The sequence below is a fragment of the Pseudomonas sp. NPDC087614 genome (assembly GCF_044743485.1).
Classification (GTDB): Bacteria; Pseudomonadota; Gammaproteobacteria; order Pseudomonadales; family Pseudomonadaceae; genus Aquipseudomonas; species Aquipseudomonas baetica_A.
On sequence record NZ_JBIUWN010000012.1, the window covers coordinates 57672 to 106283 of the forward strand.

The following is a 48612-nucleotide window of genomic DNA, read 5'->3' on the forward strand; positions in this document are numbered from 1 at the left end:
CAGGCGATCCGAGCCGTCAGCGGCGACGGTGTTGCCTTGCAGGCGATCCGAGCCATCGGCGGCGACGGTGTTCTGGTACAGACGATCCGAACCATCAGCGGCGATCATCGTGTGCGCTGGAGTTGCGGCAAAAGCGTTAATTGCGAAAACCGAGAAAGCGATGCTGAGAAGCGTTTGGCGTTTCATGATGGTGTGCTCCGGGGTGTTATTGGTTGGTATGGAGCAGATGTTACGCCGGAGATTTTTTATGAGAACTTCATTGCCGTGATTGTGAACATCGATGCCGATGATGATTGCCAGAACTCGCAGCTTAGCGCTTCACAACACCTTCACTGCGCGCCCGATCGCCTGAATCGGCCCGGTCGGTTTGCCAATCGGCGAACCGTTGGCGCCTTCCAGCGTCAGCTCGAACAGCTGATTGGGTTGCAGCGGGGGCAGCTTGTCCAGCGGCACTTTCAATGCCTGTCCCGGTTTGACCAGGCCCAGTGACACCGGTCCTTGCCAGCCGTCAGCCTTGGTCCAGAATTCCAGGGCCTTGTCCGCCGGCACCTCCACCACGCCCAGCGGAATCAACTGAATCTCCCGCGAATTACTGGCCTGAATCACCCAGCCCGGGGCCTTGTCCTGCGGTGCGACCAGTACCACCAGATAACTCGGCTTCGGCGTGGTCTGGGTCAGCAGGATCGAGCCGAGCAGCAATGTCGCGGCCAATCCGGCAGCCGTCAGTCCACGCCACAGCGGCAGCAGATTCCACCATGAGGTTTTCACCGAGGCATGTATTTTGGGTGTGAGCCGTTCAACACTGCGCTCAATCCGTGGCCAGAGTTGTGGTGACGGCTGTTGCGGCGCGGCGAGCTCGGTCAGGTCCAGCAGGCGTCGTTCCCAGGCCTCCACCGCGGCACGCAGTTCGGGGTCGGTCGGCAGGCGTCGTTGAACCTTGGCGCGATCTTCCGCCGGGAGCGTGCCCAGCACATATTCACTGGCCAGTTCATCGCGTTCCTGTGCCGATTCAGTGGTCATCCCATGCACTCCCGCAAAGCGTTGAGGCTGCGTTTGATCCATGCTTTGACGGTGCCCAGCGGCGTATCGAGACGCGTGGAAATCTGCGCATGGCTGTAGCCGTCGACATAGGCGTGAAGGATGCAGCTTCGGCGTTGTGGATCGAGCTGTTCCAGGCAGCGGTGAATGCGCGCCGAATGCGCCTGGGCATCGAAGCCGTCATCGTCGTGCGTGGCCATTTCATGATCTTCACTGAACGGCGTTTCCCGGGCCTGATTGCGCAATAGATTCAGCGCCAGGTGCCGGGTCACGGTGAACATCCAGCCACGCGCCGAACCGCGCGCCGGATCGAATCCCGCCGCACCGTTCCAGATTTTGATGAACGCCTCATGGACAATGTCCTCCGCCAGCGCCGTATCGCGCACCAGCCGCTTGGCCACACCCAGCAGGCGCGGGCCCTCCTGCACATACAAATCGCGCAGGGCCGCTCGCTCGCCGCGGGCACAGGCAGCGAGACGGGCTTGGTAATCGAATTCGGATTCGGGTAAGGACATGCAATGCAATCTAGCTCACATTTAACTTCAGCACACAGAGCCCTTTGGCAGCGGCCTTGCCCGCGATGGCGTTGTGTCAGTCGGCATCACTGTCACGGTTACACCGCTTTAGCGAGCAAGCCCGCTCCCACAGGTTTTGCGCTGAGCCTGTGACTTCAGTTCGCCGCCCAGAAAATGTAATCGGCCTGATACTTCACCACTTCCTGCTGGCCCTTGTTGGCTGCCGTGCACTCGCTGCTCGGTGCCACGCCACCCTTGAGCGCAACGCGCTGGATGTAACTCACGCCGCTCATGGCGCCTTTGCCTTCGGCCGGGTTGGCCTTGACCAGTTGATAGGGCAGATTGCCCGCGCCCGATGGCGCCACCGCCAGTTGCGTGCCGGTGATTTTCGAACCGTCTTTAGCCTGCCAGGTAGCCGGTGGGCCATAGTAGGTGCCCACCTGCTTGCCGCTGCGATCATTGAGCACCGCTTTCGGCCCGACGAAGGTCCACTCGGTCTGCCCGGCCATATTGGGTTTGTCGCGGCACTCGTAGGTGACCTCGCCGACACCGGTGGTTTCCATCGCGATCTTGTGGCCGGCCGGCACTTTGATGGTGTCGGGGTAACTGCTTTGGGCGAAGGCCGTCGAGGTGGCTGCAAGCAAACCGGTGAAGCAAATCAGCTGTGTGGTGTTCATCAGTGTTTTCTCCGAAAGGGGTAGATCGCTGGCAGCCAACAGTGGCTGTTACAGGGACTACCCGTGGCGGAGCCGATTGGATGCAGTGCCTGGAAAATATTCTTAAGGCATCGCAATTTCCCTTGTGGGAGCGGGCTTGCTCGCGAAGGCGATGGGTCAATCACAGCTCATGAAACAGGCACACCGCTTTCGCGAGCAAGCCCGCTCCCACAGGGTTCTTCTTCAGGCTTGAGGCCGGAGGCTTTCAGCAGTTCCTGGGTATAGGGATGCTGCGGCGCCGCAAAGATCTTTCGCGAAGCACCTTGTTCAACGACTTTGCCATCCTTGATCACTATCAAGTCATGGGCCAGGGCATGCACCACCGCCAGATCATGGCTGATGAACAAATACGTCAGCCCGTGCTTGATCTGCAATTGCCGCAGTAACTCCACCACCTGCTTCTGCACCGTGCGATCGAGCGCCGAGGTCGGTTCATCGAGCAGAATCAGCGCCGGTTCCAGCACCAATGCCCGGGCGATGGAAATGCGTTGGCGCTGGCCGCCGGAAAATTCATGGGGATAGCGATGACGACTTTGCGGATCAAGCCCGACTTCCTCCAGTACGCGAATCACCGCTGTCTCTCGCTCAGCCTCGGTGCCGATGCCATGGGTCAGCAAGCCCTCGGCAATGATCTGCTGCACCGACATGCGCGGGCTTAGGCTGCCGAACGGGTCTTGGAACACCACCTGAATCTGCCGGCGCAACGGGCGCATCAAACGCTGATTGAGCAGGCTCAGTTGCTTGTTGCCGAAACGGATATTGCCCTGCGATTCCACTAACCGCAGGATCGCCTGACCCAGCGTCGATTTGCCCGAGCCGGACTCGCCGACAATCCCCAGGGTCTTGCCCCGTTGCAGGCTGAAACTGACGCCATCGACCGCTTTGATGTAGTCCTGCTGACGGCTGAACAGCGCTTTGGGCAGTGGGAACCAGACTTTCAGGTCATCCACCTCCAGCAAGTTGTGATCGTATTGACTCGGCACGGGTGCGCCGCTCGGTTCCGCCTCGATCAACAAGCGGCTGTAAGGATGCTGTGGGGCGCGAAACAGGGTTTCGCAATCGGCCTGTTCGACGATCTCGCCGTGACGCATCACGCACACCCGCTGAGCGATGCGCCGGACCAGATTGAGGTCGTGACTGATCACCAGCAGCGACATCCCGAGTCGCTGTTGCAACTCGATCAGCAGCTCAAGAATCTTCTGCTGCACGGTGACGTCGAGCGCGGTGGTCGGTTCGTCGGCGATTAACAGTTCTGGCTCGTTGGCCAGCGCCATGGCGATCATCACCCGCTGCCGCTGGCCGCCGGAGAGTTGGTGCGGATAGGCTTTCAAACGCTGCAAAGGTTGGCGAATGCCGACCAGTTCCAGTAACTCCAAGGTGCGAGCGCGGGCGGCGCGGCCCTTCAGCCCCTTGTGGATTTCCAGCACTTCGCTGACCTGTTTTTCCACGGTGTGCAACGGGTTCAGCGAAGTCATCGGCTCCTGGAAAATCATCGCTATCCGGTTGCCGCGCAAGCCGCGCATCTGTTGCTCGCTGGCGTGCAGCAAGTCCACGCCGTTGTAGCGGATGCTGCCCGTGCTGCTGACGGTTTTACCCGGCAGCAAGCGCAGGATCGAATGCGCCGTCACCGACTTGCCCGAGCCGGATTCGCCGACCAGCGCCAAACACTCGCCACGGCGAATGTCCAGGTTCAAACCGTGCACCACTGCCTGCCCGGCGAAGGCGACGCGCAGGTCGCGGATCTCGATCAAATGGTTGTTCATGTCAGCTCCGCTGATCAGGATTGTGGGTCGAATGCATCACGGCAAGCCTCACCAATAAACACCAGCAACGACAGAATCAGCGCCAACGCGAAAAACGCCGTCAGCCCCAGCCATGGCGCTTGCAGATTGCGCTTGGCCTGGCCGATCAACTCGCCCAGCGACGCCGTGCCCGCCGGCATGCCGAAACCGAGAAAATCCAGCGCAGTGAGGGTGGCGATAGCGCCGGTCAGAATGAACGGCAGGTAGGTGAGGGTGGATGTCATCGCATTGGGCAGGATGTGCCGGCGCATCAGTTCGCTGTCGGTCAGGCCCAAGGCTCGCGCTGCTTTGACGTATTCCAGATTGCGCCCACGGAGAAACTCGGCGCGCACCACGTCGACCAGCGCCAGCCACGAGAACAGCGCCATGATCCCCAGCAGCCACCAGAAGCTTGGCGAAACGAAGCCAGACAAAATGATCAGCAGGTACAGCACCGGCAACCCTGACCAGATTTCCAGAATCCGTTGCCCAAGCAAGTCGACCCAGCCGCCGTAGTAACCCTGCAACGCCCCGGCCACGATGCCGATCAATGCGCTGATGCCGGTGAGGATCAACGCAAACAGGATCGAGATCCGCGTGCCGAAAATCACTCGCGCCAACACGTCCCGCGCCTGATCGTCGGTGCCCAGCCAATTGCTCGTCGAAGGCGGGCTCGGTGCCGGTTCGGTGAGGTCGTAATTGACCGTGTCGTCACTGAACGGGATCGGCGGGAACAGCATCCAGCCGCCCTGATCCTCGATCAGTTTGTGTACGTAGGCGCTGGCATAGTCCGGCTGGAACGGCAGCTCGCCGCCGAAATCGGTTTCCAGGTAATCACTGAGGATGGGGAAGTAATAGGCGTCGTGGTAGCGGATCACCAACGGTTTGTCGTTGGCGATCAATTCGCCACCCAGGCAGATCAGGCACAGACCGATGAACAGCCACAGTGACCAGCACCCGCGCCGGTTGGCCTTGAATTGAGCGACACGGCGCTGGCCCAGAGGAGAGAGAGTGAACATCAGGCAGTCCTCGCCGAGAAGTCGATGCGCGGGTCGAGCAGGGTGTAGCAGAGGTCGCCGATCAACTTGATCAGCAGGCCGAACAGGGTGAACAGAAACAGCGCGCCGAACACCACCGGATAGTCCCGCGACACCGCCGCCTCGTAACTCATGCGCCCGAGGCCGTCGAGGTTGAAGAGGGTTTCGATCAGCAAGGAACCGGCGAAGAACACCTCGATCAGTGCCGACGGCACCCCGGCGACCACCAGCAGCATGGCGTTGCGAAACACATGGCCGTAAAGCACGCGCCGTTCGGTCAAACCCTTGGCCCGCGCCGTGATGACGTACTGGCGGCTGATCTCGTTGAGGAAGCTGTTCTTGGTCAGGATCGTCAGTGTGGCGAAGCCGCCGATCACCAATGCGGTCACCGGCAACACCAGGTGCCAGAGGTAGTCGCCGACCTTGCCCAGCGTGCTGAGGCTGTCGAAGTCATCCGAGAACAGCCCTTGCACCGGGAACCAGTTGACGTAGCTGCCGCCGGCAAACACCACGATCAGCAGAATCGCGAACAGAAACGCCGGCATCGCATAGCCGATGATGATCGCCGTGCTGCTCCAGACATCGAAGGCGCTGCCGTTCTTGACCGCTTTGCCGATACCCAGCGGGATCGAGATCAGATAGGTGATCAGCGTCGCCCACAAGCCGAGGGACAGCGACACCGGCAGTTTCTGAATGATCAGGTCGGTAACCTTGGCGCCACGAAAAAAACTGCTGCCCAGATCCAGTTGCGCGTAGTTTTTCAGCATCAGCCACAGGCGTTCATGCAGCGGTTTGTCGAATCCGTAGTGGTGTTTGATTTCTTCGATCAGCGCCGGGTCCAGACCGCGACTGCTGCGCCCGGCGCCGCCAATTGCCGCGACCTCGCCACCACCGCCCATGCTGTGCCCGCCAAAGCCTTGCAGGCGGGCGATGGCTTGCTCCACCGGGCCACCCGGCGCGGCCTGCACGATGAGGAAGTTGACCACCAGAATGCACAGCAACGTCGGGATGATCAGCAGCAGGCGTCGACTCAGATAGCGCAGCATGTCACTGGCCCCCCGCACGTTGTGCGTGCATCTGTTGCGTGGTCAACGGCTTGGCCGAGACTTCCCACCAGGTGTTGAGGCCTTCGTCGTACGCCGGTTGCACCGGCGGCATGCCGAAACGGTTCTGGTACACCGTCGGCGTGCCCTTGGAGTAGTAGTTGGGAATCATGTAGTAACCCCATTGCAGCACCCGGTCGAGGGCGCGGGCGTAATGCACCATGGCGTCGCGGGTGTTGGCCTGGACCAGGCCGTCGATCAACTGATCAACCGCCGGGTTGGCCAACACCATCGAGTTGGAACTGCCGACTTGCGTGGCACTTTGCGAGGCGTAGAGGCTGTACAACTCGCGGCCGGGAGAGACGATCGGATCGCCGCTGCGCGGGAAACTGGTGACGATCATGTCGTAGTCCCGGGCATTAAGCCGATTGACGTACTGCGCCGAATCGATCCGGCGCAGATTGAGGGTGATGCCGATCTGCGCGAGGGTGCGTTTGAACGGCAGCAACATGCGGTCGAAGCCGCCCTGACCGTCGAGAAAGGTGAACGCCAGCGGCTCACCGTTGGCGTTGACCAACCGATTGTTTTTCGCCGTCCAGCCGGCCTCGGCCAGCAGCTTCAGCGCCTGCAATTGCTTGTCACGGATATAGCCGCTGCCATCGGTTTCCGGCGCCTTGTAGACCTCGGTAAATACTTCGTCGGGGATCTGCCCGCGCAGCGGTTCGAGGATTTTCAGTTCCTCGGCGTCAGGCAGCGCGGTGGCGGCCATTTCGCTTTTGGGCCAGTAGCTGTTCTGACGCACGTAGAAGCCGCGCATCATCTGCTTGTTGGTCCACTCGAAATCCCACAACAGGCTGATCGCCTGACGCACGCGGCGATCCTGGAAAATCGGGTTTTGCAGGTTGAACACGAAGCCCTGCGCCGCCGTCGGTTTTTCCGGGGCGAGGATTGACTGTTGCAGGCGCCCATCGCGCAGCGCCGGGCTGTCGTAGCCGACCACATAACCGGAGGATGAAAACTCGCGGTTGTAGTCGAATGCGCCGGCCTGCAGCAATTGTCGGGCGACGTCGGTGTCGCCGTAGAAATTCACCGTAAGGGTGTCGAAGTTGTACATCCCGCGACTGACCGGCAGGTCTTTGCCCCACCAGTGCGGGTCGCGCTCGAAACTGATGCTGCGCCCGGCGTCGACCTTGCTGACCCGGTACGGGCCGCTGCCCAGCGGGGGCTCGAAACCGCCGCCATTGGCGAAGTCGCGGGTTTTCCACCAGTGTTCGGGCACCACGCGCATCGTCGCCAGATCCAGCGCCAGCGTGCGATTCAGATTGTTCTTGAAGGTGAAACGCACCTGCTTTGGGCCTTCGATCAACACGTCCTGCACGTCGGCGTATTGCTGGCGATAACTCAGGCTGCCCTTGGTCATCAGCAGGTTGAAGGTGTAGCGCACGTCTTCGGCGGTGATCGGCGTGCCGTCGGCGAAGCGTGCCTTGGGGTTCAGGGTGAAACGCACCCAGAGTCCTGCGCGATCGCGCTCCATCTGCTGCGCGACCAGGCCGTAGACGGTGTAGGGCTCGTCCAGCGAACGGAACGCCAGCGGCGAATACACCCAATCGTTGACCTGCACCACGGAAATGCCCTGATCGGCATACGGGGTGATGTAGTTGTATTGGCCAATCTCCATCGACGCGCGGCTGAGTGAGCCACCCTTGGGCGCGTGGGGATCGACGAAATCGAAATGCTGAAAACCCGCCGGGTATTTCGGCGCTTCGCCGTACACCGTCATCGCATAGCTGCCGACGGCCAGCGCAGGTGCCGCGTTGCACAGCAGCGTGCTGCCGAGCAGCAGAGCGGCCATGTTGCGCATGAAAGTCATGAAGTCACTCCTTAATTCCTGAATGCACACAGATCAATCTGTGGGAAGGGGCTGCTCCCGAAGGCGATGGATCAGTGAAGGGGGTGTTGACTGACACATCGCCTTCGGGAGCAAGCCCCCTCCCACAGGGGAGACATCTGGTGTTTGCGGTTAGAAGTGGTAAGTCATGCGCGCGAACAGCGTGCGGCCCAGCGGGTCGGTGTAGCGCGGGTCATAGCCGCTCTGGAAGTTGTAAGCCTGGTTGGAGAACGGTGGGTTGCGGTCGAACATGTTTTTCATCCCCGCGTCCACGTCCAGCACCTTGTCGAAGGTGTAGCCGGCCGACAGATCCCACACCGAATACGACGCGACCCGCGCGTGGGTATCGCGGTCGTAGTCGTTGTAGCCGGTGGTGAAGCGGTTGGTCAGCGACGCCCGTGCCGCGCCGAAGGTCCAGCTGCCGGTCAGGTTGTGCTTCCAGCGCGCAACCACGCCGTCACCCTGGAAGTCGCCGACCTTGTCGGTGAACGGACCTTTGATGGTGCTCTGGAAGTCGTATTCGTCGACGTAGGTGCCCTGCAGCCCGAGACCGAACTGGCCGTACGGGGTATTCGGGAAACGATAATCGAGCGACACATCGATGCCGTTGGTTTCGACGATGCCCAGGTTGGCGTTGCCGGTGACGATGTAGTTGAGCGTGCCGTCGGCGTTGCGCACGAAGCGGTCGGAGTAGCTGCCGGCCTGATCAAACACGGTGGACTCCGGGAATGGCTGGATCTGATTGGAGATGTGAATCCACCAGAAATCCAGGCCCACGGAAAGGTTGCTCATTGGCTGATAAACGAAGCCCAGTGTCACGTTGCGTGCCTTCTCCGGGGCCAGATCCTCGTTGCCGCCGATCTGGTTGAGGAACTGCTGACCGCAATCGCGCCCGCCGTTGCCGCCCGGTTGCACCACGCCGCCGGTACACAGCACCGGATCGTTGTAGTAGCCCTGGGTGTACGTGATGCTGCGCGGTGAATACAGCTCGTAAAGCGACGGCGCACGGAAGCCTTCGCTGTACGCGCCACGCACCACCAGTTCTTTGAGCGGCTGGTAGCGGAACGAGTATTTCGGGTTGGTGGTGCTGCCGAAGTCGCTGTATTTGTCGTGGCGTACGGCGGCGGACAGTTCGAGGCTGTCGAGCACCGGTACGTTGATTTCCGCGTAGGCGGCTTTCACGCTGCGGTCGCCTTCGACGCTGCCGGCCGGGTCGATACCCAGGCTCTGAATGTCGCCGGCAAACTGCTCGAAGTCCTGATGGAATTTCTCTTTGCGGTACTCGCCGCCCAACGCCAGACCGGATGGACCGGCACCGAACCAGTCACCGATTTCGCGGCTGATCCGACCGTCGAAACCGGCGACCCGGCCAACAGCGGTGGAGTAGGCACCGTGGTAGGCAGCGTTGTCGATGTACTGCTGACCGGCAGCCGATTGCGGGCCGAACGGATTGAGCAGGCCGCTGGCCAGACCATCGATCATGGCTTGATCGCTGACATAACCGCTGGTGACGCTGGAAACGATTTTGTTCTGGTTGTACGAGGCGCCGACGTTGTAATCCCAGCCGCCGACCAGACCGTCGAAGCTCAGCAAGAAGCGCTGGCTGGTGTTCTGGTCTTTCGACTCACGCGGGCCGGCGGCGGTTTCGCGCCAGTTCACATCCACGGGTTGGGTGGGGTCGAGGGCGAACCCGGTGGGGCCTGGCGTGATGCCGTTGCCGGGGTAGTAGGGCGATGAGGCATCCAGGCTCAGGCCGGTCAGTGGCGCGGGACCGACCGCCGTGGCGTTGTTGTTGCGCGACCAGAAGTACTCGAGGTTGACGTTGTGGTCGTCCGCCAGTTTGCCGGTGGTCTTGCCGAAGAAAGATGTCTTCTCGGTTTGTGGCACCAGGTCGATGTATTCACGGGTGCTGAAGCGGCACACGCCATCGCGCGCCACCAGGTTAGGCCCGTTGCAATTGCTGCTGGCCAACGGGTTGGTTGCGTTGCCGTTCTGGCTGTAGTTGCCGGGGAACGCGGTGCCGGAGGTCTGATCCAGGCCGCGCCCGGGCACGTAGTCGCGGGCGAAGGAGCGGTCATTGGCGTCGAGGTTCTGCTGCTTGTTGTAATTGAACACACCGAGCACGTTGAAGCGGTCTTCTTCCAGGTCACCGAAGCCCCAACTGGCGCTCATGTCCTTGGTCGCACCGCCGCCACTGTGGGTCGGGGTTTCGCCGCCGAGGGTGAGTTGGCCGTCAGTCAGGGATTTTTTGGTGATGAAGTTGATCACGCCGCCGATGGCGTCGGTGCCGTAGAGCGCCGAGGCGCCGTCGCGCAGCACTTCCACGCGCTCGATCGCGGCAAACGGGATCATGTTCAGGTCCACCGCGCCGCCGGCGGAGTTGGTGCCTGACAACGCGTTGTTGGCCAGGCGTCGACCGTTGAGCAGCACCAGGGTTTTGTTGGCGCCGATGCCACGCATGTCGGCGAACGAAGCGCCACCGGTGGCGGCGCCAACCGAGCCGGCACTGTTGTTGATCGACTGGCTGCCGGTGATGCGCTGCACCAGTTCGGCGGTGGTGGTCACGCCCTGTTTGCGCAGCTCATCGGCCTTGAGAATAGTGATCGGTACCGCCGTTTCGGCATCGACCCGGCGAATCGCCGAACCGGTCACTTCGACCCGTTGCAGTTGCGTGGTCGGCGCAACGACCGCGGCGGCTGCCGGAACAGCCGCATTCTCGTCCTCGGCCGCTTGCACGGTCCCGGCGCCCATCCCCATGGCCACCAGATACAGCGGAACAAAACGGTGGCGAGAAATCGTGGCCACCAATGGTTTGAGCGTGAAGCGTGGAGTGTTCATCAGCATGGTTGTTTCCGACTTTATCAGACGTTATCGAATTGGCCTTGTGAGCCCCTCATTGCTCCGCTTTCGGTGATACCTCGTGCGGAAAACCACTTTCTTCAAGCAAGCCGATCCCCTCCGAAAGGCGCGTTGCGTTTTTCGGTCGGCGGGTTGCGACGGGATTCGATCAGCGGTATCGGGCGCGTTTCTCAAGGCGCGCCCGGCACCGCACTCAGTGGGTGGTCATCACCGATATTTTGCTGATGCCCGAGCGTTCGATGGACGCCATGGCCTTGGCCACCTGCCCATAGTTGACCGCGGAGTCGGCCTGAAGCTGAACGCGCACATCGGCATCCTTGGCCTTGACCTCCTTGAGGCTGGCCTCCAGGGATTCCGGGGCCAGTTCGGTCTTGGCCAGATAAAACTTGCCGTCCTGATCGACGCTGACCACCACTGGGTCTTTTTTCTCAGCGGGGGCGACGGCGTCGGTTTTTGGCAGGTTGACCTTGATCGCGTTGGTCATCAGCGGCGCGGTGACGATGAACACCACCAGCAACACGAGCATCACGTCCACCAGCGGCGTGACGTTCATTTCGCTGAGCACTTCATCGCTGTCTTGAGTGGAGAAGGACATCAGCTGGCCTCCCGCACGGCGGCTGTGGTTTTGCTGGCAATGGCCTGACGGTTGACGGAAAACGCACTGCGCGAGGCGAGGGCGTCGAAGTCATGGGCGAAGTCGTCCATGTCGGCCGAGGCGAGTTTGAGTCGACGCAGGAAGAAGTTGTAAATCAGCACTGCCGGCACGGCGACGGCGATCCCCACGCCCGTGGCGATCAATGCATGGCCGATAGGGCCGGCGACGGCTTCAAGGCTGGCCGAACCGGTCTCGCCGATGCTTTTCAGCGCTTCCATGATTCCCCATACGGTGCCGAACAGGCCAATGAAGGGCGCCGTGCTACCGATACTGGCGAGGATCGCCTGACCGTTTTCCAGCGAGCGGCGTTCTTTCTGGATCTGCTGGCGCAGGTTGCGTTCCAGGCGATCCGACCGGTTGATGGTGTGCGCCAGTTGCTGAGTGGTACGCGGCGATTCTTCGACCAACAACGCTTCGAACCCGCTGCTGGCGATGCGCGCCAGGGCGCCGGGGTATTGGCTGGCATGTTCTGCGGCGGTGAGCAGGTCCGGCGCGCCCCAGAAGGCTTTGCTGAACTGTTTGTTCTGCGTTTTCTGGCGCAGGTATTGCGCCGACTTGACCAGCAGGATCGCCCAACTGACCACGGAAAACAGCACCAGGCCCCAGAGCACACCGGGGACAATCATCGAAGACAAATCGTTCATGGTTACACCTCGCTTGCGTTATTCGGTTGTGCGTTGATTGAGCGTTCTGTTATTGCGGCAATTTGAAATCGATGGTCTGTGTGGCGAAGCCGTCTATCGGCGTGTCACCGCGCTTGGCTGGAATGAATTTCCAGTTCTTCACCGCGGCGACGGCGGCGTCATCCAATTGCGGCTTGCCACTGGACTTGGTCACCGTCACCGAGCCGGCGCGACCGCTGGCCAGCACCTGAATGCGCAGCACCACGCGGCCCTCCCAGTTACGCCGCAGCGCCAGGGACGGGTATTGCGGCGGTGGGTTGCCGAGGCTGGCAAGGCCGGAAATGGCGGCCGATTCCTTGACCGGGCCCGGCGCGGCGGCCGGAGCCGGTGGCGCACTCGGGGTGGCAGGGGCGGCCGGGGCGGCTGGTTGCGCCGGGGCGGGCGGAGCTTTTGGCGGCTCGACTTTCTTCACCGGTTTGGGTTTTTGCACCGGTTTCGGTTTTTCGATGGGCTTGGGCTTCTCCACCGGTTTGGGGGGCGGCTTGACCGCGTCTTCGTCTTCCACCGGTTGCTCGGGTTCGGGTGGCGGTGGTGGCGGCGGCTCGGGCGTAGGCGGTGCCGGTGGCGTCGGGCTGGTCAGCTCGACGGTCATTTCCGGGATCTGCGGTGGCGTCGGCAGTGGCTCGGGTCGGCTCTGTTGAAGAAACCACCAGGCGCCGCCGTGTATCAATGCCGACACGGCAACCAGCAACACCATCTGCTGTTTGTTCAAACCGCCGGGTTGCGACGTGTTGGCTTTGAAGGCCGGCCTGCCCGAAGCCGGCGGGATCGGCGTTTCCCGTAACGGTCCCGGCAGGGTTCTGTGCTTTACCGCATCGTTCATTAAAGCTCCCTCGGGTGGATGAAGGGCAATAAGTTGCCGTCCGAACATTGGCGTCATGTTCGAGTGGGTGGGTGCAACTTTCTTTTGGGTGTGCGTAAGCCGATAGTTGAACTATCTATTAAACAAAGCTTGCGTACAGTTACCGGCGTGGCGCTATCGAGTTCGCATGTTCATCATCCATTCCCTGGTGTTCTTCTTTGTCGGTTTTGGCTGTTGTGCATCTTCGTGTTTGCAACCGTTGTGCCAGATGTTGCTGAAATGTAGCGCGAGTATTTCATCGCTGTTACCCATGTCGCATTTATATAAGTTTTATGGGCGGCCGGGGTTTTCTCCGGCGCATGAATCTCCACAACTCCGTATTCCGGGGCTTTTTTGCAGGCGAGTCAGACCGTGCGCTGTATCGTGCCGGTTGGCGAGATAGAGCGGTCGCGTTCTGGTCAGTCGGGGCACTTGATGGTGCGAGGCGGACTGATTTGGTGCGGGTCAATGTTTTAGCGGGTCACAGGCCATGTTCCTTGTTTTTGTTTAAATGAAGTCGATGTTTAAAGTGTTGCTTAGTTAAGGTTGGAAGAGCGCTTTTGGTGCATTTGAAGTGTTGGAAGTTATTGTTCGACAATCGGCTGCTGCAGCATTTAAGCATCGCAGGTACAGTCACTTAATGTGTTGTATTTAAAAAATAAATAACACGCCGCCGTCGGCGCGTAACTCCGCGCCGAACACAATGCGTGGTCGCTTGGGTCAGGTAATAAAGTAAATGTTGTGCCCGTCTGGACTGTTCAGGTGAACACGTCTTTGGGCCGATCGCGGTAAACGGGCAGTGACGCGGCAGAGCGATTGAAGACTCACGCGGTGAACTCCTTGTTGCCAGCTCGGATACGCGAACTTTTGGTTCGGTATCGCACCTTACAAGAACGCGGATAGCGTTCGATGATTGCTCTTGGTGCGGGATGGGCACCGTCAGCGCTGTTTTGCGAGGCTTGAATTCGCAAGTGGCGAGTGCATGGGAAAAGCGTGCCAATCAGGACACAAAGGCAAGAATATTTCTACATCAGGGCCGTGGGCATCTACCCTTGAGTCTGATGTGTTGGGTTGGCCTTGAGCAGGAGAGTGTATGTATCAACTCTACGGACACCGCAACTCAGGCGCAGCCGCCATCGAAGCGGCGCTGGAACTGTGCCAGATTGCTTATCGCTTCATTGATATCGAAGCCAGCGCCGAAGCCGCCGAGGCGTTGGCGCAACTCAATCCACTGAAACAGATCCCGACCCTGCAACTGCCCGATGGCCGTGCGATCACCGAGAGCGCGGCGATTCTGATTCATCTGGGCCTGACCTTTCCCAAGTCTGGATTGCTGCCCGCCAAGGCTGACGCTCGCGATCAGGCCATTCGCGGCCTGGTGTATATCGTCAGCAATTGCTACGCGGCGGTCGGAGTCGTTGACTACCCCGAGCGCTGGCTGGTGATGCCTGACGAAGCGGCGCGGCAGAATCTGATGGCTGGCGCCCGCGAGCGCTTGCACTGGAGTTGGGAAGTGTTCGCCGACCAGTTCTCCGCCGAGTTGTACCTGGACGACGAAATACCGGGAGCGCTGGATGTGTTGGCGGCAGTGGTGACGCGCTGGGCGGGCAGCCGCGAGCATTTGCGCCAGACGCGCCCGGGGTTTTATGCCTGGCTACAGCGCATTGATCGGCATCCGGTGCTGGCACCGGTGTTTGCCCGGCATTGGCCTTCCTGAACAGCGAGGGTCCAAAGTGGGAGCGGGCATTGTGTTGCATTGGAGATCACTCCCCGCGAATGTACTGCTCCAGCTGTTTGATCAGCTCGGCCTGTTCGGCAATCGCCTCTTTCACCAGGTCACCAATCGACAGCAGCCCGATCAGTTTGCCGTCTTGCACTACCGGCAAGTGACGCAGGCGTTTGTCGGACATGATGCTCAGGCACGTGTCGACAGTCTGGTGAGTGTCCACCGTGATCACTGGCGAGACCATGATGTCGCGCACGGGCGTGCCCACCGATGAGCGGCCATGCAGCACCAGTTTGCGTGCGTAATCGCGTTCACTGATGATGCCCAGCACCTCATCGTTCTCCACCACCAGCAAGGCGCCGACGTTTTTCTCGGCCATCTTCATCAGCGCTTCGAGCACCATGTGATCAGGTTTGATCTGGTGCACTTCCTGATTTTTCTGATCTTTGAGCTTGAGCAGTTGGGCGACGGTCTTCATGGCAGTTACTCAGGTGTTGTCGTTGTTATCCAAGCATCGTAGACACTGGCGCTCAGGGCAAGGTGGCAAAGCGGCAGATAGCACGCAAAAAACGTCATTTGACGGTTTTTTCAGCGTTTGTCGGACATTTATCACAAGGGCCATGCCGTGCAATGCCGCGTAGAATGCCCCAGTGTTTCAATTTCTGAGGTTGCAGTGGTGGATTTACAGCAGGGCTTCGTCCTGACCCGGCATTGGCGCGATACCCCGGCCGGCACCGAAGTCGAGTTCTGGCTGGCGACCGATGCCGGGCCGCGCCGTGTGCGCCTTCCTCATCAGCCGTCAGTCGCGTTTATCCCCGCCGAGCAGCGCGAAGCCGCCGAACGTTTGCTGCATGACGAAAAGAATGTGGAACTGCGCCCGCTGGCCCTGCAGGATTTCGAACATCGTCCGGTACTGGGTCTGTATTGCCAGCAGCACGGCCAGTTGATGCGCCTGGAAACGGCGCTCAACCGCGCCGGCGTCGATGTCTTCGAGGCCGATGTGCGCCCACCGGAACGCTTTCTGATGGAACGCTTCATCACCGCCCCGGTGTGGTTCAACGGCACGCCCGATGCTGACGGCACGCTGCTCAACGCCCACCTCAAACCCGCCCCCGAATACCGGCCGAAACTGCGCCTGGTCTCGCTGGACATCGAAACCACCGAAACCGGCGAGCTGTATTCCATCGCCCTGGAAGGCTGCGGCGAGCGTCAGGTGTACATGCTCGGCACGGCGAACGGTGACGCCAGCATCGTCGACTTCGACCTCCAGTACTGCGACTCGCGCACGGTCATCTTGAAAGAACTCAATGACTGGTTCGCCCGCCATGACCCCGACGCAATCATCGGCTGGAACGTGGTGCAGTTCGACCTGCGCATCCTTCACGAACACGCACGACGCCTCGGCGTACCGCTGAAGCTCGGCCGGGGCGGCGAGGAAATGCAGTGGCGCGAGCACGGCAGCCGCCATCATTATTTCGCCTCGGCAGCGGGGCGGCTGATCATTGATGGCATCGAATCCCTGCGCTCGGCGACCTGGAGTTTTCCTTCGTTCAGCCTGGAAAACGTCGCTCAGACATTGCTCGGCGAAGGCAAGTCCATCGACAACCCGTACCAACGCATGGACGAAATCAACCGCATGTTCGCCGAGGACAAACCGGCGCTGGCCAAATACAACCTTAAAGACTGCGAACTGGTCACGCGGATTTTCGCCAAGACCCAACTGCTGACCTTCTTGCTGGAGCGCGCCAGTGTGACCGGCCTGCCGGCGGATCGCAGCGGCGGCTCGGTGGCGGCGTTCACGCATTTGTACATGCCGTTGATGCACCGCCAAGGGTTTGTGGCGCCGAACCTGGGCACCAATGCGCCGCAAGCCAGCCCTGGCGGTTTTGTCATGGAGTCGCAGCCAGGGCTGTATGAGTCGGTGCTGGTGCTCGACTACAAAAGCCTTTATCCCTCGATCATCCGCACGTTTCTGATTGACCCGGTGGGGCTGATCGAAGGCTTGCAACATCCTGACGACGCCGACTCGGTGCCGGGTTTTCGTGGCGCCCGTTTCTCGCGCACCCGGCATTGCCTGCCGTCCATCGTCTCGCGTGTGGCTGAGGGGCGTGAGACTGCCAAACGCGAGCACAACGCGCCGTTGTCGCAGGCACTGAAGATCATCATGAACGCCTTCTACGGCGTGCTCGGCTCCAGCGGTTGCCGGTTCTTCGATACGCGGCTGGCGTCGTCGATCACCCTGCGCGGCCACGAAATCATGCTGCGTACGCGAACGCTGATCGAAGAACAGGGCCACGCGGTGATCTATGGCGACACCGACTCCACGTTTGTCTGGCTGCGTCGCCCCCACGGGCAGGAAGAGGCGGCAAGCATCGGGCAAGCGCTGGTCAAGCATGTCAACGACTGGTGGCGCGAGCACGTGCGTGACGAATACGGGCTGCAAAGCGCCCTCGAATTGCAGTTCGAGGTTCACTACAAACGCTTCCTGATGCCGACCATTCGTGGCGCGGAGGAGGGCAGCAAGAAGCGCTACGCCGGCCTGGTGAGCCGTGCCGACGGCAGCGAAGAAATGGTCTACAAAGGCCTTGAAACCGTACGCACCGACTGGTCGCCGCTGGCCCGGCAATTCCAGCAGGAACTCTACGAGCGCATCTTCCAGCGCAAGCCGTATCAGGATTATGTGCGCGACTACGTGCGTAAAACCCTGGCCGGCGAATTCGATGATCGACTGGTCTACCGCAAGCGCCTGCGCCGCACCCTCGACGATTACGAGCGCAACGTACCGCCCCATGTGCGCGCCGCGCGGCTGGCCGATGATTACAACGCCCGGCACGGTCGGCCACGGCAATACCAGAACGGTGGCTGGATCAGTTACGTGATCACCCTGGCCGGGCCCGAACCGCTGGAAGTGCGCCGCGCCGCCATCGACTACGACCACTACATCAGCCGGCAACTGCAACCGGTGGCGGATGCGATTCTGCCGTTTGTCGACGACGATTTTTCAACCCTGATCGGGGGGCAACTGGGCCTGTTTTGAGTCCAGCAGTTGCAGCGTCCAGTCATCGAGGATGCCGTGGAAGTAGCGTTCCAGCGCCTGGTTGAACAGGCTGTCTTCAGCGGCGAACTGGGCAAACAGCGTCATCGAGGAGTGAAATTTCAAGTCATCGGGATGGCCGAAAATCTCCGCAATCGAACGCTGGCGCACATTCAGCACGAGCTGCGTACAAGTACGCAGCCGCGCGCCGAGCATCGGGTGCTCGAGATAAGCTCGCGCTTCTTCGGCGGTATCGATGGCGAAGCGCCGGGACATCTCACTGCCGCCCAAGCCTGCGAACTGCGGGAAGACAAACCACATCCAGTGGCTGCGCTTGCGGCCCTCAACGAGTTCGCGCTGGACCCGATCAAACACCGGGTCCTGGGCCTGGACGAAACGTTGCAGGTTGAACGGGTCGTTCTGATCTGTGCTTCTCATCGCAAAGCTCTCGCCGGTCGGCGGTGGCTCAGACCATGGCCAGCCGCTGCTTGCGCTTAGGCGCGTGAAACGCCTGGTCCAGCGCTGCCAGATCCCCGGCATCGAGTTGCAGTTGCGCCGCTTGTGCATTGAGTTGCACATGTTCCGGCCGCACCGCTTTAGGGATCGCTACCACGCCATCCTGACGCACAATCCACGCCAGCGAAACCTGCGCCGGGGTCACGTTGTGACGAGCGGCAATCTGCTTCAGTACCGGTTCTGCCAGCATCGCGCCGCCCTGACCGATCGGACAGTAGGCCATCAGCGGCATGTGTTGCTGTTGGCACCGGGGCAACAGGTCGAATTCGACGCCACGCGCTTGCAGGTTGTAGAGCACCTGATTGGTGGCGCACGCCGGATTGGCTAACTCTTGGAGGTCATCGACGTCAAAATTCGACACGCCCCAACGGCCGATCTTGCCGTCTTCGCGCAGGCGCTCGAAGGCTTCGACGGTTTCTTCCAGTGGATACTGGCCGCGCCAATGCAACAGATAGAGGTCGATGTAATCAGTGTCGAGCCGGCGCAGACTGCGCTCGCAGGCTTGCGGAATGCCTTGGCGGCTGGCGTTGTGCGGGTAGACCTTGCTCACCAGAAACACCTGGTCGCGAATACCGGCAATGGCTTCACCTACAACACTTTCGGCACCGCCCTCGGCATACATTTCGGCAGTGTCGATCAAGGTCATGCCCAGTTCAACGCCACTGCGCAGAGCCGCCACTTCATGCTTGTGTGCCGAGCGGTCTTCGCCCATGCGCCAGGTGCCCTGGCCAATCACCGGAACCTGCACGCCAGCCAATTCGAGGGTACGCATTCAAATCTCCTTTCTGAAAGGGTCGATACCTGTAGTGGGCAGCAGAATAGCCCAGCGGTTGCGTCCGGTTCCAGAAAGGAGAAGGGGGGATTACTTCGCGGAAAACTTCAATACCACGCTCTGCGTGTAGGCCTGCCCGGGATCCAGTCGCGTACTCGGGAAGTTCGGTTGGTTCGGCGAATCCGGGTAGTGCTGCGTCTCCAGGGTAAACGCGCCCCAATGCGGATAGACCTTGCCACCTTTGCCTTTGACCGTGCCGTCGAGGAAGTTGCTGGTGTAGAACTGCACGCCCGGTTCGCTGGTGAACAACTGCAAGTGCCGACCGGACTGCGCATCACTGACCTCAGCAGCGACTTTGCTCACGTCGCCCTGGGTATCCAGCGCCCAGTTGAAATCGAAGCCGCCCTGTTTGGGTTCCGCGAATTTGAGTTGCGGGTGATCAGCCTTGATGTGCGCTCCGATTGCCGTGGGCTGGGTGAAGTCCATCGGCGTGCCGGCCACTGGCGCCAGTTCGCCGGTCGGGATCAGCTTGGCGGTGACCGGGGTGTAATGGCTGGCATGCAGCGTCGCGACCTGCTTGAGGATGTCGCCATTGCCGGCGCCCGCGAGATTGAAGTAGCTGTGGTTGGTCAGGTTGAGCACGGTCGGTTTGTCGGTGCTGGCCTTGTAGTCGATGCGCAGTTCGTTGCTGTCGGTCAGGCGATAGGTCACTTCGGTGGTGAGGTTGCCGGGGAAGCCCATTTCACCGTCCGCCGACAGATAGGTGAGGGTCACGCCTACCGAATCCTTGTCTTTGGTTTCCTGCGCTTTCCAGACCTTCTTGTCGAAACCCTGAGGGCCGCCATGCAAGGCATTGGACTTGTCGTTTTGCGGCACTTGAAAGCGCTTGCCGTCGAGTTCAAACGCGCCGTCGGCCAGGCGATTGCCGAAGCGGCCGATGGTCGCGCCGAAGTAGGCGGTGCCTTTTTGGTAGCCCTGCACATCGTCGAAGCCCAGCACGACATCGTCGAATTTGCCGTGTTTGTCGGCCACCAACAGCGATTGCAGGGTCGCGCCGTAAGTGATGACGGTGGCTTGCATGCCATGGCTGTTGCGCAGGATGTATTGCTCGACGGGTGTACCGTCGTTGGTTTTGCCGAAGGCTTTATGTTCGGCGCTGAGGCCCGCCGCGTTGGCTGAGAGGGTGGCGATCATCAGGGACAGTCCGAGGCCGGAGAGCAGGTGACGGGATTGAAGCATGGTTGACCTTCCTTTTGTTGTTGTTTTCAGAATGCGGTAATAGTCATGCTATTTATGCTGAGAATGGGAATTTATAGCGGATTAAACGGTTATTGCAAAAATAAAGTCGGACTAAATTGTTATCCATGTCGCGCCGAAGGTCAGGAAACGCTGCCGGTATTGCACTTTTTCGCAATCAGCGGCTCTATCCATGGCCAGGATGCGGTGACTCCCGCCGCACAGGAATGTGCCTGTTCGAGAACTCATGCCGAGAGCTTTTCACCCCATCGTCCATTTTTTTCGTCGCCCGTGCCTGTTGCTGGCCTGTCTGTCGTCGCTGTTAGTCAGCGGTTGCACGCATCAGGACGGCAATGGCTTCATCGCTCAGATTCGCAACGGTCAACCGCAGGAGTTTCTGCAGACCAGCGTCGACCGCATGGCCACTTTGGCGATGCGCGACAACCTCAACAGCCTTTATCGCCTGATGGGCAAGCTGTACCTGCGCAACCCGGACGAGCTGCGCAAATCCGGTTTCCTCAACATCAACATCGCCGTGAAACAGGTACGCCTGGCCATTGAGCAGCAACAACCGTTGCCGGTGCTGGGTGGCCGAAAAGATCTGGCAGCGCTCAGTTATGCGATGAGCCCTGAGTTTCTCGGCGACCGCGTCGGCGCGTTCATCTATGCCATTGGCAGCATGCTGGTCACCGCGCACAACAATCGGGTCGAGTTCTACATGACCGATGCGATCAACCCGACCTTCGTCCACAACGCGGCGCGCAACATCGAAAAGGCCACGTGGATTCTGTCCCAGCGCCAGAACAAGGAAGGCCAGCCACTGCTGTTCTCCAACGAAATTTCGGAGGAGGGCAGCAACCTGAGCTTTGCCACCGAGTTCGGCAAAATCGTGGCGCGCCTCGATTTGCTCACACAGATGCTCGACGAGCGCTATCGGCGTATCGGCCTGAATTACGCCCAGAGTCTGCTGTTCCTGAATTTTTTGCCGGTGCAATAAGTCGTGTCGGGTCGCGTGAAGGTCGGGCTATTTGTATACAATCCTTCGCCATGTTTGCCTCAAAAGGAGCTGCACCTGTCATGACCGACCCCGCAAGCGCCGACTTCACCTGCGTCGACCGCACCGCCCGTGCCGACAAATTGCCTTATGCCGCGTTGCTGGCATTCGCCATGACCGGCTTCATTGCCATCCTCACCGAAACCCTGCCGGCTGGGTTATTGCCGCAAATCGGCGCCGGGCTGAACGTCAGTGAAGTGCTCGCCGGGCAACTGGTGACGCTGTATGCGCTGGGCTCGATAACAGGGGCGGGCGTTGGCGATTGCCATGCTCGGCACGCCGGTGGCCTTGTCGCTGGGCACGCCGGCGGGCACCTGGCTGGGAAATCTGATTGGCTGGCGCGCCTCGTTCGGGATCATGTCGGCGCTGGCACTGGTGCTGGCGGCGTGGATCGTCATCGCCGTGCCGGACCGTCCGGGGCAGGTCAGTGCCGAACGCCTGCCTTTGCTCCAATCCCTGCGCCTGCCGGGGGTGCGGTCGGTGCTGTTCGTGGTGCTGACATGGATGCTGGGGCACAACATTCTCTACACCTACATCTCGCCGTTTCTGATGCAGGCCGGCCTGGCCGAGCGGGTTGATCTGGTGCTGCTGGTGTTGGGCCTGTGTTCGCTGGGGGGGATCTGGATCATCGGCCTGCTGGTGGATCGCTGGCTGCGCTGGCTGACGCTGATCAGCCTGGCGGTGTTTGCCGTGACGGCGCTGGTGTTGGCCATCGCATCCCCGTCGCAGTGGCTGATTTACGCCTGCATGGCCGTGTGGGGCCTGTCGTTTGGTGGCTCGGCGACGTTGTTGCTGACGGCAGCGGCGGATTCGGCCGGCGATCATGTTGACGTGGTGCAAGCGATGCTCACCACCTCATGGAACATAGCGATAGCCGGTGGCGGATTGTTTGGCGGATTGCTGCTGGATCGGGCAGGGGCGATGTCGTTCCCGTGGGCATTGCTGATCCTTTCGCTGATCGCATTGGCCACGGTGTGGATCAACAGCCATCACAGTTTCCAACCGGGGCGGCGGGTGCATTGATCTTTTAATCACCCCATCACCCTGTGGAAGCGGTGTAGCTGAAAGGCATAACGATAGACCGCATCGATATAGGTGGTTATAAGAAAAATCGCTATGCTGCGGCCATATTTTCCTGTCGTTTTTCTGGACGTCTTCATGGAATTGGCAAGTTTCGGCCTGGTGATCGCCGGGTTGGTGGTGGGTTTTATCGTCGGCATGACCGGTGTCGGCGGCGGTTCCTTGATGACCCCGATTCTGCTGTGGTTCGGCATCAACCCGGCGACGGCGGTGGGCACGGACCTGCTGTACGCGGCCATCACCAAATCCAGCGGCGTCCTCGTTCACAAAAAGAACAAGAACATCGACTGGGCCATCACCGGTTGGCTGACCCTGGGCAGCGTGCCGGCGGTGGTGTTGACCTTGTGGTTCCTCAGCACCTTGCACACCGCGCCGGATGCGATGAACGCCATCATCAAACAAGCCTTGGGTTTTGTGTTGTTCGCCACGGCACTGGCGATTTTCTTCAAGAAGCGCTTGCTGGATTTCGCCCATAAACGTGCCGGCGGCAACTACAACCCGAGCGGCTCGCGGCTGAATGTGATGACCGTGATCACCGGTTTGATCCTCGGCACCATGGTCGCCCTGACCTCGATCGGCGCCGGCGCCCTGGGCACTGTCGCGCTGTTTATCCTCTACCCACTGCTGCCGACCCGCCGTCTGGTCGGCACCGAAATCGCCCACGCCGTGCCGCTGACCCTCGTCGCAGGCCTAGGCCACGCGAGCATGGGCAACATGGATTGGGGCGTGCTGGGCTTTTTGCTGGTGGGTTCGCTGCCGGGCATCTGGCTTGGCAGCCACCTGACCGGACGCATCTCCGATGAAGTCTTGCGCCCGTGCCTGGCGACGATGCTGTTGCTGATCGGTTACAAACTGGCTTTTTGATCCTTGATATGAGCGAAACCAGCCTGCATTGCGATGGCCGCATCGCCATTACTGTCGAACCCCGCGAAATGCGCATGAGTCATTGGCTGTATGCGCCGCTTGTGGTTGATCAGCAGCGTCAGCAGGTGTTGCTGGATCTGAGCGACAGCTTATGGGATCTGATCGGCACGGCGGACGAGACAGCCAGTGGCATCGACTTGCTCCTGCGCAAATATCCCGGTGATCAGCCCTCCGTGACGTTGAGTATTGATATCGACCGTGGCGTGCTCAAACTTGCCGATTGCCCGGTCGATGCGACGCAACTGCTGGCCGCTCTCGACACAGCGCTCTGCTGAACGGAGTTCAAGGCCCCGCCTGGAGACGGTTTGCATGCGGTTGACCTCCATTTCGTGGGCAGTACCGCCACCCTGACGCGCGCCTGAACGGTAATCAAATCGTCGTCACGATTGCGCCCGTGCGGTTGCGCAATGCCGGTCCTGACCTAAGCTTCTGACAAGGCGAAACATATTTGCCAGACACACCCGGAACAATCGCCACGATGCGCAATCAGTAGAGCGTGGATATCAAAAGGAGATGCGCATGCTCATCAGGTCACTGACCCTGACACTCTTGCTGGCGATTGCCGGCCCCTTGTTCGCCGCTGACAACGATTCGCCGATTGCCGCAGACATGGGGCGCGCCCGGCCGCTGATCGTGATCGCCAAAAGCACCGTCGACCCGGTATGGGTGAGCCTGAAAAAGTCGCTTGAGGACCCTGCCAACAAAAAAGGCGTCGCCGACCGCAACATCAAGGTTTACACCATCCTCAACATGTCAGGTCAACTCGACGGCAAGGACATGGGCCAGCAAGACACCATGGCGCTGCTGCGCTCGCTGAAGCTGGGTGCCGGGGCCTATCCGAAAGTGTTCCTGGTGGGCAAGGACGGCGAAACCAAGCTTTCGGCGTCGGGGGATGAGGCGAAATCGGTGGACCTGAAGAAGATCTTCGAGACTATCGACGCCATGCCAATGGCTGAGAAGGAAGCGGCCGCCGCAGCCGCCCAAGCGCCGGCCGCCAGCGAGCCTGAACCGGCCGCCAGCGAGCCTGAACCGGCCAAAGGTGCGAAAGGTGCCAAGCCAAGCAAGCCAGTCAAACCGAGTAAGCCGCCGCAAATGCCGGATGATTGATGGCATGGCCTGAATCAAAAAAATGGGCGACCTCAGCAGGTCGCCCATTTTTTATTGCATGCCTTTTACACAAAACGTTGTGGCGAGGGGATTTATCCCCTTGCTACAGGTTTTGCATCATTCAGTCAGCGCACTGAAAATCTCATGCGCAATCTTCACCCGTTCCGCATTCGGGTAATTCTTGTTCGCCAGGATCACGATGCCCAGCTCCTTCGACGGCACAAACGCCACGTACGCGCCGAAGCCACCGGTTGCGCCGGTTTTGTTGTAAAGCACATTGGCCGGTTCAGGTTGTGGCGGGGTCAGCCACTTGGCCTTGTGCGCCTCCATCGCCATCGGCGTCGAGTTGCCGTTCTGCAATTGAGCCAGGCTGATCGGGTAGGCATAACGTTCCCAGCCCAGGCCTTGGGTCATGTCGCCGACGGTGTAGTAACCGGTGTGGGTCGCGGCGATGGCTTTTTGCAGCGGCGCTTCAAGGCTGGCCGGTTTCAGGTTGGCCTCTACGTAACGCAGCAGATCTGCTGCACTGGTTTTGATGCCGTAGGCTTCGGAATCCAGTGCGCCCGGACTGACCCGAACCGGTTGGTCTTTCTTGTCGTAACCCTGAGCGTAGAGCTTGGCTTCGGATGCCGGCACTTTGGTGTAGGTGTGCTTGAGGCCCAGTTGCGGTAGCAGGGTTTCACTCATGGCCTGATCAAACGGCTGGCCCAGACTTTTCGCCGTCAGATAGCCGAACAACCCAAGGCTTGGATTGGAATACAGGCGATGGCTGCCCGCCGGATAATCCGGTTTCCACTGTTGGTAGTAGCCGAGCATCTTGTCAGCCGAGTCCGAATCGGTGGGGAATTGCAGCGGCAACCCGCCAGCGCTGTAAGTGCCCAGTTGCAACACGCTGATGTTGTCGAAAGCGCTGCCTTTCAACTCCGGCCAAAGCTTGCTGGCCTTGGTCGACAGATCCAGTTTGCCCGTGGCCTGCGCGTAACCGGCGAGTGTCGCAGTGAAGGTTTTGCTCACCGATCCGACTTCGAACAGGGTGTTTTCGCTGACCTTCTGCCCGGTGTCTTTGGCGGCGACGCCGTAGTTAAAGTAATGCGCTTTGCCGTTGATGGTGAGGGCAACGGCCAGACCGGGGATGTTCTGCTGCTGCATGACGGGCGTGACGGCACCTTTGACCAGTGCTTGCAGTTGTTCGTCGGTTTGCGGCGCGGCCAGGCAGGCCGTGGCGCCAAAGAAAAGGCCGAAAGTACTGTAGGAAAAGAGTTTGGTCGAGTTGATTGAACGCATAAATGATCCACTCTCCGTGAGTGTTGATTGTTGTATCCCGCTACACTGCGGGCGATTTCCCGTCGGGCTACTGATAAGCGCCGCCAATTTAGGCACACCGAAGGCAATCGACAAACGACGAAATTTCGCATGAGCCATTAGAAAAATTTGGGGTAGGGCATGATTCGACCGCAATTGCCGCTCAACGCGTTACGCGCTTTCGAGGCTTCAGCACGTCATTTGAGCTTCACCCGCGCGGCTGTGGAACTGTGCGTGACCCAAGCGGCCGTCAGTCATCAGGTCAAAAGCCTTGAGGCGCAGCTTAATGTAACCCTGTTCAAACGCCTGCCTCGTGGGCTGATGCTGACCAGTGAAGGCGAAACCTTGTTGCCGGTGTTGAGCACCTCGTTCGATCACATTGCGCAGATTCTGGAACGTCTTGCCGGGGGGCAATATCGCGAAGTGTTGACCGTCGGCGCGGTGGGGACGTTCGCTGTGGGCTGGCTGTTGCCGAGGCTGGCGGACTTTCGGGCGAAACATCCGCTCATAGATTTACGGCTGTCGACAAACAACAATCGCGTGGACGTCGCTGCCGAAGGGCTGGATTACGCAGTCCGGTTTGGCGCCGGGGCGTGGCACGGTATTGAGGCGACCCGCTTGCTCGATGCGCCGCTGTCGGTGTTGTGTGTGCCGGAAATCGCCCGACAATTGCATGCGCCGGGGGATCTCTTGCAGCAGACGTTACTGCGTTCCTACCGAACGGATGAATGGTCGGAATGGTTTCAAACGGCGGGTCTGGCGACTCAGGCGGCGCCGCCGCAGAGCATTGTGTTCGATTCGTCCCTGGCGATGATGGAAGCGGCGTTGCAGGGCTGTGGGGTGGCGTTGGCGCCGCCCCTGATGTTCGCCCGGCAATTGGCGGCAGAGGCGATTTGTCAGCCGTTTGCGATCGAGATCACCACGGGGAGTTATTGGCTGACGCGATTGCAATCACGACCAGAGACCGCGGCGATGCTGGCGTTCAAGGACTGGTTGCTACAACTCTCAGGTCAGCCCTGAACCCTCGAGGGCTTGCTCACTCCCACCTTTGGCGTGAGGCGGGCTTGAAAATCAGCGCAGCAGACACGGCCGCTTGTTATCGAATTTCCATCCCGGAATCAGGAATTGCATGGCCACGCTGTCATCCCGCGCACCCAGGCCCATGCCTCTATAGCGTTCGTGAGCCTTGGCCACTTGATCCATGTCCAGTTCCACACCCAGCCCGGGTTTCTTCGGCACCTGCACGCAGCCGTCGACAATCTGTAGCGGTGCCTTGGTCAGGCGCTGGCCGTCCTGCCAGATCCAGTGGGTGTCGATGGCGGTGATTTCACCCGGTGCTGCCGCCGCCACATGGGTGAACATGGCCAGCGAAATATCAAAGTGATTGTTGGAGTGCGAGCCCCAGGTCAGGCCCCACTCATGGCACATCTGCGCCACGCGTACCGAGCCTTGCATGGTCCAGAAATGCGGGTCAGCCAACGGGATGTCGACCGATTGCAACTGGATCGCATGGCCCATCTCGCGCCAGTCGGTGGCAATCATGTTGGTGGCGGTTTTAAGCCCGGTGGCGCGGCGAAACTCGGCCATCACTTCCCGGCCCGAATAGCCATTTTCCGCTCCGCACGGGTCTTCGGCATAGGCCAGAACGTGATGCTGATCGCGGCACAAACGGATCGCTTCCTTAAGCGACCACGCACCGTTCGGGTCAAGGGTGATCCGTGCCTCGGGGAAGCGCTCGGCCAGCGCTGTCACCGCTTCTATTTCCGCGTCACCGCTGAGCACACCGCCCTTGAGTTTGAAGTCCTTGAAGCCGTATCTGGCATGGGCCGCTTCGGCCAGACGCACCACCGATTCAGCAGTCATAGCCTTCTCGTGACGCACACGGAACCAGTCGTTATCGGCGTCCGGTTCGCTGCGATAGACAAGGTCGGTTTCGTGCTGATCGCCGACGTAGAACAGGTAGCCGAGCATCTTCACTTCTTCACGTTGCTGACCTTCGCCGAGCAGCGCTGCGACCGGTACGTCGAGGTGTTGGCCGAGCAGGTCGAGCAGGGCGGCTTCCAGGCCGGTGACCGCGTGGATGGTGATGCGCAGGTCGAAAGTTTGCAGGCCCCGGCCGCCGGCATCGCGGTCGGCAAAGGTCTGGCGCACCTGATTGAGGATCTTCTGATACGTACCGATAGGGCTGCCGATCACCAGGCTGCGCGCGTCTTCCAGTGTCTGGCGAATGCGTTCGCCACCGGGTACTTCGCCCACGCCGGTGTGGCCGGCGTTGTCTTTGAGAATGACGATGTTGCGGGTGAAAAACGGCCCATGGGCGCCGCTCAGGTTGAGCAGCATGCCGTCGTGGCCGGCCACCGGGATGACTTGCATATCAGTGATGACCGGGGCTTTGGCGGTGTCGTTTACGTTCATTGTTTTATCCTTGAAAACAGAAAGTCAGGCGTGCTTCGGCGTGGTATCGGCCACGGCGGCAACACTGGCGGGTTTCGCTGAGGTGCGGGCGAAGAACACGATGATCGCGGCGATGATCGAGGTCGCGGCCAACCCATAGAGGCCGCCCTGAATCGAGCCGGTGTGTTGTTCCAGCAGGCCGAACGTGGTCGGCGCGACGAAGCCGCCGAGGTTGCCCACTGAATTGATCAGCGCAATCACCGGCGCGGCAATCCGCGCATCCAGATAGGCCTGGGGAATCGGCCAGAAGAGGGACGAGGCGGATTTGAAACCCAGCGCTGCAAAACAGATCGCGACGAAGGCGAAGACCGGCCCGCCGGTGGTGGACATGAACATCCCCGCCGCAGCGATCAACAGTGCCGTGGCGACCCATGCCTGCTGGTGCTTCCACTTGGCGCAGAGGGACGCGAAGGCATACATGCCGACAATCGACAGCAGCCACGGAATCGAGTTGAACAGCCCGACCTGGAGGTCGCTCATCTCGCCCATTTTCTTGATGATGCTCGGCAACCAGAAAGTCGCGGCGTAGATCGTCAGTTGAATGAAGAAGTAGATCAGGCAGAACAGAATGATCTGCCGGTCCTTGAGCAGTGTGCCCATCGATGGACGCAGGGGCGTGGCCGCTTCGCGGGCCTTCTGTTCGTCGTCAATGGCGGTGACCAATGCGTCCTGCTCGGCGCGGGTCAGCCATTTGGCGTCATGGGGCTTGGCGTCGAGCCAGAACCAGACGAACACGCACAGGCACACCGAAAACATCCCCTCAATGAAGTACATCCATTGCCAGCCGTGCATGCCCAGCCCGTTGATTTGCAGGAGCAGACCGGACAGCGGGCCGGAGATCAGCGAGGCGAGCGCCGAACCGCTGAGGAAGATCGCAATCGCTTTGCCGCGTTCGACACCCGGTAGCCAGCGGGTGAAGTAGTAGATCACCCCGGGAAAGAACCCGGCCTCAGCCACGCCGAGCAAAAAACGCAAAATGTAGAAATGGGTTTCGGTCTGGATGAATGCCATGCCGGCGGCGACCAGGCCCCAGGTGAGCATGATCCGGGTCAGCCAGATTCGCGCGCCGACTTTCTGCAGTAGCATGTTAGAGGGGACTTCGAACAGCGCATAGCCGATGAAAAACAGGCCGGCGCCGAAGCCGTAAGCGGCTGCACCAATGCCCAGGTCGTGCTCCATGTGGGTGCGGACAAATCCGATGTTCACCCGGTCAATGTAATTGACGATGAACATGATCACGAAGAGCGGCAGGACGTGGCGTTTGACTTTCGAGATGGCGGACGAAAGCGTTGAGTCGACGTTTTCGCTCATCCCCGAGACGGAGGTTTTCACTTGGTTTGCTCCCACTGATTATTTTTATGCGGGTAGGGCTGGGTACGACGTTGTTGATAGACATCATACAACTACAATTTTTTGTCCTACAAGTGGGCAGGGATGATTTTATTGCTCTGGATGACAGAGTTTTTATGCTTTTCTGGATTTTAACCCTGTTTTTGTTACTTTTTTTGCAGTGGCGATTTCATGAGGGCGCGATCAAAATTGCGTGAAGTCGATAGCGAACCCGGCAGATTATTAATAGATATTGAGTGTTGTCATACAAGTAGGTGGGTTTTTCAGCGCTAGAATCAATCCCGTCATAGGCCTGTGCAGTGCTACGATCCGCCCGTCCGCTCACTGGAACCGACCATGCAAGAAGACCTCGACGCCCCTGCCCGCAAACGTGCGCACAACCTGGCCCATGATCTGGTGGAGAAGCTCACCCAGAGCATCCTGCACGGACAAATGTCGCCCGGCGACAAGCTGCCATCGGAGAACGCCATCGTTCAGGAACATGGTGTGAGTCGCACGGTGGTGCGCGAGGCGATCTCCAGATTGCAGGCCTCGGGATGGGTCGAAACGCGCCACGGCATTGGTACGTTCGTGATCGAGCGTGCGCCGGAGCAGGGATTGCGGCTCAATGTCGACACGGCACTCGGTGTGCGCAGCATGCTTGAGTTGCGCATGGGGCTGGAATCGCAAGCGGCGGCATTGGCGGCGCAACGGCGTACCGAGCAGCAGTTGCTGCAGATGCGCAAAGCGCTGGATGACTATCAGCGCCAACTTGCCAATAACGACAGTTGTGTCGAGGCCGACCGGCGCTTTCACCTGCTGATCGCCGAGGCCACTGGCAATGTCTGCTTCAGTGAGATCATGCAGCACTTGGGCAGCGCGATGATTCCGCGTTATCGACTGAATGCGGCCGAGCGTGGGGCGGCGGATCTGAGCAAACTCGGGCAGTTGGCGAATCTGGAGCACGAGGCCATTCTGAACGCGATCAAGCGTCAGGATGCGGACGCTGCGCGTGCCGCGATGTGGCTGCACCTGACCAATAGCCGGGATCGGTTTTGCGCGCAGGGTTGATTGGCGCAGGCTGCGGGCCTCAATTCACATCGCGCATCAACAACCCAAAGCGCAAGTCCACCGTATCCGGAATCGGCACATACACCGTGTGCCCATCCCCCGGCGCGACCTCGATCGCCTGCCCTTTGAGGTTTTGCAGTTCATGCAGATCAAAATGAAAATTGCCCTTGGGCGTCATCAGTTCCAGATGATCACCCAGAGCGAAACGGTTCTTCACCTTGACCTGCGCCAGACGATCACGCCGCTCGCCGGTCAACTCCCCAACAAACTGCTGACGCTGCGACACCGAACTGCCGTTCTGATAATTCTGGTATTCGTCATGCACATGCCGGCGCAGGAAACCTTCGGTGTAGCCGCGCTGGGCCAGTGACTCCAGATCGGTCATCAGGCTGCGATCGAACTCACGGCCGGCCACTGCATCGTCAATTGCCCGGCGATATACCTGGGTGGTGCGGGCGCAATAGAAGTGCGATTTGGTTCGGCCTTCGATCTTCAATGAATGCACGCCCATGCGTGTCAGGCGCTCGACGTGCTGCACCGCGCGCAGGTCCTTGGCATTCATGATGTAAGTGCCGTGCTCGTCTTCGAAAGCGGGCATCAACTCATCCGGACGGTTGGCTTCCTGCAACAGGAACACTTGATCGGTCGGGGTGCCAATGCCCAGCGTCGGTTCGGGCTGGAAGGTCTGCACGATCTCGCCGAGCTGATTCTCGGAGGCCTCTTGCGCCGAATATTTCCAGCGGCAAGCGTTGGTGCAAGTGCCCTGATTGGCGTCGCGTTTGTTCATGTAACCCGACAGCAGGCAACGGCCGGAATAAGCCATGCACAGCGCGCCGTGAACGAAAACTTCCAGCTCCATGCCGGGCACTTGCTCGCGAATCTCGCCAATTTCCTCCAGCGACAATTCCCGCGAGAGGATGATCCGGCTCAGCCCCTGCTGTTGCCAGAACTCAACGCTCGCCCAGTTCACGGTGTTGGCCTGTACCGACAAGTGAATCGGCATCTGCGGGAAATGCCGACGCACCAGCATGATCAGCCCGGGGTCGGACATGATCAGCGCGTCCGGTGCCATTTCAATCACCGGCGCCAGGTCCTTGAGAAAGGTCTTGAGCTTGGCGTTGTGCGGCGCGATGTTGACCACCACGTAGAAGCGCTTGCCCTGTGCCTGAGCCTCACGAATGCCCAGCGCCAGATTGGCGTGGTCGAACTCGTTGTTGCGCACGCGCAGGCTGTAGCGCGGTTGGCCGGCATACACCGCATCGGCGCCGTAGGCGAAGGCGTAACGCATGTTTTTCAGGGTGCCGGCGGGAGCGAGCAGTTCCGGGGTGGTGAGGTCTGGCATCAGGGACATGGCGGCATCGGTCGCAAAAGCGCGGCAGGGTAATGCGGATGAAATCGGGGTTTATTGATCTGGATCTACGTTTGGAGCTGTGAGGCTGCGCAGGCACCGCAGCGAGGCGCCATGAATAAAGATGGCACTCGCGCACGCCCCGGCTGACTAAGGTTTGGGGCGTGCATGACGCCTGACTGACATGGACCGGACATGAACGTAAAAAGTCTTCAATTCAAATCCCTGACGGTGCTGTTGGTGCTGGTCACGGTGGCCTTTATCTGGATTCTGCTGCCGTTTTATGGCGCGGTGTTCTGGGCGGTGATCCTGGGCATTCTGTTTGCGCCGATGCAACGCAAGTTGCAGGGGAAATTCGGCTGGCAGCGCAATGTCACCTCGCTGTGTACGTTGAGCATCTGTCTGGTGATCGCGATTCTGCCGGTGATCATCCTCAGTGTGTTGCTGGTGCAGGAAGGCGCGACGCTTTACAAGAATATCGAAAGCGGCGAGCTGGACATCGCGGCCTATCTGGCGCAGTTCAAACACAGCCTGCCGCAATACTTCCAGCATCTGCTCGACCGCTTTGGTATGGGTGAACTCAATGCCCTGCGCGAAAAAATCGTCAAAGCGGCGATGCAGGGCAGTCAGGTACTGGCGACCCAGGCCTTCAGTTTTGGCCAGGGCACGTTCGAGTTCGTGGTGAGTTTCTTCGTCATGCTGTACTTGCTGTTTTTCTTTCTGCGTGACGGTGCGGAGCTGGTGCGCAAGGTACGCATTGCGATTCCGCTGGAAGAGCATCAAAAGCGTCGTTTGCAACTGAAGTTCAACCGGGTCGTGCGGGCCACGGTAAAGGGCAATCTGGTCGTCGCGATCACGCAGGGTGCGTTGGGCGGAGCGATTTTCTGGTTTCTCGACATACCCAGCGCGTTGCTGTGGGCGGTGTTGATGGCGTTTCTATCGCTGTTGCCGGCGGTGGGAGCGGGGATTGTCTGGGCGCCGGTGGCGGTTTATTTCTTGCTCAGCGGGATGATCTGGCAGGGCGTGGTGCTGGGGTTATTCGGGGTGTTTGTGATCGGTCTGGTCGACAACGTGCTGCGGCCGGTCCTGGTGGGCAAGGACACTCGCATGCCGGACTACTTGATCCTGATTTCGACGCTGGGCGGTCTGGCAGTTTTCGGTCTGAACGGGTTTGTGATCGGGCCGTTGATTGCAGCGCTGTTCATGTCGAGCTGGGCGCTGTTCGTCGAGACCAAGCCCAAGGTGCAGCTACCCTAGGCTTGAAACGGGTTGCTGGCGATCTGTTGCGACAAGGCCTGCGCCGCTGGCAAGGATGTCAGTGGGCCGCTGATCGGCTCGCCGTCGCGCACCAGATACCAACAGGCGAGCAAGCCCGACTCTCTGAGTGGTGCGGGAACGGCGCTGCCGATGACCGACATGATTTGAACCTGAGCCATGACTGAAACCTCCATCAAACGATGGGGCCACCTTAGGCATTCGTGGTTCTCAGGGACAATCAACGCTTTTGATAGTGGACATTGATAACAGTGAGGGCTGCTTCAGTCGACAACCTGGTCGAGCATGTGCACCACTTCGCGCTCATTGAGCAGCCCCTTGTGCACAAGGTTCTCGGCCAGCAGCGAAAGAAACTTGGCGCAGCGGTGGCCTTCCAGGTGCTTGAGTTCGGTCAGCGCGCTGTACACCTTGCTTGAGGTGCACAGGCCGACGACGCGGTGCGGGTTTTGTGTAGGCATACAATCGTCCTTGTTGTTATCAACCTGTTGTTTACGGACGGATTCAGATTGCGGTTCCGTCATGACAAAAAGATGACCGTTTTATGGGGGCGCCCATGACGGTCAAGTCAATCATGCCGACTTTAGCTGTTGAAGCTGTCCTCACAGCGACCTTGGCGAGATTTTTTCAGACGCGGGCGACCGACGGTCATAAAAAAGCCCCGCTATAAAAGCAGGGCTCTGTGTATCGATTACCAGCGTGGGCCGCCGTAGTAGCCATGGGGCCGACCGTAGTAGCCGCGTGGCGGGCCGTAATAAACGGGGGCCGGCTGGACGTAAACCGGTTGCTGCACATAAACCGGCGCTGGCTGGTAGTAGACCGGTGGAGGCGGCTGTTGCACATAGACCGGTTGGGGTTGAACGTAAACCGGCTGTTGCTGCACGTACACCGGCCGGTCCTGGTTGATCAGCGCCGAACCGATGATGGCCGAGCCGACGATCGCGCCAAACACCGCCGGGCCTTGCCAGCCATGGCCATGACCGGCTTCTGCCTGGCCTGTTACAGCGAGTGCACCGATCAGTAAGGCCACAATGGAGAGTTTACGAATCATGATAATTCCTCGGTTCTTCAACCCGGCTCCCTGGCCTGCAATAGGTCCATGGATGTCGCGGGGATACATCTAAGACAGCGAAATTTTTAAAATCAGCACAGCCGTTGGGTAAATTTTGTGTAAGGTCTGTACCGAACTCTTTACCGGCTCATCCAGGCCCGGTGCAGGCAAGCGATATGATCATTCAGAACCCGATGGAATGGCTAATCCCGTCCATCCGAAAGTGCGTTTGAAGGAGAAGTTTCATGCAGATGAACCCGAACAAAGACACCCAGCTGTGCATGTCCCTGTCCGGACGCCCAGGCAATTTCGGTCTGCGGTTTCATAATCATTTGTATGAGCAACTGGGCCTGAACTTCTACTACAAGGCGTTCAGCAGCCAGGACCTGGCCGGCGCTGTCGGCGGGATTCGCGCCTTGGGCATTCGTGGCTGTGGCGTATCGATGCCGTTCAAGGAAGCCTGCATCGAGTTGGTCGATGAGCTGGATGCCTCGGCGCAAGCGATTCAGTCGATCAATACTGTCGTCAACACTAATGGCCATCTCAAGGCCTACAACACCGATTACATCGCCATCGCGCAGTTGCTGGAAACCCACGCGGTGCCCAAGGATTCGACTTTCGCCCTGCGCGGCAGCGGCGGTATGGCCAAGGCAGTGGCCAGTGCCTTGCGCGACGGTGGTTATAAAAACGGCTTGATCGTGGCGCGCAATGAGCGTGCCGGACGTGCGCTGGCATACTCGCTGGGTTATCGCTGGCAGGCTGAACTGGGGGATGAGCGTGCGCAGATGCTGATCAACGTGACGCCGGTCGGCATGGATGGCGGCCCTGAGGCGGGGCAACTGGCGTTTGAGCCTGAGGTGATCAAGGCGGCCGACACGGTGTTTGATGTGGTGGCCATTCCTTCGCAAACGCCGCTGATCATGCGCGGCCGCGCGCAAGGGAAGCGGGTCATTACCGGGCTGGAAGTGATAGCGATCCAGGCGCTGGAGCAGTTTGTGTTGTACACCGGGGTGCGGCCGACCGAAGAGCAGTTTCAGGCGGCGGTGGCATTCGCCCGTAGCTGATCCTTAAGTCTGTGTTGGTTCAGCGGGCTTCTTCACGAGCAAGCCCGCTCCCAAAGGGGGATGGTGTTTATTCGAGGCGGGCCAGGCGCTCTTCCAGTGCCGCAATCCGCGCCTCAAGCTCTTCGATCCGTTCGATCGAAACCCCGCCGCTGGCGCGCTCCCCGGGATTTTGCCGCGCCGCCAGAATCGCCTCGATATCCGCCGGATCGCCCAGCGCATGGCTATAGCGGTCTTCGCGCTGCCCAGCCTGGCGCGCAATCAACACCGCCAGCCCGCGAGCGATCAAGCGCTCAAGCTGATGCACCACTTGCTCGGCATCTTCGAAATCATGCATGCGCCCACTGCGTGTCAGCAGTTCGTTAACGGTCTGCGGGCCGCGCAGAAACATCAGCCCGGTCAGCGCCACCTGCGCCGGCACCAACTCCAGCGCTTTGTCGACCTTGTGCTCCCAGCGGTCGGCGCGGCTGCCCATGACCAGTTTGGCGAAGCCGCGACCTTCCAGTGCACGCAGGCTCTGGCCCACCTGGCCCTGGGTCAGGTTCATCACCGGTTCGCGACTGGTTTTCTGATTACACGCGGTCACCAGCGCATTGAGGGTCAGCGGATAGGTTTCCGGACTGGTAGCCTGTTTTTCGATCAATGATCCCAGGATGCGGATTTCCGTGGCGTTGAGCCGTGGTTCGTCGAAGCTGGATTCTGGTTCTGTGGACATCGCGCGTTCCCTCTGCAGTCGAAGGCGCCTAGCCTAATCCTTGCCAAACAAAAGGCAAGCCGTGTGGTCATCAAGCATGGCTATAATCGCCTCCACGTTCCACCCAGCCACCACATGAGATTGCCATGACCATTTCCCTGTACGCCGCATCCGTCCCGGTTTTTCAACAAATGCTCAACGCCCTGAGCGATGTCCTGAAAAAGGCTGAAGCCCACGCCACCGAGAAAAACATCGACCCGAACGCCTTTCTGCAGGCTCGTCTGTACCCGGACATGTTCCCGCTGGTGCGTCAGGTGCAGATCGCGGTTGATTTCGCCAAAGGCGTTTCGTCGCGTCTGGCCGAAGTCGAGATTCCGAAATACGACGACAGCGAAACCACCTTCGCTGAGCTGCAAGCCTTGATCGCCAAGGTTCTGGCATTTATCGGCGAGATCAAGCCTGAGCAGATCAATGGCCAGGAAGGCATTGAAATCGTCACCCGTCCGGGCACACCGAAAGAGAAGCGCTTCAGCGGCCAGGCTTATCTGCTGACCTACGGTCTGCCGCAGTTCTTCTTCCATGTCACCACCACCTACGCCTTGCTGCGTCACAACGGTGTTGAAGTGGGTAAACGCGATTACATGGGCGCGTTCTAAACCACCCGGCAACAAAAAGCCCGCCAAGGTTTACGCCTTGGCGGGCTTTTCATTTCTCTTATGGAAGCGGTTATGCGGTGCGTTGGGCTCTCTCTTCTTCGCCCAAGCAGGCCGCTGCGGTAAACAGCACATCGGTGGAGGAGTTCAGCGCGGTCTCGGCCGAATCCTGCAACACACCAATGATGAAACCGACCGCAACCACTTGCATGGCGATCTCGCTCGGGATGCCGAACAGGCTGCACGCCAGCGGAATCAGCAGCAGCGAGCCACCGGCAACGCCCGACGCGCCGCACGCGCAGACCGCCGCGACCAAACTGAGCAGGATGGCGGTTGGAATGTCCACCGCGATACCCAGCGTGTGCACGGCAGCAAGCGCCAGCACGGTAATAGTGGTCGCCGCCCCCGCCATGTTGATGGTGGCCCCCAGCGGGATCGACACCGAGTAAGTGTCTTCATGCAGACCCAGACGCTTGCTCAATTCCAGGTTGACCGGAATGTTCGCCGCCGAGCTGCGGGTGAAGAACGCCGTGATACCGCTTTCGCGCAGGCACTTGAGGGTCAACGGATAAGGGTTGCGGCGCAACTTCCAGAACACGATCAGCGGGTTCATCACCAGCGCCACGAACAGCATGCAGCCGAGCAATACCGCCAGCAGGTGCGCATAACCGACCAGTGCATCAAAACCCGACGTGGCGAGTGTCGACGCGACCAGGCCAAAAATGCCCAGCGGGGCGAAGCGAATCACCACGCGCACGATCACGGTCACACCGTTGGACAGATCGCCCAGCACTTGGCGGGTGGTCTCGCCGGCATGGCGAATGGCAACGCCCATACCGATGGCCCAGGCCAGAATGCCGATGAAGTTAGCGTTCATCAGTGCATGAATCGGGTTGTCGACCGCGCTCAGCAACAGACTTTGCAACACTTCGGTGATGCCGCCCGGTGCGGTCACTGCGACGTTGTCCGTGGACAGCACCAGGTTCGATGGGAACATCATGCTGGCAACCACGGCGACCGCTGCCGCACTGAACGTACCCAGCAGATACATGAACAGAATTGGACGGATGTGGGTTTCCTGACCGTGCTTGTGGTTGGCAATCGAGGCCATTACCAGCACGAACACCAGAATCGGTGCCACGGCCTTCAGCGCCGAAACAAAGACCTTGCCGATGAAGGCCGTGGATTTCGCGGCTTCGGGCGCGACCAGCGCCAAGGCGATACCCGCGATCAGGCCGATGACAATTTGTGTGACCAGGCTCAGTTTGCTTAAGCGTTGCAAGAAAGAAGGGGATGAAGCATTCATAGCGGCATCTCTGATTTTTTATAGGGTGCAGGGTTGCGTGAATGCGCTGGCGAAACAGGGCAGGCCAGCGTCACGAACCGAAAGTGTTGACGCGATTTCAACGCCATTAAACTGTTCGCTGAACAGGGTGTACGTTTTGCAGGGCGCGGACTTTACCACAGCGTAGGCCTTATCCTTCAGGCATGTGACGATCTGCCACCCGATTCGCCGGCAAGATCGACAGGTTTGTGCAAGTCAGTCTGGAAACACTCTGTTAAGATTCTCCTTCCTCTTTTTCAAGTTCTGCCAGCGGGCCTTTTGGTCATCGCTGGTGTCGTCGTTTCGTTGGAGTTTCCCATGCTGTTGCCCATCCTTCTGTTGTCCGCCGCTGGCTTCACGGTGCTGACCACAGAGTTCGTCATCGTTGGCCTGTTGCCGGCGATTGCCCGAGACCTTGCGGTCACCATCCCGCAGGCCGGTCTGCTGGTGACGCTATTCGCTTTTACCGTGGCAATGTTCGGCCCATTCTTGACCGCGTATTTCGCCCGCTTCGAGCGACGCAAGCTGTTCATCACCATCCTGATCATGTTTGGCCTGGCCAATACCGTTGCTGCATTGGCGCCGAATATCTGGGTGATGGCGGTTGCGCGGCTGATCCCGGCGCTGGGTTTGCCAGTGTTCTGGGCGTTGGCCAGTGAAACCGCAGTGGACATCGTCGGTCCGGACTACGCCGGCCGCGCCATCGCCAAGATCGGCTTCGGCATCGTCTGCGCCACGGTGTTTGGCATTCCTGTCGGCACATTGATTTCCGATGCTTTCGGCTGGCGCAGTGCCTTCGGTATTCTCGCGGTGATCGCGTTTGCCAAGGCGTTGCTGCTGTTTGTATATCTGCCGAAAACCAGTCTGCACCAGCATCAGGTCAGCTTCCGCTCGCAGTTCAAAATCCTGCGCAGCCCTTTGATGATCGGCCACATTGTGCTGTCGATTCTGGTGTTTAGCGGCATGTTTACCGCTTACACCTATCTGGCAGACATCCTTGAGCGCCTGGCCGGTTTCAACGGCACGGTGGTCGGCTGGTGCCTGATGGGCTTCGGCGCGGTCGGTCTGATCGGCAACTCGCTGGGCGGACGTGCGGTGGATCGGCATCCGCTGGGGGCGTCGGTGTTGTTCTGTGCGTTCATGATTGCCGGCATGGTGTCGCTGGTGCCAAACATTCATTCGCCGCTGGGGTTGGCAGTGGCGATGGGGATTTGGGGCGTGACCCAAGCGGCGTTGTTCCTGGTCAGCCATGTGCGCCTGATGAAAGCCGCACCACAAGCACCGGCCTTTGCCGCTTCGCTGAATATTGCCGGGGCTAACCTTGGCATCGGCCTTGGCGCCATGATCGGTGGACGGGTGATCGACAGCGCGGGGCTGGGCTTCCTTGGCTTCGCCGCTGCCGGGTTCATTCTGCTGTCGGTATTGCTCGCCATGGTATTGATGACGCTCAAGCCGCGCGAAGTCTGCGCTGAACTCTCATAACGCGGTAAACAACTCGCGTCGGGCACCTTCGGCAATCGCAACGATGCCGGGGTGCTTGACCTTGCGCTCCACTGATATGGCATAGAACGACTCGGTCACCGCGTCGGTTTGGCCGATCAACTCAACGCCATACTGGCGCTTCACTTCTTCGGCAATCACGCTCGGGCCGATAAAAATCCCGCTGCCGGATTGGCCGAATGCCTGCATCAAGGCACTGTCATCGAACTCGCCGACGATTTTCGGCTGGATCTGCTGCTCGGCAAACCAGCGCTGCAAACGGCTGCGCACCACGGTTTCTGCGCCGGGAATCAGCAGCGGTGCGCCATGCAGGCTGCGCGGGAAATCCTGCCCATAGCGTGCCACCAGTTCGGCGGTGGCGAAGAAACTGATCCCGCATTCGCCGAGTTTCTGGCTGTAGCCCTTGATATCGAGGTGTGGTGGCATCGGGCTGTCGGATATCACCAGATCCAGACGCTGGATGGCCAGATCTGCCAGCAGGCGTTCGAGTTTGTCCTCGCGACAGGTGATGCGTAGCGGCTCGCTCAACTCCATGGTTGGCGCGATCAGACGATAGACGATGGATTTGGGCACCACGTCGGCCACGCCGACGCGGAACAGAATCTGCTGCTCGTTGGGTTGCGCGCGCAGCATCAGCTCCAGTTCCCCGCCGAGCTGAAACATCTGCTCGGCGTAGGGCAGGGCTTGGCGACCGGCTTCGGTGAGTTCAAGTTGCCGCCCCACCCGCTTGAACAAATCGACGCCGTAGGTGTGTTCGAGCAGGGAGATCTGCCCGCTGATGGTCTGTGGGGTCAGGTTCAGTTGCTCGCAGGCACGCACAATGCTGCCGGTCTTGGCCACGACCCAGAAGTAATGCAGTTGTCGATAGTTGAGCATGAGGGTCTACAGTTCGTGAAAATCGAAGTATAGCCGCTAAAAATACGAATTTTCCTGAAGTGTCTCCCTCCCTAGAATGCCCAGCCATTGAGGGCCGGTGTGTGGCCCTGTCTGTTGATTGGGAGGAAACCTCATGAAATACGCATTTCCTGTGCTGATGTTTACGTCTTTACTGGTGCTGGCTGGTTGCGATCAGGCCGAGAAAAGCGCCCAACAGTTAATGGGTAAAGCCGCCGAAAGCGCCAAGCAGGCGATCGACGATACCCACAAAGCCGCCGAGCAAGCGCTCAGCGAAGCCACGGGCGGGTTGATCGAGAAAAAAGAAGCACCGGAAAAAGATACGCAAACATCTGAATCTTCCTCAAAGACTATCTAAACCGTCTTACAACGAGTCAGGACTGACCCATGGAATATCTGTTGGAACTCGCCGCCAGCCCCGCTGCCTGGGTTGCTTTGGCCACACTGGTGGTCATGGAGATCGTGCTCGGCATCGATAACCTGATCTTTATCTCGATTCTGACCAACAAGTTGCCTGAGCAGCACCGCCAGAAGGCGCGCCGCATCGGCATCGGCATGGCGTTGATTCTGCGCCTGGCGCTGTTGAGCACCATCGCCTTCATCGTGCAGTTGACCGAACCTGTGATCGAAATCCTCGGCCAGGCGTTCTCCTGGAAGGACATGATCCTGATCGCCGGCGGTCTGTTCCTGGTCTGGAAGGCTACGACCGAGATTCACCACAGCATGGATCCGGCGCCGGAAGACCCTAAATCGGCCTCCTCGACGGTGACCCTGGGCTTTGCAGCGGCAATCGGGCAGATCCTGATGCTCGACATGGTGTTCTCGATCGACAGCATCATTACGGCGGTCGGCATGACCGAACACTTGCCAATCATGATCATCGCGGTCGTGGTCTCTGTGCTGGTGATGCTGTTTGGGGCTGAGCCGCTGGCCAGGTTCATCAACGACAACCCAACGGTGGTGATGCTGGCCCTGGGCTTCCTGATCATGATCGGCATGACGCTGATCGCCGAAGGCTTCGGCGCCCACGTACCGAAAGGCTATGTGTATGCGGCCATGGCGTTCTCGGCGGCGATTGAGGTGCTGAACATGATGTCCCGTCGAGCACGGCAGAAGAAGTTGGCTGAGCAGGTGTAATCGTCAAGTTGTAAAAAAGCCGCCTGAACTCCTAGAGTCCAGGCGGCTCTTTTTTTGTTCGCAGTTCTACCGACAGTCAGTGTGCAGTCGCAGGTTGCGCGCGGTGCTTGCCCGGTTTCTCGATCGGTGCGGGTTGGGCGGGGTGATGATGGTGGCGTCGGGAAACACGCAACACGCCCCACAGCATGGCGGTAGCAACGGCCAGCCAGCCGGCAATCAACATTACGATAGTCATGGTCAGGCTCATGAGTGCCTCCTCTTTGCCCTGGCTCGGGCACACGCTTCTCTCAAATCGCTCTATGTCAGTGACAGTCTAGTCAATGGGGTGTTTCAAGCTATTGACCAAAGGTCGGTGGCGACCAATCAGTTTGCTCTATGCAATCGTTGAGTCTGCGGTTTAAGGCTATACCGCAGCTTTGTGCCGCCCTATGATCGCAGTCACTGCCGGAACACGATGACCGGCGTCTTGAACAGAGAGTGATGATGGTGCAGGTATTTTCTCGAATTCGCGCGGCGCTGCTGGTGGCTGGTTGCGCAGCCGTACTGGCCGGGTGCGCAGGTAGTGTGGCACCCGAGGTGAAGCGTCTGCCCGAACGGGTTGAGCTCAGTGGTACGTTCTATCGCGGCGACGCCAATCAGTCCGGGCCGCAAGTGTTGGCCAGCCTGTTGTCACAGCAAGGCATCGTGATCACCCCGGGTCTGTTGGCAAAACCGCTGCACCTGCCGGGCGCCGAAGATAAATTGCAGCAGAACATGCAGAAGCTTGCACGGGAATATGGCTTGGTCGTTTATCCGCTGGACCGCAATCTGCCAGCGCTGCTGACGCAGGTTGCTGCGGGCTATCCGGTGATGGTGCGCTTCAGCGAAGGTTCAGCGTTTTGGGCGCAACCGCGCTATGCCATTCTTTCCGGCTACGACCGCAATAAACAGAAAGTGCTGCTGCGCGCGGGCATGAACCGTCGCGAAATCATGAGCTTCAGCGCTTTTGAATCGGCATTCGAAAAGTCCGGTGGCTGGGCCATCTTGATTCAAAAGCCTTCGCAGATTCCGGTGGCGGTGGATCGTCAGCGCTGGCTCAAGGCCGCCGATGAGTTGTCACAGGCCGGTCAGGAGCCGGAAGCCGCGCAGGCGCGCAAGGCATTGGCGGCGCACTGAGTTCCGTTCGTCATCTGCCGGGCACGACTGCGCCCGGCCAGCCTCTTACGGTTATAGCCCGGTTTTACGGGTGAATCAGGAGGCAACATGACAGATTCCTCATCCCCGAAAGGCCCGCATTCTTCTGAGCATTCTTCAGGTAACGATCTGGGGTTCGATCCGGACTCGCCGGATCTCGAAGATCCGCAAGTCGACCCCATTGGCCCTGCAAAGGCGCCCAAAGATGTGAAGCCTGGCGAAGACGACACCAAACCGGCCAAGCCCTACGATCCGTTAGCCGATCTCAAACCTTGATGCGAGGTGCGTATGAGTACCGATTCAAGCTTCGATGACCAAAAGCCCGACAGTGTGCCGACCACGCCTGAGCAGGAAGTGGACCCGGTGCTGGATTCTGAGAGCCCGCTGCGTGATCCGTTGGCGCGACCCAATGTACTTACGCCGCAGCCTGCGCGGGATCCGAGTGCCGGTGACGGGATTCCTGATGACGACGAGATGCCGCTGCCTAACGACTGATGTGCAGATGAGAAAAAGCCCCGAAATTTCGGGGCTTTTCCTTATGGCGCGAATTACTTGGAGGCTTCGACCACGCCGCTCTGGCGCGCCTTGAGGTTTTTGTCGGCTTTGTACTGTTGAGCCGCTGCTGGAACGCTGGCGCTCCTGCCGGTTTCCACCCAACTGCGGATGCGGCTGGCATCGGCAAAATGGGTGTATTTACCAAACGCGTCGAGAATCACCAGCGCGACCGGGCGGTTGCCCATTTTCGTTACCAGTACCAGGCAATGACCGGCAGGATTGGTGAAGCCGGTTTTGGTGATCTTGATGTCCCAGTCGGCCTTATTGACCAAGTGATCGGTATTGCGAAAGCCCAGTGTGTAATTGGGTTTACGGAAAGAGACGGTCTTTTCCTTGGTGGTGGTGAGTTCGCTAAGGACCGGGTACTTGCTGGCGGCTACCAGCAACTTGCTCAAGTCACGGGCAGTCGACACGTTGCGCTCAGACAAGCCGGTCGGCTCGACGAAGTGCGTGTTGGTCATGCCCAGCGCCTTGGCCTTGGCGTTCATCGCCGCGATAAAGGCTGCGTAACCGCCCGGGTAGTGATGCGCGAGGCTGGCGGCCGCACGGTTTTCCGAAGACATCAGAGCAATCAACAGCATCTCGCGGCGCGGCAGTTCACTCTTGAGTTTGACTCGGGAGAACACGCCCTTCATTTCCGGCGTATTGCTGATATCGACATTGATCCATTCGTCCATGTTCTGTCGGGCTTCAACCACCACCAGGCCAGTCATCAGCTTGCTGACGGAAGCGATCGGCACAATCACGTCAGGGTTGCTGGAATAAATGACTTTTTTGGTCTGCATATCCATGAGCAGGGCGCTACCGGAGGCGATTTTCAATTGCGAAGCGTCACGGGGGGCAGCGATGGTTTGCGCGGCATTGATCGATGGCGTGATGAATGTGCCTGTAAAAGCAAAAAACAGGCTCAGAATCGAAAGACGAATTTTCACGCGGGCGAACTCATAAAGGTTGGATATTCCGTTAGTTTGTAACGGGTTATTTCTTAAAAGCGTCGCATTTTAGGAGTATGGCTGAATAACTGTCGATGGTTGTTTGAGTGGCCTGAAAATCTTGTGAAAAGGCCTGTAGAAATAGGGGTTTCCGGCGAACGGTTACAGCTTTTTCTCAGGCACGAAAAACCCCGCACGCGGCGGGGTTCTCGGGGGTATTGTCAGCGCGTGAAAAAAACCACTCAGGCGTGCAGGGTTTCCGCTGCGTAGAGGGTGTTTTCCAGCAGGCAGGCACGGGTCATCGGGCCGACGCCGCCCGGTACCGGCGTGATCCAGCCGGCGCGGGGCAGGGCGGTTTCGTAGACAACGTCACCGACCAGTTTGCCGTCGTCCTGACGGTTGATCCCGACATCGATCACGATCGCGCCTTCCTTGATCCACTCGCCTTTGACCAGGCCCGGCTTGCCGGCAGCCACAACGACCAGATCGGCACGACCGACGTGCTCGGCCAGATCCTTGGTGAAGCGATGGGTCACGGTCACGGTGCAGCCAGCCAGTAACAGCTCCATCGCCATCGGACGACCGACGATGTTTGAAGCACCGACCACAACTGCGTCCAGTCCGTAAAGATCAACGCCTGTGCTTTCCAGCAAAGTGATGATGCCTTTAGGGGTGCACGGACGCAGCAGAGGGATGCGTTGTGCCAGACGCCCGACGTTATAAGGATGGAAGCCATCGACGTCTTTGTCCGGGCGAATGCGCTCCAGCAGTTTGGAGGCATCCAGATGCTCGGGCAGCGGCAGTTGCAACAGAATGCCGTCGATTGCCGGGTCGTCGTTGAGGCGATCAATCAGATCGGTCAACGCTTCTTGCGTGGTTTCAGAGGGCAGGTCGTAGGCTTGAGAGAGGAAGCCGACCTCTTCACAGTCTTTACGCTTGTGCGAGACATAAACCTGAGAGGCAGGATCGCTGCCGACCAGGATCACCGCGAGGCCGGGAGTGCGCAGGCCTTGCTGGCGACGCTCGGCAACTCGTTGGGCGATCTGCTGGCGCAGGCTGGCGGCGATCGATTTGCCGTCGATTAGTTGTGCAGTCATTGCGCGTGATTAACCATCGAGAGGGGAAAAAATGAGAACGCATTCTCGCATGTCGAGCGGTGAGGGCAAAGGCGCTTGGTCAGCAAATTCCTCTAACTCCTTTAATTAAATGAATTTTTTTTAAAAAGGATTTGACGACCTTTCGGGCGCTCTATACTATTCGTCGCACTTGTCGGGCACAGCCTAGCACTGGTTAAGAAGGTGAAGCGGAATCAAGGTTCTGTGACACTGGAAAGCACTTAGTTTGTAGTCCTTTAAGAGTACAGATTAATAAGGCGCCCGTAGCTCAGCTGGATAGAGCATCCGCCTTCTAAGCGGATGGTCGCAGGTTCGAGTCCTGCCGGGTGCGCCATTAGGCAGCTTTGGCACAAGTAACGCGATATGGTGGGCGTAGCTCAGTTGGTAGAGCACGGGATTGTGACTCCCGTTGTCGTGGGTTCGATCCCCATCGTCCACCCCATATTTCGAAAGGCGCCAGATGTAACAGTCTGGCGCCTTTGCTTTAAAGCTTGATCCGCGGATGTGGTGGAATTGGTAGACACACTGGATTTAGGTTCCAGCGCCGCGAGGCGTAAGAGTTCGAGTCTCTTCATCCGCACCAATTAAAGCTTCATTCATGTCTTCGGGCAGGTGAGGTTCAACAAAGAAGTTGTTTGGCTTTTTTGTTACGCAATATGGTGGGCGTAGCTCAGTTGGTAGAGCACGGGATTGTGACTCCCGTTGTCGTGGGTTCGATCCCCATCGTCCACCCCATATTTCGAAAGGCGCCAGATTTAACAGTCTGGCGCCTTTTTTGTTTTAGCGATTTGAAGGCTTGGCGATTGCCGGCTTCGATTCGCAGGAGTGGGGCGTTTCGTCGTGTTTATGTTGCTCGATGATTCTGTGCTGCTCGCCGGGCTTGCTTGCAGGGTCGGCCGTCAGGGCGTGATTGGCGGTCTCTTCTATATATAGAAGAGATCGGCGCAGAGCCCTGGCGTGATTGGTTGTATTCGCCTGTGGGGCGCCACGCATTCGTGCAACGGTCCCTATAAATTGCCTGCTGTTTTTTTACCCGTTTTCAGTAGGGTGACTTCTTGAGTTTGACCCACTAGAATGCATGCCCTTGATTCTGGGGTCGGAAACGGCCGGCTAACGTCTGTGCAACGAGGAATATCCATGCAAGTTTCTGTTGAAAATACTACTGCTCTTGAGCGCCGCATGAGCGTCACCGTGCCGGCTGAGCGCATTGAGAGCCAGGTCAACAAGCGTCTGCAGCAGACTGCCCAAAAGGCCAAGATTGCTGGCTTCCGTCCAGGCAAAGTGCCAATGAGCGAAATCAAGCGCCGTTTCGGTGCTGACGCTCGCCAGGAAGCTGTTGGTGATGTCATCCAGTCCTCCTTCTATGAAGCTGTGGTTGAGCAGAAGCTGAACCCGGCTGGTTCGCCTTCGATCGAGCCTAAATCGCTCGAAGCGGGCAAGGATCTGGAATACGTTGCTGTATTCGAAGTGTTCCCTGAGTTCACCGTTGCCGGTTTCGAAGGCATCACCGTTGAGCGCCTGAGCGCTGACGTTGCTGACGCTGACCTGGACAAAATGCTCGACATTCTGCGCAAGCAGAACACCCGTTTTGAAGTGGCTGATCGTGCTGCCGAGAACGAAGACCAACTGAACATCGATTTCGTTGGCAAGGTCGATGGCGAAGTGTTTGCAGGTGGCTCCGCCAAAGGTACTCAGCTGGTTCTGGGTTCCGGCCGCATGATCCCGGGCTTCGAAGAAGGCCTGGTGGGCGCTAAGGCGGGCGAAGAGCGCGTTCTGAACCTGACCTTCCCTGAGGACTATCAGAACCTGGATCTGGCGGGTAAAACCGCTGAGTTCACCGTGACGGTCAACACTGTTTCCGAGCCAAAGCTGCCTGAGTTGAACGAAGAGTTCTTCGCTCAATTCGGTATCAAGGAAAGCGGCATCGACGGCTTCCGCACCGAAGTTCGCAAGAACATGGAGCGTGAACTGCGTCAGGCGATCAAATCCAAGGTGAAAAATCAGGTAATGGACGGCCTGCTGGCCACCAACCCGATCGAAGTGCCTAAGGCCCTGCTGTCCAACGAAGTTGATCGTCTGCGCGTGCAGGCTGTTCAGCAGTTCGGTGGCAACATCAAGCCTGACCAACTGCCGGCCGAGCTGTTCGAAGAGCAAGCCAAGCGCCGCGTAGTGCTGGGTCTGATCGTGGCTGAAGTGGTCAAGCAGTTCGACCTCAAGCCTGACGATGCCCGTGTTCGTGAAATGATTCAGGAAATGGCTTCGGCGTACCAGGAGCCTGAGCAGGTCGTGTCGTGGTACTACAAGAACGACCAACAACTGAACGAGGTTCGTTCGGTTGTGCTGGAAGAACAAGTTGTGGATACTGTTCTGCAGAAAGCTAGCGTGACCGACAAATCGGTCTCTTACGAAGAAGCGGTCAAGCCGGTAGAAGCTCCAACAGCCGACTGATTGTTTTTGCGTTAAGAAGTGCACACCATAAGCCAGCTCTCGAGCTGGCTTATGCGTATTCAAGACATAACTATTTGGGAGTGACTGCAGAGCATGTTCCGTAATTCGTATATTCAGCAGAACTCTGATATCCAGGCCGCAGGCGGCCTGGTCCCGATGGTTGTCGAGCAATCTGCTCGTGGCGAACGCGCCTATGACATCTACTCGCGCCTGCTCAAGGAGCGAGTGATCTTTCTGGTTGGTCCGGTAGAGGACTACATGGCCAATCTGATCTGTGCGCAACTGCTGTTCCTTGAAGCGGAAAACCCGGACAAGGACATCCATCTCTATATCAACTCCCCGGGCGGTTCGGTGACAGCGGGCATGTCGATTTACGACACCATGCAGTTCATCAAACCCAACGTATCGACCACTTGCATCGGTCAGGCGTGCAGCATGGGCGCGTTCTTGTTGACCGCCGGTGCTCCAGGCAAGCGTTTCTGCCTGCCGAACTCGCGCGTGATGATTCACCAGCCACTGGGTGGTTTCCAGGGTCAGGCATCGGATATCGAAATCCATGCCAAGGAAATCCTCTTTATTCGCGAGCGCCTGAACACGCTGATGGCCAAGCACAGCGGTCGTACCCTTGAAGAAATCGAGCGCGATACCAATCGCGATAACTTCATGAGTGCAGAAGCTGCGAAGGAATACGGCTTGATCGATGAAGTGATCAACCAGCGCCCAGCTTAAAATAAGCAGCTCAAAATAGGCTTGGTCGGCGCGTCTGATCAGCGGCGGGCTTGAAAAAGCCCGCA

48 protein-coding genes, 4 tRNA genes and 1 pseudogene (1 of these 53 cut by a window edge) are annotated in these 48612 nt (G+C 59.2%); 24 read left to right on the forward strand and 29 right to left on the reverse strand.

Going from position 1 to position 48612, the window contains the following annotated elements; genetic code table 11:
* The 12 genes from ACIOWA_RS07200 to ACIOWA_RS07255 form a co-directional block, all read right to left on the reverse strand.
* Window positions 1-186, reverse strand: partial view of a hypothetical protein gene (locus tag ACIOWA_RS07200; protein ID WP_401159015.1) — the 5' portion only. Its footprint begins 177 nt before the window's first position; 186 of the gene's 363 nt are visible here — the first part of the coding sequence; the start codon lies at window positions 184-186; its stop codon lies off the left edge, out of view.
* A gap of 132 nt (window positions 187-318) precedes the next feature.
* Complete coding sequence (locus ACIOWA_RS07205; RefSeq protein WP_401159017.1) at window positions 319-1020, reverse strand: anti-sigma factor domain-containing protein; 702 nt, start codon at window positions 1018-1020, stop codon at window positions 319-321.
* Window positions 1017-1553, reverse strand: a complete 537-nt coding sequence (locus tag ACIOWA_RS07210) for a sigma-70 family RNA polymerase sigma factor (RefSeq protein ID WP_339431925.1) — start codon at window positions 1551-1553, stop codon at window positions 1017-1019. The genes ACIOWA_RS07205 and ACIOWA_RS07210 overlap by 4 nt, the downstream gene beginning before the upstream one ends.
* A gap of 155 nt (window positions 1554-1708) precedes the next feature.
* On the reverse strand, window positions 1709-2230 hold the full coding sequence (locus ACIOWA_RS07215) for a DUF3455 domain-containing protein (protein ID WP_339431926.1): 522 nt from the start codon (window positions 2228-2230) through the stop codon (window positions 1709-1711).
* A gap of 167 nt (window positions 2231-2397) precedes the next feature.
* On the reverse strand, window positions 2398-4032 hold the full coding sequence (locus tag ACIOWA_RS07220) for an ABC transporter ATP-binding protein (protein ID WP_401159019.1): 1635 nt from the start codon (window positions 4030-4032) through the stop codon (window positions 2398-2400).
* 14 nt (window positions 4033-4046) lie between these two features.
* Entirely contained in the window at window positions 4047-5069 is a 1023-nt protein-coding gene (locus tag ACIOWA_RS07225; RefSeq protein ID WP_401159021.1) for an ABC transporter permease, read from the reverse strand.
* Complete coding sequence (locus ACIOWA_RS07230) at window positions 5069-6133, reverse strand: microcin C ABC transporter permease YejB (protein WP_339431929.1); 1065 nt, start codon at window positions 6131-6133, stop codon at window positions 5069-5071. The genes ACIOWA_RS07225 and ACIOWA_RS07230 overlap by 1 nt, the downstream gene beginning before the upstream one ends.
* Before the next feature lies 1 nt (window position 6134).
* Window positions 6135-8000: an extracellular solute-binding protein gene (locus ACIOWA_RS07235; RefSeq protein WP_401159023.1), complete on the reverse strand. Its 1866-nt coding sequence runs from the start codon at window positions 7998-8000 to the stop codon at window positions 6135-6137.
* A 150-nt stretch (window positions 8001-8150) separates the two neighbouring features.
* Entirely contained in the window at window positions 8151-10862 is a 2712-nt protein-coding gene (locus ACIOWA_RS07240) for a TonB-dependent receptor (protein WP_339431931.1), read from the reverse strand.
* Between the two features lie 208 nt (window positions 10863-11070).
* Window positions 11071-11472 carry a biopolymer transporter ExbD gene (locus ACIOWA_RS07245; RefSeq protein WP_339431932.1) on the reverse strand — a complete coding sequence of 134 codons (402 nt, stop codon included), beginning with the start codon at window positions 11470-11472 and terminating at the stop codon, window positions 11071-11073.
* The gene (locus tag ACIOWA_RS07250; RefSeq protein ID WP_401159065.1) at window positions 11472-12158 is read right to left on the reverse strand and encodes a MotA/TolQ/ExbB proton channel family protein; all 687 of its coding nucleotides are present in this window, start codon (window positions 12156-12158) and stop codon (window positions 11472-11474) included. Before ACIOWA_RS07250 ends, ACIOWA_RS07245 begins: the two co-directional genes overlap by 1 nt.
* 67 nt (window positions 12159-12225) lie before the next feature.
* Window positions 12226-13038 carry an energy transducer TonB gene (locus tag ACIOWA_RS07255; protein ID WP_401159025.1) on the reverse strand — a complete coding sequence of 271 codons (813 nt, stop codon included), beginning with the start codon at window positions 13036-13038 and terminating at the stop codon, window positions 12226-12228.
* Between the two features lie 1111 nt (window positions 13039-14149).
* Here ACIOWA_RS07255 and ACIOWA_RS07260 point away from each other — a divergent pair.
* Complete coding sequence (locus ACIOWA_RS07260) at window positions 14150-14773, forward strand: glutathione S-transferase N-terminal domain-containing protein (protein ID WP_339431935.1); 624 nt, start codon at window positions 14150-14152, stop codon at window positions 14771-14773.
* Window positions 14774-14819: 46 nt separating this feature from the next.
* Here the strand turns inward: ACIOWA_RS07260 and ACIOWA_RS07265 are convergent, their stop codons facing one another.
* Window positions 14820-15260, reverse strand: a complete 441-nt coding sequence (locus ACIOWA_RS07265; protein ID WP_339431936.1) for a CBS domain-containing protein — start codon at window positions 15258-15260, stop codon at window positions 14820-14822.
* Between the two features lie 198 nt (window positions 15261-15458).
* On the opposite strand from ACIOWA_RS07265, the gene ACIOWA_RS07270 reads away from it, so the two are divergent.
* Entirely contained in the window at window positions 15459-17819 is a 2361-nt protein-coding gene (locus ACIOWA_RS07270; RefSeq protein WP_401159028.1) for a DNA polymerase II, read from the forward strand.
* Here the strand turns inward: ACIOWA_RS07270 and ACIOWA_RS07275 are convergent.
* The 3 genes from ACIOWA_RS07275 to ACIOWA_RS07285 all read right to left on the reverse strand — a co-directional run bounded on the left by ACIOWA_RS07275 (window position 17784) and on the right by ACIOWA_RS07285 (window position 20343).
* Entirely contained in the window at window positions 17784-18254 is a 471-nt protein-coding gene (locus ACIOWA_RS07275) for a DUF1810 domain-containing protein (RefSeq protein ID WP_339431938.1), read from the reverse strand. The two genes, ACIOWA_RS07270 and ACIOWA_RS07275, sit on opposite strands and share 36 nt — an antisense overlap.
* A gap of 28 nt (window positions 18255-18282) precedes the next feature.
* On the reverse strand, window positions 18283-19104 hold the full coding sequence (locus tag ACIOWA_RS07280) for an aldo/keto reductase (RefSeq protein WP_401159030.1): 822 nt from the start codon (window positions 19102-19104) through the stop codon (window positions 18283-18285).
* Window positions 19105-19194: 90 nt separating this feature from the next.
* Window positions 19195-20343, reverse strand: a complete 1149-nt coding sequence (locus ACIOWA_RS07285) for an aldose epimerase family protein (RefSeq protein WP_401159032.1) — start codon at window positions 20341-20343, stop codon at window positions 19195-19197.
* 244 nt (window positions 20344-20587) lie between these two features.
* Between ACIOWA_RS07285 and ACIOWA_RS07290 the strand changes: the two genes are divergently transcribed.
* From ACIOWA_RS07290 to ACIOWA_RS07310, 5 genes and pseudogenes are all read left to right on the forward strand, one after another.
* Window positions 20588-21337: a hypothetical protein gene (locus ACIOWA_RS07290; RefSeq protein WP_339431941.1), complete on the forward strand. Its 750-nt coding sequence runs from the start codon at window positions 20588-20590 to the stop codon at window positions 21335-21337.
* 80 nt (window positions 21338-21417) lie between these two features.
* A pseudogene (locus ACIOWA_RS07295) lies at window positions 21418-22417 on the forward strand (MFS transporter).
* Between the two features lie 135 nt (window positions 22418-22552).
* Window positions 22553-23338 (forward strand): sulfite exporter TauE/SafE family protein, encoded by a 786-nt coding sequence (locus tag ACIOWA_RS07300; RefSeq protein ID WP_339431943.1) that lies wholly within the window; start codon window positions 22553-22555, stop codon window positions 23336-23338.
* Between the two features lie 8 nt (window positions 23339-23346).
* Window positions 23347-23673 (forward strand): hypothetical protein, encoded by a 327-nt coding sequence (locus ACIOWA_RS07305; protein WP_339431944.1) that lies wholly within the window; start codon window positions 23347-23349, stop codon window positions 23671-23673.
* A 244-nt stretch (window positions 23674-23917) separates the two neighbouring features.
* A complete protein-coding gene (locus tag ACIOWA_RS07310) occupies window positions 23918-24505 on the forward strand; it encodes a DUF4174 domain-containing protein (RefSeq protein WP_401159035.1) in 588 nt (195 codons plus the stop codon).
* 117 nt (window positions 24506-24622) lie between these two features.
* Here ACIOWA_RS07310 and ampC read toward each other — a convergent pair whose 3' ends face one another.
* A complete protein-coding gene (ampC, locus tag ACIOWA_RS07315; protein WP_401159037.1) occupies window positions 24623-25789 on the reverse strand; it encodes a class C beta-lactamase in 1167 nt (388 codons plus the stop codon).
* 159 nt (window positions 25790-25948) lie between these two features.
* Here ampC and ACIOWA_RS07320 point away from each other — a divergent pair, with 159 nt between their 5' ends.
* Complete coding sequence (locus ACIOWA_RS07320; RefSeq protein WP_401159039.1) at window positions 25949-26827, forward strand: LysR family transcriptional regulator; 879 nt, start codon at window positions 25949-25951, stop codon at window positions 26825-26827.
* 51 nt (window positions 26828-26878) lie between these two features.
* Here the strand turns inward: ACIOWA_RS07320 and gudD are convergent, their stop codons facing one another.
* Both gudD and ACIOWA_RS07330 read right to left on the reverse strand, forming a co-directional pair.
* Window positions 26879-28222, reverse strand: a complete 1344-nt coding sequence (gene gudD / locus ACIOWA_RS07325; protein WP_401159041.1) for a glucarate dehydratase — start codon at window positions 28220-28222, stop codon at window positions 26879-26881.
* 24 nt (window positions 28223-28246) lie between these two features.
* The gene (locus tag ACIOWA_RS07330) at window positions 28247-29593 is read right to left on the reverse strand and encodes an MFS transporter (protein WP_401159043.1); all 1347 of its coding nucleotides are present in this window, start codon (window positions 29591-29593) and stop codon (window positions 28247-28249) included.
* 354 nt (window positions 29594-29947) lie between these two features.
* On the opposite strand from ACIOWA_RS07330, the gene ACIOWA_RS07335 reads away from it, so the two are divergent.
* Window positions 29948-30661 carry a FadR/GntR family transcriptional regulator gene (locus ACIOWA_RS07335; protein WP_401159045.1) on the forward strand — a complete coding sequence of 238 codons (714 nt, stop codon included), beginning with the start codon at window positions 29948-29950 and terminating at the stop codon, window positions 30659-30661.
* A 19-nt stretch (window positions 30662-30680) separates the two neighbouring features.
* On the opposite strand, the gene yegQ is transcribed toward ACIOWA_RS07335, so the two are convergent.
* Window positions 30681-32003 (reverse strand): tRNA 5-hydroxyuridine modification protein YegQ, encoded by a 1323-nt coding sequence (gene yegQ / locus ACIOWA_RS07340; RefSeq protein WP_339432016.1) that lies wholly within the window; start codon window positions 32001-32003, stop codon window positions 30681-30683.
* 201 nt (window positions 32004-32204) lie between these two features.
* Between yegQ and ACIOWA_RS07345 the strand changes: the two genes are divergently transcribed.
* Entirely contained in the window at window positions 32205-33266 is a 1062-nt protein-coding gene (locus ACIOWA_RS07345; protein ID WP_339431951.1) for an AI-2E family transporter, read from the forward strand.
* Here the strand turns inward: ACIOWA_RS07345 and ACIOWA_RS07350 are convergent.
* From ACIOWA_RS07350 to ACIOWA_RS07360, 3 genes are all read right to left on the reverse strand, one after another.
* Window positions 33263-33445, reverse strand: a complete 183-nt coding sequence (locus ACIOWA_RS07350) for a hypothetical protein (RefSeq protein ID WP_339431952.1) — start codon at window positions 33443-33445, stop codon at window positions 33263-33265. The two genes, ACIOWA_RS07345 and ACIOWA_RS07350, sit on opposite strands and share 4 nt — an antisense overlap.
* Before the next feature lie 102 nt (window positions 33446-33547).
* The gene (locus ACIOWA_RS07355) at window positions 33548-33742 is read right to left on the reverse strand and encodes a hypothetical protein (protein ID WP_221730466.1); all 195 of its coding nucleotides are present in this window, start codon (window positions 33740-33742) and stop codon (window positions 33548-33550) included.
* 230 nt (window positions 33743-33972) lie between these two features.
* Window positions 33973-34332: a hypothetical protein gene (locus ACIOWA_RS07360; protein ID WP_339431953.1), complete on the reverse strand. Its 360-nt coding sequence runs from the start codon at window positions 34330-34332 to the stop codon at window positions 33973-33975.
* Between the two features lie 245 nt (window positions 34333-34577).
* Here ACIOWA_RS07360 and ACIOWA_RS07365 point away from each other — a divergent pair, with 245 nt between their 5' ends.
* A complete protein-coding gene (locus ACIOWA_RS07365; protein WP_401159047.1) occupies window positions 34578-35396 on the forward strand; it encodes a shikimate 5-dehydrogenase in 819 nt (272 codons plus the stop codon).
* A 67-nt stretch (window positions 35397-35463) separates the two neighbouring features.
* Here ACIOWA_RS07365 and ACIOWA_RS07370 read toward each other — a convergent pair whose 3' ends face one another.
* Window positions 35464-36108 carry a YceH family protein gene (locus ACIOWA_RS07370; RefSeq protein ID WP_401159049.1) on the reverse strand — a complete coding sequence of 215 codons (645 nt, stop codon included), beginning with the start codon at window positions 36106-36108 and terminating at the stop codon, window positions 35464-35466.
* A gap of 125 nt (window positions 36109-36233) precedes the next feature.
* Between ACIOWA_RS07370 and ACIOWA_RS07375 the strand changes: the two genes are divergently transcribed.
* Window positions 36234-36743, forward strand: coding sequence for a DUF1993 family protein (locus ACIOWA_RS07375; RefSeq protein WP_221730462.1), 510 nt, complete (start codon window positions 36234-36236; stop codon window positions 36741-36743).
* A 70-nt stretch (window positions 36744-36813) separates the two neighbouring features.
* Here ACIOWA_RS07375 and sstT read toward each other — a convergent pair whose 3' ends face one another.
* Window positions 36814-38046 (reverse strand): serine/threonine transporter SstT, encoded by a 1233-nt coding sequence (gene sstT, locus ACIOWA_RS07380; protein ID WP_339431956.1) that lies wholly within the window; start codon window positions 38044-38046, stop codon window positions 36814-36816.
* Window positions 38047-38382: 336 nt separating this feature from the next.
* On the opposite strand from sstT, the gene ACIOWA_RS07385 reads away from it, so the two are divergent.
* The gene (locus tag ACIOWA_RS07385) at window positions 38383-39546 is read left to right on the forward strand and encodes an MFS transporter (protein ID WP_339431957.1); all 1164 of its coding nucleotides are present in this window, start codon (window positions 38383-38385) and stop codon (window positions 39544-39546) included.
* Here the strand turns inward: ACIOWA_RS07385 and nhaR are convergent.
* Entirely contained in the window at window positions 39541-40440 is a 900-nt protein-coding gene (nhaR, locus tag ACIOWA_RS07390; RefSeq protein WP_339431958.1) for a transcriptional activator NhaR, read from the reverse strand. The genes ACIOWA_RS07385 and nhaR overlap by 6 nt on opposite strands.
* Window positions 40441-40573: 133 nt before the next feature.
* Here nhaR and ACIOWA_RS07395 point away from each other — a divergent pair, with 133 nt between their 5' ends.
* A complete protein-coding gene (locus ACIOWA_RS07395) occupies window positions 40574-40816 on the forward strand; it encodes a hypothetical protein (RefSeq protein WP_221730458.1) in 243 nt (80 codons plus the stop codon).
* Window positions 40817-40845: 29 nt separating this feature from the next.
* The gene (locus ACIOWA_RS07400) at window positions 40846-41595 is read left to right on the forward strand and encodes a TerC family protein (protein ID WP_401159053.1); all 750 of its coding nucleotides are present in this window, start codon (window positions 40846-40848) and stop codon (window positions 41593-41595) included.
* 76 nt (window positions 41596-41671) lie between these two features.
* Here the strand turns inward: ACIOWA_RS07400 and ACIOWA_RS07405 are convergent, their stop codons facing one another.
* The gene (locus ACIOWA_RS07405; RefSeq protein ID WP_339493833.1) at window positions 41672-41830 is read right to left on the reverse strand and encodes a hypothetical protein; all 159 of its coding nucleotides are present in this window, start codon (window positions 41828-41830) and stop codon (window positions 41672-41674) included.
* Window positions 41831-42078: 248 nt separating this feature from the next.
* Here ACIOWA_RS07405 and ACIOWA_RS07410 point away from each other — a divergent pair, with 248 nt between their 5' ends.
* The 3 genes from ACIOWA_RS07410 to ACIOWA_RS07420 all read left to right on the forward strand — a co-directional run bounded on the left by ACIOWA_RS07410 (window position 42079) and on the right by ACIOWA_RS07420 (window position 43263).
* Window positions 42079-42750, forward strand: coding sequence for a peptidase C39 family protein (locus tag ACIOWA_RS07410; RefSeq protein WP_221730496.1), 672 nt, complete (start codon window positions 42079-42081; stop codon window positions 42748-42750).
* Between the two features lie 87 nt (window positions 42751-42837).
* Window positions 42838-43044, forward strand: a complete 207-nt coding sequence (locus ACIOWA_RS07415; protein ID WP_401159055.1) for a DUF6021 family protein — start codon at window positions 42838-42840, stop codon at window positions 43042-43044.
* Window positions 43045-43056: 12 nt separating this feature from the next.
* Window positions 43057-43263, forward strand: a complete 207-nt coding sequence (locus ACIOWA_RS07420; RefSeq protein ID WP_339431961.1) for a hypothetical protein — start codon at window positions 43057-43059, stop codon at window positions 43261-43263.
* Window positions 43264-43316: 53 nt separating this feature from the next.
* On the opposite strand, the gene pbpG is transcribed toward ACIOWA_RS07420, so the two are convergent.
* The gene (gene pbpG, locus ACIOWA_RS07425; protein ID WP_339431962.1) at window positions 43317-44255 is read right to left on the reverse strand and encodes a D-alanyl-D-alanine endopeptidase; all 939 of its coding nucleotides are present in this window, start codon (window positions 44253-44255) and stop codon (window positions 43317-43319) included.
* 242 nt (window positions 44256-44497) lie between these two features.
* Complete coding sequence (folD, locus tag ACIOWA_RS07430; protein ID WP_339431963.1) at window positions 44498-45352, reverse strand: bifunctional methylenetetrahydrofolate dehydrogenase/methenyltetrahydrofolate cyclohydrolase FolD; 855 nt, start codon at window positions 45350-45352, stop codon at window positions 44498-44500.
* A 275-nt stretch (window positions 45353-45627) separates the two neighbouring features.
* Here folD and ACIOWA_RS07435 point away from each other — a divergent pair.
* The 6 genes from ACIOWA_RS07435 (at window position 45628) to clpP (ending at window position 48547) form a co-directional block, all read left to right on the forward strand.
* Window positions 45628-45704 (forward strand) — tRNA-Arg (locus ACIOWA_RS07435).
* Window positions 45705-45736: 32 nt separating this feature from the next.
* A tRNA-His gene (locus ACIOWA_RS07440) sits at window positions 45737-45812 on the forward strand.
* A gap of 56 nt (window positions 45813-45868) precedes the next feature.
* Window positions 45869-45953, forward strand: a tRNA-Leu gene (locus ACIOWA_RS07445).
* Between the two features lie 76 nt (window positions 45954-46029).
* A tRNA-His gene (locus ACIOWA_RS07450) sits at window positions 46030-46105 on the forward strand.
* A 402-nt stretch (window positions 46106-46507) separates the two neighbouring features.
* The gene (tig, locus tag ACIOWA_RS07455) at window positions 46508-47818 is read left to right on the forward strand and encodes a trigger factor (RefSeq protein WP_401159060.1); all 1311 of its coding nucleotides are present in this window, start codon (window positions 46508-46510) and stop codon (window positions 47816-47818) included.
* A gap of 93 nt (window positions 47819-47911) precedes the next feature.
* On the forward strand, window positions 47912-48547 hold the full coding sequence (gene clpP / locus ACIOWA_RS07460) for an ATP-dependent Clp endopeptidase proteolytic subunit ClpP (protein WP_007951559.1): 636 nt from the start codon (window positions 47912-47914) through the stop codon (window positions 48545-48547).
* Window positions 48548-48612: the final 65 nt, after the last annotated feature.

What these genes read in the sequence shown, in the direction of transcription:
- ACIOWA_RS07205 (WP_401159017.1), bottom strand. Translation starts at nt 1,020, where the DNA reads ATGACCACTGAATCGGCACAGGAACGCGATGAACTGGCCAGTGAATAT.
- ACIOWA_RS07210 (WP_339431925.1), bottom strand. Translation starts at nt 1,553, where the DNA reads ATGTCCTTACCCGAATCCGAATTCGATTACCAAGCCCGTCTCGCTGCC.
- ACIOWA_RS07215 (WP_339431926.1), bottom strand. Translation starts at nt 2,230, where the DNA reads ATGAACACCACACAGCTGATTTGCTTCACCGGTTTGCTTGCAGCCACC.
- ACIOWA_RS07220 (WP_401159019.1), bottom strand. Translation starts at nt 4,032, where the DNA reads ATGAACAACCATTTGATCGAGATCCGCGACCTGCGCGTCGCCTTCGCC.
- ACIOWA_RS07225 (WP_401159021.1), bottom strand. Translation starts at nt 5,069, where the DNA reads ATGTTCACTCTCTCTCCTCTGGGCCAGCGCCGTGTCGCTCAATTCAAG.
- ACIOWA_RS07230 (WP_339431929.1), bottom strand. Translation starts at nt 6,133, where the DNA reads ATGCTGCGCTATCTGAGTCGACGCCTGCTGCTGATCATCCCGACGTTG.
- ACIOWA_RS07235 (WP_401159023.1), bottom strand. Translation starts at nt 8,000, where the DNA reads ATGACTTTCATGCGCAACATGGCCGCTCTGCTGCTCGGCAGCACGCTG.
- ACIOWA_RS07240 (WP_339431931.1), bottom strand. Translation starts at nt 10,862, where the DNA reads ATGCTGATGAACACTCCACGCTTCACGCTCAAACCATTGGTGGCCACG.
- ACIOWA_RS07245 (WP_339431932.1), bottom strand. Translation starts at nt 11,472, where the DNA reads ATGTCCTTCTCCACTCAAGACAGCGATGAAGTGCTCAGCGAAATGAAC.
- ACIOWA_RS07250 (WP_401159065.1), bottom strand. Translation starts at nt 12,158, where the DNA reads ATGATTGTCCCCGGTGTGCTCTGGGGCCTGGTGCTGTTTTCCGTGGTC.
- ACIOWA_RS07255 (WP_401159025.1), bottom strand. Translation starts at nt 13,038, where the DNA reads ATGAACGATGCGGTAAAGCACAGAACCCTGCCGGGACCGTTACGGGAA.
- ACIOWA_RS07260 (WP_339431935.1), top strand. Translation starts at nt 14,150, where the DNA reads ATGTATCAACTCTACGGACACCGCAACTCAGGCGCAGCCGCCATCGAA.
- ACIOWA_RS07265 (WP_339431936.1), bottom strand. Translation starts at nt 15,260, where the DNA reads ATGAAGACCGTCGCCCAACTGCTCAAGCTCAAAGATCAGAAAAATCAG.
- ACIOWA_RS07275 (WP_339431938.1), bottom strand. Translation starts at nt 18,254, where the DNA reads ATGAGAAGCACAGATCAGAACGACCCGTTCAACCTGCAACGTTTCGTC.
- ACIOWA_RS07280 (WP_401159030.1), bottom strand. Translation starts at nt 19,104, where the DNA reads ATGCGTACCCTCGAATTGGCTGGCGTGCAGGTTCCGGTGATTGGCCAG.
- ACIOWA_RS07285 (WP_401159032.1), bottom strand. Translation starts at nt 20,343, where the DNA reads ATGCTTCAATCCCGTCACCTGCTCTCCGGCCTCGGACTGTCCCTGATG.
- ACIOWA_RS07290 (WP_339431941.1), top strand. Translation starts at nt 20,588, where the DNA reads ATGCCGAGAGCTTTTCACCCCATCGTCCATTTTTTTCGTCGCCCGTGC.
- ACIOWA_RS07300 (WP_339431943.1), top strand. Translation starts at nt 22,553, where the DNA reads ATGGAATTGGCAAGTTTCGGCCTGGTGATCGCCGGGTTGGTGGTGGGT.
- ACIOWA_RS07305 (WP_339431944.1), top strand. Translation starts at nt 23,347, where the DNA reads ATGAGCGAAACCAGCCTGCATTGCGATGGCCGCATCGCCATTACTGTC.
- ACIOWA_RS07310 (WP_401159035.1), top strand. Translation starts at nt 23,918, where the DNA reads ATGCTCATCAGGTCACTGACCCTGACACTCTTGCTGGCGATTGCCGGC.
- ampC (WP_401159037.1), bottom strand. Translation starts at nt 25,789, where the DNA reads ATGCGTTCAATCAACTCGACCAAACTCTTTTCCTACAGTACTTTCGGC.
- ACIOWA_RS07320 (WP_401159039.1), top strand. Translation starts at nt 25,949, where the DNA reads ATGATTCGACCGCAATTGCCGCTCAACGCGTTACGCGCTTTCGAGGCT.
- gudD (WP_401159041.1), bottom strand. Translation starts at nt 28,222, where the DNA reads ATGAACGTAAACGACACCGCCAAAGCCCCGGTCATCACTGATATGCAA.
- ACIOWA_RS07335 (WP_401159045.1), top strand. Translation starts at nt 29,948, where the DNA reads ATGCAAGAAGACCTCGACGCCCCTGCCCGCAAACGTGCGCACAACCTG.
- yegQ (WP_339432016.1), bottom strand. Translation starts at nt 32,003, where the DNA reads ATGCCAGACCTCACCACCCCGGAACTGCTCGCTCCCGCCGGCACCCTG.
- ACIOWA_RS07345 (WP_339431951.1), top strand. Translation starts at nt 32,205, where the DNA reads ATGAACGTAAAAAGTCTTCAATTCAAATCCCTGACGGTGCTGTTGGTG.
- ACIOWA_RS07350 (WP_339431952.1), bottom strand. Translation starts at nt 33,445, where the DNA reads ATGGCTCAGGTTCAAATCATGTCGGTCATCGGCAGCGCCGTTCCCGCA.
- ACIOWA_RS07355 (WP_221730466.1), bottom strand. Translation starts at nt 33,742, where the DNA reads ATGCCTACACAAAACCCGCACCGCGTCGTCGGCCTGTGCACCTCAAGC.
- ACIOWA_RS07360 (WP_339431953.1), bottom strand. Translation starts at nt 34,332, where the DNA reads ATGATTCGTAAACTCTCCATTGTGGCCTTACTGATCGGTGCACTCGCT.
- ACIOWA_RS07365 (WP_401159047.1), top strand. Translation starts at nt 34,578, where the DNA reads ATGCAGATGAACCCGAACAAAGACACCCAGCTGTGCATGTCCCTGTCC.
- ACIOWA_RS07370 (WP_401159049.1), bottom strand. Translation starts at nt 36,108, where the DNA reads ATGTCCACAGAACCAGAATCCAGCTTCGACGAACCACGGCTCAACGCC.
- ACIOWA_RS07375 (WP_221730462.1), top strand. Translation starts at nt 36,234, where the DNA reads ATGACCATTTCCCTGTACGCCGCATCCGTCCCGGTTTTTCAACAAATG.
- sstT (WP_339431956.1), bottom strand. Translation starts at nt 38,046, where the DNA reads ATGAATGCTTCATCCCCTTCTTTCTTGCAACGCTTAAGCAAACTGAGC.
- ACIOWA_RS07385 (WP_339431957.1), top strand. Translation starts at nt 38,383, where the DNA reads ATGCTGTTGCCCATCCTTCTGTTGTCCGCCGCTGGCTTCACGGTGCTG.
- nhaR (WP_339431958.1), bottom strand. Translation starts at nt 40,440, where the DNA reads ATGCTCAACTATCGACAACTGCATTACTTCTGGGTCGTGGCCAAGACC.
- ACIOWA_RS07395 (WP_221730458.1), top strand. Translation starts at nt 40,574, where the DNA reads ATGAAATACGCATTTCCTGTGCTGATGTTTACGTCTTTACTGGTGCTG.
- ACIOWA_RS07400 (WP_401159053.1), top strand. Translation starts at nt 40,846, where the DNA reads ATGGAATATCTGTTGGAACTCGCCGCCAGCCCCGCTGCCTGGGTTGCT.
- ACIOWA_RS07405 (WP_339493833.1), bottom strand. Translation starts at nt 41,830, where the DNA reads ATGACTATCGTAATGTTGATTGCCGGCTGGCTGGCCGTTGCTACCGCC.
- ACIOWA_RS07410 (WP_221730496.1), top strand. Translation starts at nt 42,079, where the DNA reads ATGGTGCAGGTATTTTCTCGAATTCGCGCGGCGCTGCTGGTGGCTGGT.
- ACIOWA_RS07415 (WP_401159055.1), top strand. Translation starts at nt 42,838, where the DNA reads ATGACAGATTCCTCATCCCCGAAAGGCCCGCATTCTTCTGAGCATTCT.
- ACIOWA_RS07420 (WP_339431961.1), top strand. Translation starts at nt 43,057, where the DNA reads ATGAGTACCGATTCAAGCTTCGATGACCAAAAGCCCGACAGTGTGCCG.
- folD (WP_339431963.1), bottom strand. Translation starts at nt 45,352, where the DNA reads ATGACTGCACAACTAATCGACGGCAAATCGATCGCCGCCAGCCTGCGC.
- tig (WP_401159060.1), top strand. Translation starts at nt 46,508, where the DNA reads ATGCAAGTTTCTGTTGAAAATACTACTGCTCTTGAGCGCCGCATGAGC.
- clpP (WP_007951559.1), top strand. Translation starts at nt 47,912, where the DNA reads ATGTTCCGTAATTCGTATATTCAGCAGAACTCTGATATCCAGGCCGCA.